Source organism: Pseudomonas fluvialis (assembly GCF_002835605.1).
Classification (GTDB): Bacteria; Pseudomonadota; Gammaproteobacteria; order Pseudomonadales; family Pseudomonadaceae; genus Aquipseudomonas; species Aquipseudomonas fluvialis.
In genome coordinates, this window is sequence record NZ_PIYS01000003.1 from 226,852 (window position 1) to 281,219 (window position 54,368).

Here is a 54,368-nt window from a genome sequence, read left to right on the forward strand (position 1 = left end):
TCACCGCCTGCCACGCTGCCCATCAGCGAGGCCATGCGCTTGTCCAGCAGTTCGAACTGATCACCCGTCGCCAGCATCGAGCGGATGCCGCCCGCCACCAGATTCAACCCGCGCTGCACCAAACCAAACGCCGCATTCAGCGAGATGTAGGCCGCTGCAAACGCCAACACTTTGCGGCCAGCATCAGCCATGACGCCTTTGGCTGCATCAATCCGTGCTGCGTGATCCTTGGCAGTATCAGCTGCCTTTTTTTCCTCGGCGCGCTTCTGCTTGATAGCGTCTCGGTTATTGGCCAGCGCCTCTTTATTTTCAGCCAGCTCAGTGGTCAGCCGCTTTTCTTCAGCCGCCACGTTGTCCGTATCCACGCCCAACTTTTTCAGGTCGCTGGTCGTATTTTGGATGGCCTGCTGGTTTTTCTTGTAGGCGCGCTCGGCCTCCTCGAGCGTGCGCCGCGCCTCACGCAATGCAATGCGCTGACCGGCTGTCGCGGTAGCGTTGTCAGCCACCTCACGGGTCAGGTCATCCAGCGTGGCGCGGGCGTCTGCCTGGGCGCGGGCCAGGCTCTCTGTGGCCAACTGGTTATCACGCAGGGTACGCACCAACGTGCGCGCCCGGCCGGCCTCATCCAATGCGGCCTTGAGGTTGCGCCCCTCTTCTGCCAGCGCCTGCATAGACTCCGTCGCCGGCTCAATGTCCCCGCTCAGGAAGTTGCGCGCACGCAGGGTGAGCTGGATCAGGCGATCACGGACGGACATTGCTTTTCTCCGGGCAATAAAAAACCCGCCGAAGCGGGTTTCTATAAACATTGGGGGTGGCTAGAACTGCTCAAGCCGGCCGTCAGCGTAGAGAACCTTTTTGACCTCAAACGAGATCTTGAGATTCTCCTGCGGCTCGTTTCTGAAGCGCTGGTGCCGATCAAGGAATTGGTTGTAGTCGATCCCGCCAGACCAAACGAGAGGCGAGCCCTTGGTCACCAGTTCATTCACGGCGATGTTGATGCGGATAATATGGTTGCCCAACAGATCCGTAACGAAAATGACCCCATCGAACGCCCGGATATCATCAGGGCTTTGGTTGGTAAAAATAAAGTCGGTCGTGATCTGGCTTTGGCCATACTTACCTTCAACGAAGCCTTTGTTCAGCAGCTGCGCCGTTACCGGGGCATCTTTCTGCGCGACTTTCGGCGCAGGAACAGAGGGCTTTGGCTTGTTCGCATCAGTTTTGGGATCGGCATCGCCACTAAACAGAGAGCCCAGACCAGCAAGAGACTCAGCCATGGCACTGCGGATCTCGTATTTGACGTGTTCACGCCCAGCGAAGTAACCAACGACAAGCCCCACAACAAGCGCAGCGATCCACTTAACCGCTGGGTTAGAGTTGACCCACTGCGAAAAGGTGACCTTAACGGCCGGGGCCTTGATAGCGGCACCAGTTTCCCGAGCCGCGATCTTGGAATAGTAAACACCGCAGCTTGGGCAGCAGTCAGGGTTCTGCTGCATCTCAGCCATTGTTGGCTCGTAGCTACATTTTGGACATTTCATCGGGCTCCCTCCCACAGGATTAATGTGAGCAGGAATCTAGCACAGATGAACAGGGCGCGAGCCCGGCAAGACGCCGGGCTCGCTGCCATCACGCTGCTGCCTTCATGCCAAGGCTGTAGAACTGCGACATGCCTGGCTCGGTCACCAGCATGTCGGCCAGCAGCTCGCCAGTTACCTGGTAGGCCGCGTATTGCGTGCCGCTGAGCTGAATTTCCTGAGCCAACTGCGGCTTGAAGCGACGCAGGCGTGCTGGCTGCGGTGCACCGCCCTGCGCGGCGTTCAGCCCGGCGAAATACAGTTCCAGCTCGACCTGCGCCGTAGTGAGCATCTCCACCACATCCGCCTTGAGCTTGGTGTAGGTCGCCGTGATACCGGCGCTGGTGATGGTGGTACCGCTGGTAAGCTGGATGCCGTAGGGCGTCAGCAGGTAGTGCTCGCCAGGGGTATAGGTAATGAGGCCATCCGCACTCTTGATCTCGACCGCCGTCGACAGGTCGGGCAGGTTATCGAACGGAATCAGCTCACCCGGCAGGCCCTCGCACACGTGCGCCTCGGGGGTAGAGACGACCCCCGCGGATACGCCTCGAACGGTGCCACGCCCAACAATAGCCAGGTTGCGGGCGTTTACGTCATACAGGGTGAAGCTGGCGGTAACGCCGGTCACACGGCTGGCGGTGTTGCGATTGCCAGCACCGGTGATGTAGTTGGGCAGCGATTGCTGATCCTCGGTGTGTGCAATTTTCAGTTCGCTGGTGTTGCCCCAGGGCAGCAAGGCCTTTTGGGTTTGGTAGGCGCGCGAGAAGATGTCGCCATAGCCAATCAGGCTGGCGTCTTGAACGGTGATCATAGAGATTTCCTCGGGGTTGGAATGGCCAATGGCCAGAAATTGCGGGGCGTGACGGGGACGATGCGTGGGTTACTTGGCCTTGGCTTCCGGCTCGGGCTTTTCCGCAGCGGCCTTTTCCGGCTTGGGCTTTGCTGCAAAACCCTGCGCCTGGGCATGCGTAAGAGCGGCGCCGAACAGGTCATCGCCTTTCTGGTAAACCTTGACCTTGCCCCCCTCACGGAAGGTGAAGGCCTTTTCTGCTTTGATGGTGGACATAGCACCCTCCTAGGGTTGGTATTGCTCGATGAAAACGGTGGCTACCTGTGCCTGCACGATGGCTATGGAATGCCCGGGCGCCGGGTAGTTGAACTGCACATCACCCAAGCTGACGCTCTGCAACAGCCCGCGCAGTTCAGCGGGGGGCGGTTGCCGCACAGCTCGACCGATGCCCCATTCGATCTGATCCAGCAGCGCATGCCGCTCGACGCCGGGGTGCTGGTCGAAATTGACAACCACCTCCACCTGATAGCCACGCCCCCGCCGGCCAGAGAGCACGACGCCATCGGGGGTAACTGCATCACTGGTAGAGGCGGCCACAACGGTGGCGAGGGGCAGCGGCGCACCCTGAGGCAGGTCCTCATAGAAGCGCCCGACGTGTACGTCAGCCAATGCCAACGGGTAGCCATTCAGGCTGGTGATCTGGCTGAGCTGCGCTGCCAGCCAATCGGTGATGCGTGTGGCTATGAGCTGCATCAGAACAATTCCTTATCCAGTTCCAGGTTGAACTCGAACGCCAAGCGCTCGGCAGCCTGTTCACGGGTAGCATCCGTCACGGCTTGCCGAAACAAGGCGGCCGGCGAGGGCCCGCTGGCGTCCTTGGGTATCTGGTAGTCATAGCGATACTGCGTGCGCCCAGGACTGCGCGTGCCGGCAGCTATGTTCCGCTCCTGTACGCTGCGAGTAGCTAGCGGCAACTTGCGAGCGCTGGACAGGTTGATGAACCCCGGCGCAATTTTTTCCCCCTGCAGCCAGTCCACCAGCACGCGGCCGCGCACGTTTGAACCGCCCACTGCCACCGCTCGGTGCCGATAGTTGCGGGCCGGAATGCCCTTGGATGATGGAACGATGCGCGCCTCGGCCTGCATATTGTTGGCCAGGTCGAGCCGGATGCGGTCATTGAAGATCACGCGCCGCACCCCGGTGGCAGCCGAAAATGGCTCCACCAGCAGCACGCGCTTCACCCAGCGCGCCGCGCGGTTTGTGGCGTTGATCTGCATGCGCGCATAGCGTTTTTCGTCGATGCCGAACGCGGCAGCGCCGCCTTCGATTGACGGCAGGCTGACCTCAATGCTCATAGGCGCTTCACCCACATACGCCGCACAACACGGTCGTCTTCGGTTTCAACCAGGCCCGCCACTCGCCAGGCCACGCCATCGATCTCGAACACTGCACCAGGCTCCGGGCGGCCCACCTCAACTACGGCAGCCTCCAGCTCGGTCACGTATTCCACCGCGCCGGCAAACTGGCCAGGTCGGCTGACGCCATAGGCCAGGAACACCCGGCAAGGCAGCGCCGTGGCGCCTGGCGCGGAGACGTAAGTGGCGGCCTGGCCGGTGAGTTCGGCGCAGCTCATGACCATCTCGACGCGATTGCCCATCGGGTCGCGGGGGGCGCTGGCGATGTAGAGCAGCCGGTTTCCGTGACGCAGGTAGCGGCCCTGCTGCAGCTCGCTGGTGTAACGGGCGCGAACCTCAACCAGTGCGGTAGAACGCAATCCGGTTGGTGCCGTTACGTCGCCGTTATCTTTAGCGCGAATACTGACCCAGCGGGAGCCGTGGTCTACTGGCTGCAGATCTGCGCCGAGGCTGAGGATGGCGGCGCGATGCCGCAAGCGACCTGCTCTCATTAGATGTTCATCCAGCGATGCGGACGCCAGAGCGCCTGCGTGGCCATGGGCAGGTCGGCTGTAATCGTGCCGATCACTACGGTTTCGGCATTGGCATACCAGTGGCCGATCAGCATGAGTGCGCCCTGCTGAATGGCTTTGCTGATCACCAGGGCATTGCCTGCTGGGTCAGGCAGTTCTGCTGCGCTGGCGACCAGGGTGCGGTTTGTCCAGGCCTCGAATGCGCTGAGGGATGCCTCGATGTAGCTCTGGATCAGCTGATCTTCGTCGGCGTGCTCGACGCGCAGATGCGCCTTCACGGTGGCGAGATCAATCATGCTTTGCCCCCAGTGCGGGGTTTGGATTTCGGCTTTTCTTCGCCGGCCAGTTCGGCAACCTTGAGATGCTCAATGGCCACTTCGGCGCAGCGGTCACTGACTTCTTGCTCGCCTTCTTCAACAGTGACGACATGCAGGCCGTCTACCGCAAAGGGAAAGGCTTGCTTGACGATGATTTTGGGCATGGCTTGGCTCCAAATAAAAAGGGCGCCCGGAGGCGCCCTTTCGGCTATGGCCTATCAGACGCTGAGGGTCAGCACTTTGACGGCGTTGCTGTCGGTGAGCATGCCCCCTACACGCTTGGTGGTGTAGAAGCCCACGTTCGGCTTGTTGGTGTAGGGGTCGCGCAGGACACGGGTGCCGATACGGTCAACGATGGTGTAGGCGCGCTTGAAGTCGCCGAACAGCACTGCGTGAGCGTCGGCGGCAACGGCGGGCATGTCCTCGTTTTCGACCACACCATAGCCCAGCAGGCTGGACGGCTGGCCCGCCTCGATACCAGGACGCCACAGGTAATTGCCCTGGGAGTCTTTCATGGTGCGCACCTTGAACAGGGTCATGTTCGGCAGCATCCAGCTGGCACCAGCACGGTGACCTTTGCGCAGGGTGTAGACCAGCTTGATCAGGTCATCTGCGTCGAAGTCGCCTGCGGTACCCGACTTGACGCTCTGCAGGGTGCCGAAAGGACGGGCATCGTCGGCCGTCAGCGCCATGGCATAGGCCAGCAAACCCTTGGGCTTGTTGGTGCCATTGCCGAGCAGGAACGCGGCGCCTTCTTGCTCGGCAAACTCGCGGGCGACTTCGCTTTGCAGCCACTGTTCGGCGTTGAAGAACAGGTCGTCAAGGCTGGTCTGGGTGGCCTGTGGGTTTGCGTAGATCTCGCCCATGACGGCGGCGATCTGAGCCAGGGTGGGCGTGCCGGTTGCCGGGCGCGCATCGTTTTCACCCACCCAGCCGGAGCCTGCGCCGCCGAGGTTGACCAGCTTTTTATAGTCCGGGGTGCTGACGGTGATCTGGTTGCACACCTGACGCATGGGCGACTCGTCGCGCAGCAGTTCGAGGATGGTGCGGTCCAGTTCTTCCGGCACGGCGTAGCCGCCGTCGGCGTCGACGGTGGTTTGCAGGGCCTTGGCTTGCAGTTCGCCCAGGCCGTCATCCTTGCCCTTGCGCACAAATTGCATGAAGGCCGCTTTGTGCTCGGACACAACCTTGTCGGTGTTACCACCGGGGCGCTTGACCGAGGCCAGCTCTTTTTCCAGAGCGCTCTTGAGCTCGTCGAGTTCGCTGAGTTTGCCGTTCAGGCTTTCGACCTGGCCTGCCAATTTGCCTTTCTCGGCTTCCAGGGCTTCAACGCGCTTGTCGTTGGTGCTCTTGAACTCGTCGAACTTCTTGCCGAGGGCTTCGGCAACTTCCTGCACGTCTTTGATTTCAACGGCCATGATGGCCTCCTTAGATTCGATTGATCAGGGTTTTCAGGGATTGCAGCGCCTGGTCAGCCGCCGCATCGCGCGGGGTGATTGCGCCGTAGCCTTTGGCCATGAAGGCCTTGGCTTGGGAGCCGGAAAACCCAACCTCTCGAAGGGCTCGCTCCACTTTGCTGGGGGGTGGCGTTTCGCCCCGTTCCAGCAGTGATTTCACCTCGGATATCCGGGCTTCATCGTTGGCCGGGAAGGTCACCAGAGAGACCTCCCACAGGTCGATCTCTTTCAGCAGCCAGCCGCCCTTGTCCTTGTCGTACTCCCAGTCCTTGAGGATGTAGCCGATAGAAAGTCCGGACAGGCTTCCCGCTTTCATGTGCGCGTGCGCCCGCTTGGCAAGCGGGTCGTCATCGATCAGCAGGCGGCCCTTTACGTAGAGGCCTGTTTCGTCCTCACGCATTTCGGTGTAGACGCCAACCGGCTCGGACATGTTGTGCTGCCAGAGCATGGCGGGCAGCTTGCCTTTACTGCTCCAGGTGTTGAGCGACTTGAGAAAGGCGCCCGGCACGACGATATCCGAGTAGGAGTCCTTGACGCCGAACACGGAGCCATAGCCTTCGAACTCGCCACTGTCACTGACCGATTTGACGGTCAGTGGGATATCAAGGCGCTGTTTTGTCGTCAGCATCAGATGCCTCCGGGTTGGTGGTCATGTTTATGGGCGTGAGGTAGATGTCGCCCCCATCACGCGGGTTGAGGTCTTCTAGCTCGCGGCAGTCGTTGGGGCTGAGGATTCCCCACTGGATGCCCTTGCCGTAGGACTCGTAGCGGCCTTTGATATCGCCTCGCAGTAGCGCTCCGGCGTTGAATTTTGCGTAATGGGTTTTGCGGTCTTTCTCGCTCAGCAGTCCAACCTGGATGCGGTGCTCGATGCGGGTGAGCAGCGGCACCAGGCTGTAGTTCACGAAGCTCATGCCCATGTGCTCGATGTTGTTGAGCGTCATTTTTTCCATGCTGGCGACCAGATGCGGCGGCACTCGGAACAGCCCGCAGATCTGTGCATCGGTGAGCTTGCGCGACTCGATGAACTGCGAATCCTGTGCGTTGAGACTGATGGGCTTCCAGTTCAGGCCCATTTCCAGAATCATCGGCTTGTAGGCGTTGGCTACGCCCATATGCTCGCCTTGAAACTCTTGCTTGAGGCGCTTGAAGGCCTCATCGGTTAGCTGTTGATCGGTAGCCAGCACGCCAGAAGTGACGGCTCCATTGGTAAACAACTTGGCGGCGTGTTTTTCCATGGCCTGCCCCAGGCCGAGCGCCTGGCGGGCGTAGGCGATAGGGTTGAGGCCCGTGAGGCCGTCCAGGGTGAACAGGCGCACATGCCAGATTTCCTCCTGGGTTAGGGTGCGGGTGCCGTCTTTGAAGGTCACTTCGTACTCAACCGCCCAGTCATCCTTGAGCTTTGGCTTGACGTTGGCCGGGTTGATCGGCAGCAGCTCTACTACGTTGCCCAGCGCCATGACTTTGTAGGCGTAGAAGTTTCCGCGCAGGCACAGGCAGGCAATCAGAAGCTCCCACATCTCCTGCGCGGTCATGTAGCTGTTTGGGGCCTCGGCCAGCAGGCGGTACAGCCGGTGCCCAGTTGCCGCAGAACGCTGCCGGTCGAGCTGCTGATATAGCCGGCACGGAAGCATGCCAACCGACTCAGAAAGCACTCGCACGCAGTTGAATACGGTGAGTTGCTGCAGCGCGCTGTTGGTGGTGACCACCTGCCCGCTGTGGGTTTCGTATTCGACGCCCAGGGCGCGGGCCAGCTTTTCGGGCGTATCGATGATCTGCGGATCGCTCTTGCCGAACATCCGGCCCAGGCTTTTGAGGATTTGCATCAGAGCGTCCTGATTCCGTGTTTCACGATGTGGTCAGAGAGGTCTGGCCCCTCCTCCTGTTTGCCCGCTATGGCTCTGCTGAGTGCCATGATCGCGGCGACAATGCCGTCGATCTTGTTCTCGGGGCGCTCTTTGTTCGGGTAGATGTTGTCTTTTGCGTCCAGCTTTGCGACTACGTTGCTGGCCATCCAAGTGAGCACCGGACAATCACCGTGTGCGAGCTTGCGCTGAAGCACTAGGGCCTCCAGCTCTTTCATGGGCTCGCTGATGTTTTGCACCGTCTGGCGCACTTCAACCATCAGCAGCCCCTCGGCCTGCATCTCCTGGGCAAGCTGGGTGGCTTGCCAGGGGTCATAGGCCACCTGCTGCACATCAAAGCGGCCAGCGAACTCGCGCAGATCCTCTTTGATCACTTCGAAGTCGATGACCTCGCCGTCGGTCAGCGTCAGCAGGCCCAGGGCGTCAAACTCGCGGTAGCGGGCGGTGTTGCTATCGAGTTCTTCGATCACCCGGGCTTCAGGCAGGTAGTACCTACCATGCAGATGCCAGTACGGGTCACCTTCAACCGGCGGAAACAGCAGCAGGTTGCCGGCGATGTCGATCTTGCTGGCCAGGTCGAGGCCGATGTAACAGGGGCGACCATCCAGCTCAGCCAACGGCTTGCGGGCCGGGGCCTCTTTCCAGCGCAGCATATTGAGCCAGGCGCTCTTGGCGCCCACCCACTCATTGAGGTGCTTGGTGCGAAACGTGGCCTGCTTGGCCGCGCTCTGCATGGCGTCACGCTGGCGCGCCTGCAGGAAGTCACCGTTGATGCTGATGCCGTAATTCGGGTTGGCTTTGATCAGCACCGCTTCGCTGGTCCAGTCGTCGCCGGGATCAATCGTGTAGAGCATGGCCCACAGGTCAGGGCGTTCGATCACGCCCTCCAGCATGCGCTCAGCATCCCTGACCAACTGGTGGCATGGACCGCCAATGCTGGAACCTGCCGTGGTGATGACCAACATCACCGGCTGCTCGCGGGCGCCCATGCCGGTTTCCATGGTGTCGAACAGCGTGCTGTCCTGGTGCTCATGGAACTCGTCGACGATCGCGCAGGATGGGCTGGAGCCGTCTCCCGGCTTGCCGATCACCGGCTCAAAACGCGAGCCATCGCTGAGGCGGCACATGTTCGAGGCATTCACCTCTACACCGAAGTGCTCACGCAGTTCAGGAGTGCGATCGACCATCAGCTTGGCGGGCCTGAATACCTCCCAGGCCTGTTTCTCTGTCGTCGCGCCGCTGTAGACCTCGGCACCGAACTCGCCATCAGCCGTGAACATGTACAGCCCAACACCACCGCCGATGATCGATTTGCCGTTTTTGCGCGGCACAAAGATCAGGATGGTGCGGTAGCGGCGCGTGTCATCCTTCTTGCGCAGCCAGCCAAACGGGATGCACACACTGAAAAGCTGCCAGCCCTCCAGCTTGATCAGTTCTCGCTTGCTGGCCCACTTGCCCTTGGTATGCGGCAGCAGCTGCAGGAACTTGGCTACCCGCTCGGCCTTGGCCGGGTCAAAGTAATAAGGAAAGTCGGCCGCCTTCGACAGCTTTACTTCGTCGAGGTGGCGTTGGCATGCCAGCTTGATCCACTTGCAGGCCGGGATCTTTCCGCTGATCACCTGGCGTGCGTAGGCCTCCGCAGCTTTTACCAGCGGATAGGTCTTCTTGGCGGCCATTACAGATCAGCGAATGCGTTGCCCTTGGGAGCTTCTTTTTTTCCGCCTACTTTTGCGCGATCGGCTGGCGTCATGCCGAACTTACCCAGCAGCGCCTCTAACCGCACCAGCTTGGCGGCCGGGAACTCGACAGGATCGAGACGGAACTGGGCCAACAGGTTGGCGGCCAGCTCAAGCGCCAGGCGATCTGATTCCGTCAACACCTGGAGCGGAGCCGACTTCTCGATCTCTTTCCAGGCCTTGAGCACTTCACCGGTGATGTGGCTCGGCGCTTTGCCTAATGGGCCTGCAGTTTGAGCATCAGTCCGTGCCCGCTGGGGGTCTTTTTTGAACGCGCCCCGAGCGTCGAGCACGTTGGTCGGCGTCCTTGGTCTGCTCATTTTTGAAAACCGTTATTTTGCGGAAGCGTAAAAATGGCTCCCCCTGTCGTTCGGGGCGCGTCAATCTCCGAACTTTTGGCCTCCCCCCTCCCCCTGCAGGCCCACGCGGGCGCCGATGCGGTTGTGGCAGGGGCGGCAGAGCGGTCTGACGTTGTGCCAGTCGAGGCCCAGCTCAGGGTGCGTCTTGTAAGGTTTGATGTGGTCGAGGATCACTGCAGCAGTAACCCTGCCGTGCGCCTCGCACTCGACACACAGCGGATGCAGGCGCAGGTAGTACGCCCGGAACTTGCGCCACCGCTCGGTCTTGTAAAAGCTGTCCGATTCGTCGCGCCGCTTGTTGTACTGGGCGTGGGTGCGCTGCATGTACTGTGCGCGCCGCTCTGCAGCCATCGGGGCATGCACAGGACAATGCCCTGCGCCCTGCACCAGCCGTCCACAGCCAGGCCAGGGGCACGGCTTTAACGGCTTACTTCCCATCCGAATCAACGCCCGCCTGCCTGGACAGGTAGCGCGTATAGAGCGCCCCGGCAACGTCAGCGCCGAGCAGGCCGACCACAATGCCCAGCGCGCCCGCGATGTAGGGTCCATGCCCCAGCGCCAGGATCAACAGCAGCGTAGCCATGCCGAACAGGGCGTTGGAACCGAACCGCAACACCACGCGCTTGATGATCTCCGACATAGCAACACCAGAGACATCAGCCTGCCGCATTTCCCCCACCAGGCCAGCCAGCGCGACCAGAATCAGCAGCCAGGTTGGCAGGTCAGCGAGGGCCTGCTGAGTGTGTGAGTCGGCAGCCATCCGGCATCCCTCGAATAGAAAGGCCCGCCGCGGCGACGGGCAAAGTCGGCAGGCCGACTGGAGCAGAAACGAAAAGCCCCGGCGCATGGCCAGGGCTTTGAATTGATCAACGCGGCAAAACCGCATCATGGGTCAAACGGTACACACGCTGTAATCCACTGTCAATACATACAGCATGGATGTGCATCCACTATGCCGCCTCGACCTGCAGGCATAGCGCCGAATCTACCCAGGCAGCACCAACGGCAACCAACTCCTGAGCACGAACATGAGAGACGCCCATCAATCGACCGAGCTGCCGATAGCTCATGCCCTGGTAGCGGTAGTAGTTCCAGACAGCCACACCAGCCTCCGGATAGCGAGCATGCAAACGCCCTATCAGACGGTCTACAACCAGTGCCAGATCATCGCTGATGGCCGGATCAGGAGCACAGCCGACCTGCACGTTGTCGCGCAGTAACGCAAACGACGGCGACACATAGCGCGGCACGCCAGCCTGCACCCGCGCCCAAACCCCCCACTCAACCAACAGGTACTCGGTATCCATCTGCCGCATGATTTCGCCCCCTCAATCCAGCGTCATATGCGAGCCACCGGGCCCGCGCCTGTTGTTGTCCTGCCGTGGGCGATGCAGCAGCCCCGCCCTGTCCAATCGCTCGCGGTACTGATTGCGTTGACGCTCTGCGTCAGTCAGCCGCAGGCGCAGCTGCACAACCAGATCCTGGCAATCAACCGCACCACCACCCACACGCTGAAGGCCTGCCCCATTGCACCCAGCGCAAACCATCACGTGGAAAATCCCGCGGATATGCCCGCTGCCCTGGCATATCTCGCACGCCTCCAGCTGCATCCAGTTAGTCGACACAGGCCACCTCCCTGAACGGCAGCAGCGTCACCCGCACCGCGCCACCCTTGCGAACAGCCCCGATCTGCACCTGACTGACAAACACGCTGTCATCGATGCCCAGCGCATCGGCCAAGCCATCTCGGCCAGCCTTGAACATCGCCAGCAGGTTGTCATCGTCACGGCGCCGCGCACTCGGCGGCAGGAACTCCAACACCAGCAGCACCCGTCCAGCAGGAGCAGCCAACGCGGCCAACTTCGCCTCCAGAAAACAGCGGTACCGGTAGCCCTTCGCCGCCTTGCTCTTCGTCGCCCAGTGCGGCCTGGCATTCGGACTGAGCACCTGGGGAGGCCAGGGCAAAATCACCACATTGCCCATTTTTCACCCTCCCCACGTAGAAACACAGGAAACGGCGCAATCCCGCGCCAGCACTGGCGCAGCGGCAGATTGCAGAAATGCAGGAGCAGCCACATTTACGCCATGTGCATCAGCAAAACCGCACTCATCCAACCGCGCATGCCAGCGCTCCAGCGCCTCCCGACGACGCTCCATCGCATCGCGGGTCAGATAGGTTTCCGTGGTCACCCCCAGCGCGTGATTGATCAGCAGCTCACCAACCATGTGATCCACGCCAATGTCGGCCAGGCTCGATCTCATCAGCTTGCGCAGGTCATGGCTGGTCCACTGCCGTCCGCTCACCTCACGCATCAACGCATGAGCACTGGTCAGCGCCAGGCCAGCCCCACCCCGCACCGGGAACACCCAGGCAGTCTTCAGGCGAGCATCCGGCAACGCCTCCCGGTACCGCCCCAGCAGCCCCACCACCTGCGGCGTCAGCGGCAACACATGCTCCCGCCTGCTCTTCGTGTTCGCCTCAGGAATCACCCACACCCGCTCATCCAGCGAGATATGCCCCCAGCGCGCCGCCACCGTCTCCGCAATGCGCGTACCGTGCGCCAGCATCATCAGCGGCAGCATCCCCTTGGCCGGTTCACGGTTGAACACCTGCACCAGGTGCTGCACCAGCGCCGGCAGATCAACCCGCGACAGGGCGGCAGGCTTCGGGCGCAGCTTGCCCTTGTAGAAATCCCGGAACGTCGTACCCACCAGCGGGTTATCCTCGATGCGCCCCTGCGTCTCCGCCATCCGAAACGCCTGCCGCATCCCCTGCAACGCCTTCTGCACCGTGCGCGGGGCCAGCACCTGGTGCATCGGGAACACCAGCTTGTCATCCAGCGTCACCCGGTCCAGCCGGCGCACAGCCACACGCCCCAGCCGAGGCAACACATGCCGACGCATCAGCGACCCCATGCTGGCCCGGTACTTCTCACTGCGCGTACGGTCGCCCTCGATCCGCGACAGCCACCACTCCAGCACCTCACCCGTCGTGCGCATCCCGCCCCGTTTCGACGCCATCAGCACGCCCCCACGCCAAACCGAGCCACAACACCGCCCGCCATGTGCTGCTCAATCACCGCCACCACCTCATCCCGCGTCGTGCGGTAGGCCATCGGCACCTGACTGCCCGGCGCAGTAACAGAAAACGCCACCAGGTCATCCACCCGCATACGCGCCACCGTGTAGCCGCCGCGCGTCAGCCAACAGTCAGGGATATCCCGGCCATCGCGGTCACGCTTCACGGCCCAGCCAAGCCCCTCAGCCACGGTCAGCCTCCACACCCAGCGTCCAGTGCTTCGGCGTGCGCCCCTCGTGCAAAGCCTGCAGGCGGGCCACATCAGGCGTCAGGCGTTCAATCAGCGACCGGTAACCGCCCGGGTACTGACGATCATCAACCAGCAGGCCTGCCGCCTCCGCATCCACGATGATGGCAAGGCACGCCAACGCATGAGCCAAGTGCGGCACGCCACTGTCCGGATCGGTCGCCTCACCCTCGAACCACGCATTCAAGTGCCGGTTGGCAGCATCAAAATAAATCGAGGCGCGCACCCCGCAGCCTCTCCAGTTGGCTCTCCCGTACTTCAGCGCCCCGTCCAGCAGGCCAAGGCATCCCATGGCAGTCGCCGTGGTCGGCCACAGGTGCAGCGGCAGCTTCTGGCTACCGATCGCATCCTTCGGATTCGTGTCCTTCAGCTCGCTCACACCGCACCCCTCACATACACCAGGTAAAACCACGCCAGCGCGATCATGCCGACCTCCCCAACCGAGCCCGCAGCGCCGACAGCGCCGCCCGACCAACCTCCGGGGCGCTTTTACGGGCAGGCGCAGGCAACGCAGCAACCGGCGCAGCCGCCAGCACCTCGCCCCGCGCCAGCCGCCGGCACACCGCCCCGTAATGCCGCTCAAACAACCGCAAACCCGCCTCCCTGGGCAGCGCCTGCAACGTGCTAAACCCCGAGCCAACCGCCGCGTGATACAGTGCATCAGCACTCCAACGCGCATCAGCCACCTGCGCAGGGTGCGTATTGCGCATCACCTCCGCATACGCCCGCTCCAGCGGTGGCAGGCCAAACGCCGCCGGGTCGAAACACCACGCGATAAACTCACCAGGCGCAGGAATCCACGGCGACGCGTTCTGCCGCGCCACCCGCAACCCGTAATGGATCTGCTCAATCTGCCGAATGCCCGCCGCCACAAACGCCGCCAGCCACTCCCGCTTCGCCGCCGCCAGCTCAGCCTCGGTCGGCCAGGCCTGCCGCCAGCCAGAGTGGATAGCCCGCAGGCGGTCGAACAGATCATCGATCACCAGCTTCGCCGCCGGGTCCACCGGCACCGCACGCGGGCCAGCAGCAGGGCTACGCTCAGGCTCCAGGCAGGCCGCCACCCGCCCCGCATGCACCGGGCCGGTCACAGCACCACCCCCACCGTCCAGTCAGCGTCAGCAGCCGGCACCGGTTTCGCAGGGAACGGCCGCACATTGCCACGGGCTGCAGCCTGGCGCTGATCACGCAGCACCCAGCCAACCAGGCTGGCCACCCACTGCGCCTCGGTTTTCGCCGCACCCGTCGCCGCGTGATGCACCACGAACGGCGCAATGCCCTCACGGTCGAACAACGCAAGCGCCAACCCAGCCCGCTGTGCCGCCTGCCGCAACAAGCGCTCAGGCGGCACCCAGTCCAGAGTCATGGTCGTCAGGCCGCGATCAGCAACCGGCGCATCGAGCACAGGCGCGTTGAGTGAGTGTGAAACTATGGAATCAGGAATCAGAGAATCAGCAAGATATTCACCGTCCGGCTCCTGTTCGTTAACGGTTAATTCACCGTTATCAGGCGAAACGCCCGGAATAGACGCCTCTGGCTCAGCCGGCAAAACGCTCGGCTTCTCCGTGTGGTGCGGGTTCTGGTGCTTCGCCCAATTCACGATCTGCACAACGCGCAGCTCACCCACCGCATACCGGCGGATAAACCCCAGCCGCTCCAGTGAGCCCAACATCGCATCCACGTCCAGGTTGTCAGCCGGAAACAGCGCCATCTTCAACCGCTTCGGGCGATCCTCCAGGCGACCCTCACGATCAGCCTCAGTCCACAGCCCGATAAACAACAGCCGCGTAGCGAAATCCAGCTCAACCAGATCCTCGTTACTGAAAAACCCCGGCTTGATATTGCGCGCCCTGGCCATCACAGCACCCCCAGGGCGAGCTTCTGCGCCAGCACAGACAACCCCTTCGGCGTGATGCGCACCTGGCTGGCCAGACGCTGATCACCCTCCTCGTCCAGCCCCAGCACCGTCACCTTGTGATCGAGCAGGCCGGCAGACAGGCGCGGCTGATACGCCAGCCAGCGCGCACAGCCCTCCCGCCGGTAAATCCAGCGGTTAGCACGCATCCAGTCGATCAGCTTGCAGCGCTGCACACCCAGGTGCTTGGCCGCATCCGTCAGGCACATCGAGCCGCGGGCATCAGCAATACGCGCCAGCGCATCAACCTTGGGTGCCTGCTCCGTCACCACCAGGCGCAGCTGGTTGTTCTGCTCCGCCAGGTCAGCAGCCAGGCGCAGCGCCTCGGGGAGTGTTTGAGGGATAGCCGGGGCAGCGTGCTGCTGCTCCAGCGCGTGCCAACGGTCAACCAGGGCCGCCGTGAACTCCGGCGAAAGCTGCGCCACCACCACAATGCTGTCACGCTTGCCCTGCTCGCCACTGAACACATACTCAACGGCAGGCCGGCCCGCCGTAGGCTTTTCCACCATTGGTGGTAAAGCAATTACACCCCGCTCGGCCAGGCGTTCAATCGTGCGGCGCACGCTGTCCTGGCGAGAGTTGACCAGCTCCGCAATCTCACGGCTGGTCATCGTCGCGTTGCGCGACACGTTTTGCGCAACCGGAAAACGTAGCGCGCCACGCTGGCTATGGTTGTCTTGATAGGTATCAGTGTGCATAATCAAACCTCTCGTGCATCAACGAATCAGCCGGCCCGCAATGCCGGCTTTTTTGTGCCTGTCGTTCAGCAGCTCACGCGGCGCAGCAACGCACCATCGCGCACGTTCTCAGCCAGGCGGCGCAACTCACAGGCGCGCGACTCCACCGCCAGCAGGCGGTCGATAAACGCCGGAAGGTGCGGCAGGTCACCGGAATCGATCTTCCCGTCAGCCAACACCTCACTGCCCGCCTCCACCGCCTGACCCAACCGCATCACCAACTGGCCAAACGCCGTTACCGGGCACGCCTGCTCACTCACCTGGCGCGCACCAATCAGCCCATGGCGGCTGGCCAGCTCATTCACGCAGCGCTCCTGGTACTCAGGCTCCAGCGCCAGCACCCAGGCCTCCTCAACCCAGGCCGGGATATCGCACTCCCCAACCAGCCAGCGCTGCACGCGTTTCAGCCAGTTGGCCGAGCCGCGCAAAAACGCCTGCACATCATTGCCAGCCGCCAGGGCAGCCAGGTCAGGCACATGCGCCTGCGCGGCCCGCTCAGGCACCAGCGCAAACAACTGCTGGTTGAGCGCCTGGGCAAACCCGTCCTGGCTCATGCTCGTGCGCGCAATCAGCTCAGCGGCATGCGCCACCAGCACCTGGTCGCGGCTCATCGGTTTCAGTCGTGGATTGGACGTTTTCACGTTCTGCTCTGCCTCTTATCGTGGTGGCCATGGGGTAGCCAATGGGGTGGCTCAGGCAGCGCCTTGCAAAATCTTCTTGGCCAGCGGCACAAGATCGGGGCGCAGCCCTGCAATGGTGATCTCGCCGCCGGATGCTTCCTGCAGGCGCTCCGCAATCTCAGGAGTCGGCTTGCGGTGGCCGCCAGCCAACTGCCAGAGATAGCCAGCACTGGTGCCGGCTTTCTTGGCGACTTCATCGCGGCGCTCTGGTGACGCTTTCGCCAGCCATTCACGCAAGTGGTCATTCATGGGGAACCCCTCCGACTATTTCACGGGGGAATTTAGCCCATGGCTAACATTTCAGCAATGCAAATTTAGCTGATAGCACATTTAGCAGCCAGCTAAAGAGTGTCAATATCGATCTATGGATATCTTCGAAATACGAAAGGCCAACCTGATCAGGCTGATAGGCAGCCGAAGGAAAGGTGCGTGCGCTGAAAAGTGGGAGATGGCTCCAGCTCATCTAAGCCAGGTGCTTTCGAACAAAACAGCCAAGAACCTGGGCGAGGATGTCGCGCGCCGGATTGAGCAGAAGGAAGGGCTGCCGCATGGGTGGCTAGACGCCCTGCAGACGGAAGAAATTGCCGAGATGGCAGAAGCGGTCAGGCCGCGCGCCGCTGCTGATAGCGCCAGCGAAGAAACCGGCCGCTACCAGGCCGATAGAGCACAGGCTCTCATGGGCTTCGCCACGCCCCGCACCCGCTCGGTGCTCGAACGCATCAACCAGGCCGCGCTGTCCGGGCGCCTGTCTGACGCAGACCTAGATCTACTCGACCAAATAGCGGCGCGCTTCGAAGGCAGCGAAGGCACACAGCCAGCCAGCACGCAAGGAAGCCATAAGCGCCTAAAGGACAAGCTACAGAAAAATGATCCACACCCTAAGCAGTGATGCATTCGCGGGGGCGCTGAGGGCGCCGAAGGTGAGCGGCGTCAGCCCACTGTTCCGCGCCAAGATCAGAGTCAACGGGCAAAGCGTCCGTTGCTACGTCAAACCGCTGCCAGATCTGATCGAATGCCCGGCAACGCGCCGGCCCGTCGACAATCAGGAGATCATCAATGAGGCGCTGGGCTACGTGCTGGCCGAGGCTTGCGATTGTCGAGTGCCAGAGGTGGCGGGCGTCATTCTGCTGGAACGCGAAAAGATCCCGCAGCAGGTGGTGGAGAAGCTAAAGCAGGTCGGGGCAGGGCCACTTCAGCAGAACTACCTCTGCTGGTTCAGCCAGGACATGAACCACCCAAACTTGGTGCAGAAGCACATGGGCGGTATTAATCTCGACTTCCTCCAGCAGCGCAGGCTCAAGCGTCTGGTCAAGCACCTTATCGAGGCGCCAGACACCCCAAAGGTGATCGCGTTCGATGACTGGCTGTTCAACTCGGATCGCCACCCCGGCAACCTGCTCGCCAGCACGCCAGAGCTCACCCTTATCGATCACGGCCGCATCCTCATCTACCCGAATTGGCGGCCTGGCAAACTCGGCGCCTGCGGGCCTGGCTACACCCCAAGCAATCGCCTTCGGAACTTCATCGACACTCACGAACCAAACTGGAGTGCTAAGCTGCCCAAGAAAAGCGAGATGATCATGGCGTACAATGCATTCGCGGTGAGCTTCAGGGATAGAGGCGAAGCAGCAGCCAGAACGGTGCTGGCCGAGTTTTTCGACGCCCTGGATATAGACGCTATCATCCAACTGCTGCAATCGCGGCACGACCCGGCAGCATACGCCAAAGCATCCGGCATGTTTATATGAGCAACCTGGCTAGATTACGTGAGCGCCTCAGCGCGGCCGAGCAATCGGTCGTCAGCGGCCTATGGCGCCCGATCAGCGCATGCCTGGATGAAGACGCCGGGGAATATCTCAACGTCGGCGTCATGTTCCAGTACGCAGACAAGGTCGAAGTGCGCATGCTCGACACCTTCGACCGCATCAAGTGCCTCTACGACCAGCGTATTGACCATGGCAGCCTCGCCCATCTGATGATGGACATCGAAGAGACCATACGCCGCCATCACCGGGACCTCCCTTCCGAGCTCAGCGATACCATCCGGCTCGGCGAGCCGCTGTATGCCTCAGGCGTCGATGCGGAGAGCGTGGTCGATGAGTTCTTCCAGGACGTCGTAACGCTTGGGGCGCCAACCAACAAGGCCCGCAACAACAACTTCCGTTACCGCTCCAACCACAAGGTGCGCGAAACCCTGTTCGAAATCATGCGCGAGAAGATGGCGCTCGAGGCAGAGCGCATCATCTGCACAGAGCCCTACAGGTTGAAGCTGCCCAACAACGCCAGCATCGATGTCGACATCCCCCTGCTCAACGAGCGTGCCGCCGGCGCGGTTGTGTCGGCCTGGTACAAGAGCCCGATGGTGGTCGAGAACAACCTACTGCAGGCCGCCTCCGACCTGCTGCTGATCACCAGCAACTCGGAGCGCAAACGCTCCTCGATGTCGGTGCTCATGCCTCAGGAAGCCAGCGGCATGACCCGCGGCGAGTTCGTCAAGCACCAGGACGCCACTCGGCGCCTGCTCGATCGCTACCAAACGTCCGGCATCGACATCATCGAAGCACCTTCCAGTGACGTGCTGGCCAATAGCACGATCGACTGGTGGCAGAAGATCGCCTGAGCTACCTTTTTGATCACCACGCAGCAAGCAACAAGCACACTCTCGGAAACAGTTCAAGATTGAACTTATCCACAGGTTGCTATACTAATTACACGACTGGTTTCTCTCGTTGGGAGCCAGCTAGGAGGAATAAGGAGCGAACGTATGACTACTAAACTGATGGGTGTCGGGCGCGAAGAATACGAAGGCATCTAAATGCCTGTAAAAAAAACGGAGGCCTGCGGGCCTCCTTTTTTGTTGATGGGGAGAAAGCTATGGAAGAGTTCTGCGCAGGCCTGGTGAGCCTGCTTGGATCAAAGGCGTTTGCAAATTTTGTTCTGGCCACAGGCGTCGCAGTGGCCATCGTTTCTGTGCTCAGTGCCAAGTCTACCGCCAAGCGAAAGCAAACGGCTGACCTTATGTTCGGAACCCGGGCAGACGCGGAGCTGACCAAGGGCTACAAGCGGCTTCAGGCGCTACACAACGCGCCCGATGCAAACATCCGGTCGTTCGCCAAAGATGACAAGCGTGACTCCGAAGAGGCCAACGATATTCGCTATGTGCTCAACCATTGGGAGCGAATCTGCGTCGGCATCAATCAAGGGATTTACTGCGAGAAAATGCTTCACGAGGCCAGCTATAGCACGGTGATGAACCTGTATGCGCAGGCGAACCCTTTCATCGCCGCCATTCGCGAGTCGACCGGCAAGCATACCTTCTATCAAGAGCTCGAAAGCCTGGCAAAGCGCTGGGAGAAGAAACCTTTGGTCAAGAAAACCACTCCGCGCTGATCTAATCGCGAACTGAGAAGCCCGCCAAGCGCGGGCTTTTTCATGCCCGGCGAAAATAATTTAGCTCAGAGCTATTGACGACACTTTAGCCTGTAGCTAAATTCACTCCATCGCCGCCGGAAACGACGGCCAGGCCGAAAGGCCACCGCTCTTTAACAACCAGCGCCATGAACGACTACCCGGCCCAGCCGGTTAGGTCAGCCCCGGCCATCACCTGTGGGGCGACAGTAAGTCAGGTGAACCAAACCGCAGCGCCAGCCGGCGACCGGCGATCAGCAACAGGCCATGAGGGGCCCGCTGACGAGGTGCAGACCGAACCGCGCGAATGACCCGGACGGTGCTGCGGAGCAACAACGATTTCACTGGCCGGCCTTCCAGCGAGGGCCAGACGGGAAGTCACTCAACCTGAGCTACCCAGGTAGAACCGCAACAGCGGCTCTGCGAAACCCGGCCCGGCGGGGTGGTAGCCCCGGGAACCCAATCCACAGCGTGGCGGCTCGCCAGGCTGCAGGGTTAGCGCCACACACCTGATGGCAGATCAGCTCTCCACGGCCGGATCAAAGCGCCCTGCAGTGAATAAACCGCAAGCCAGGCGGCCGTTCGACAGCGCGGCCAGGCCGTATGCCGGTAGCCCCGCCGGCGGCGAAAAAGGGGCACACCCAATTCCCCACCCACTCCACACACCCCGCGCCAGCAGGCACGCACTGCTGCCCGGCACAACGCTAGGAGCCACCCATGCGCACGCAACCCGCCACCGTACAGGAGCAACTGCTCACCGTTGAGTTTGCTGGCCGCACCATCCGCGATGCCCGCGCCCTGGCCAAACGCCAGGGGTTCAGCGAGTCGCCCACCTTCTTCCGCCAGGAGGGCCGCCTGGCAGTGCTCAGCTACCAGCGCTGGGAGCAAGTGGCATGATCTGCCTGGAGCACAACGCCATCGCTGCCCGCGAGCACGAGCGCCAGGAACTCGCCGCACTCACGGACCGCTACGTACAACAGCACGGCGCCATACAAACCCAGCCCGGCCGCCATCCTTGCCCGATGCGCGGCCGGCGGGTGTTGCTTCATCCCCGCCCTGGAAATCGTTTCGCATGCTCCAGGGCAAGCTGGAGTGCCGCTTCCGGCAGTACGCGAATCACACCGAGGGCCGAACTCATGTCCTGCTCCAGAAGCCTCATTTCATCGCAGCGCTCCCCAGTCCGCAGATAAACGCCGACAAATGCCTCTTCAACAATGTCATGGAACATACCTAGCCGAATCTCACACATTCGCCGCTCATTCAGTTCGAACTGGTGATCTTCTGCAGACGGGTACTTCTGCATGAACTGGTAAAACAATTCGCCTCTATCCACAAAGCCTCCTTGTGCCGGCCCAGTGCCGGCCCTCGAACCTACCCCACAACCCACCTTTCACGCCACTGGCGAGGGAGAAGTCATGCCCATCTACTGCCGCACCACCGGCCAGCGCATCGGAACCTGCCGCTGCCTGCGCTGCACAACCCCATCGCCACAGGAGCGCGCCGCATGCCCCGAGTGATAACCGCCACCCTCACCCAGTGCGCCAAGGGCAAACCGCTGGCTGTGCTGGAAAACCTGCCGCGTGACCGCGCCGAACTCCGCCCCTCGGATCTGCGCCGCCTGGCCCGCCTGCTCAACACCATCGCCATCGATGCCGAGCTGGCCACCCACAAAACCACACTCAGCTATGAGCTGGACGGAGCAAAGGCATGAGCGACCTACCAAAGCGACTGCGGATCAAGGCAAGCATGATCGCACTGGGCGAGCGGATCGCCTGGGGCAGTGATACTGCGCTGATGGAAGAGGCAGCGGATGCGATCGAGGCGCTGAAGGCGAGCATAGAGAATCACCAGCTGCACATGCTCGGGATTGCACGCGACCGCGACCAGCTCCGCGCCCGCCTGGCAGAGCTTGAGGCGCGAGAGCCCGCGATACCGGAAGGCTACGCCCTGGTTCCTGCGCGCATGGAACTGCTGCCAGAAGACATTGCCGCGATCATGTTCCATTGCGGGGGCGACGAAGACGCTACTGAGGTCGATGAAATGTTCGTCGGCGGCGTCCTGTGGGTGGGAGATGTACAGGACGACGACGGCAACAAGGTTCACGGCCTGCACTTTGCCTGCAGCGAATGCCTGGAAGAAGGCAGCACGCCGGTAGTCGAGTTCGCACCCTTCGGCGCCACGCCAGGCGAGGTGGCGCCATGAGCCATTGCAACGAGCCGCAGGCACACCCTGACCGCTGCTGCTGCCAACTTAAAAGCCCGTCGCCCCGCCAGCAACAGTGGGGCGGCATCCAAGTTATCCGCAACGACATGCTTCCGGCTCAGACCATGATCGTGAGTCGGGACGTTTTTGAATCACTGAAAGGGGCGCCGAATAAATGAGCACTTCCAATACCCGGCAAATCAACGGCGTCACCGCTGCTTACTCGCCTTCCCAGGAGTTCCGCTTTTTCCTGTACGACCCGGAAGGCTTCGACTTCCTGTACTTCCGCAGCCCCGAGGATCGCAACAAGGCCGCCGAAGAGGTGATCAGCGCCTATCTCGACGACGGCTGGAGTGAAGAGGTCGAGAACGTCATTGCCGGTGAAATCACGCACACCTGCGACAAGATCAACGTCGTGCCGCGCCCTGACGAAGTGGACGAAGACGGCCTTGATGGCGAAGGCAACTACTGGGCCGAAGAGTGGGACTGCAAGTGCGACTACGGGTTGACCCCTGTAGCTGCCGCCGCTGATGAAACAGAACAGTGCCTGGAGCAGAGCGCATGAGCAGCAAGCACAAGAAATACCGCCCGTACATTCGCCGCCTCAAGCCCAGCGACAAGGCCGACGACTTCCGCACTGCCGTTCGCCTTGCGTTCTACCGCCAAGTCGGCTGGAGCGGCTGGGTCATGGCGCAGCACGGCTTCCCTGGCGTCGTCACCGCCGTAGATCGCAACAAGCGCGACCTGATGCGGTCGCCGATGGCGGTGTACTTCGGCGACAAGACGTTCAAGCAGTGGGCGCGCGGCTTCCAACGCTACGCAGCCGGCAACGCCGAGCCTCTGGAGTCGAAACCATGAGCCGCTTCATGGGCGAGTGCCCGCACTGCGACGAAATGTTCGACGACGAAGACGACTGGTTCGAGCACGTCAGTTGCTGCGCCGATCAAGGCGAGCGCTGCTCGGAGTGCGGCGAGCCTGGATGCCAGGGCCATTGCGCTGGCAATGACATGATGGGGAGCGAGTGATGGAAAACGCCTACGGCCTCGATGCCGACTACTTCAACCGCCTGTTTGCCCGCGAGCTCAAGCCGGACATAGTGCGCAACCAGACGCCTACCTGCCTGGCCCGCCTGAAACAGGGCAAGGCCGAGGCAAAAGCTCTGCGCGATGCAGAGCGCCAGCGCTGGACAGCCGCGCAGATCACCCTGATTTAACTCCCCCCCTCACCCACGCGATCAAAGAAGCCGGCGATGCCGGCACGCAGAGGTATTGCCCATGGCAAAGGTAATCGCACAGATGACCATCCAGTTGCCGCGCCTGATCGAGGCCGGCGAATATCGCAAACTCCGGTTCGCCGGTCGCCACCCGAGCCTGCAGCAGCTCAAGCGCTGGATCGAAGACGGCACCGTGATCGGCGAGATCAAAGGCGGGTTGTATTTCGTCGACCTACAAGCCGAACTGCTCGGCAGCAACGACCCGCTACTCCAGCAGATGACCAAGGTGGCGTAATGGCTCCCCCTCGCAAGCGCACCGCGAAAAACCGCGCCCTGCCAGACAACCTGTATCCAAACGGTGCGTACTGGCGGTACCGCAACCCCATCACGGGCAAGGTCACCAGCATCAACAAGCCACTGGCCGAGGCCATCAAGCTGGCCCGGGCTGCCAATGCCAAACTGGCGCCACTGATGGCCGATGACGGCCATCTGCTGGCCCTGCTCACCGGCGAAGACGCGCCGACCATGCGGCGGCTCTGCGATCGCTTCGAGGAAGAGCACCTGCCCACCCGAGGCCTGGCAGCCAGCACAGTCAGCGAGATACGCATCAAGCTGGAACGCTACCGGGCAGACCTGGGCAGCAAGCTGGTCGGCCAGCTGGATGTGCTGGCTGTTGCCGAGTACCTGGACCAGTTCGAGAACAACGCCTACACAAAGCACCGCGGGCTGATGGTCCAGCTGTTCGACTTCGCAGTAGCAAAGGGTCTGGCCGACCGCAACTGCGCAGAGATGACACTGCGCAAACGAGAGGCCGAGAAGGTCCGCGCTCGCCACACGCTCGAGGGCGTACAGAAAATCCTGGCGGCAGGCACAACGCCCGACTGGCTGCGCCGCGCCATCCGCCTGGCCCTGCTCAGCCTGCAGCGCCGGGAAGACCTGGTAACGCTCAAGCGCACGGATGTGGACATGGCCGATGGCGTGATCCGGCTCAGCCCTGGCAAAACCGAAAACTACGGTACGCCTGTGCATCTGGAGATCGAGATGGGCGCCGACCTGCGGGCCGTGGTGCAGGAGTGTCTGGCAGATCCAATCGCCGGCCCCACCCTGCTCCGCTACAAGCCGCGGGCGCGCAGGCGTGAGCAGATCGAGGCCAAGGAATCCTGGTCAGCCATCACGCCGGACTACCTGACCAAAGAGTTCCGCAAGGCCCGTGACGCGGCGGGCGCCTACAACGACATCAAAAACCCCATGGCCAGGCCAACCATCCACGAACTGCGCGCACTGGGAGCCTGGCTGTATGAGCAACAAGGCTTTGCGAGGGAGTATGTGCAAGCGCTGATGGGGCACGCCAGCGAGGACATGACCGCCTACTACCAGGCAGGCCACGAGAGGAAGGGCACCGTGTACCAGCGGGTTCAGGCAGGCCTGAAGCTGTAGCGCTGGTGGTGCGTTTTGAAAAAATATGGAAAAAGTTTTGAAAACGAAAAAGGGCGATCCTCTCGAATCGCCCTTCTAAGCCCCGTGCTAGACGGGTTTTGTTTGGTAGGCACAATTGGACTCGAACCAACGACCCCCACCATGTCAAGGTGGTGCTCTAACCAACTGAGCTATGTGCCTGTGTTGGCGCGCATTCTACCTGCATCAACCTGCCTGTCAACAAGCAATTACGCTAACCTGCTGAAAAAAGGCATTTTTTACATCCCAAAAGAAAGCACGGCGAACTGTAAAGTATTTCATACAGGGGCTAGCCGGCCGCTCACGGCTCGGTTAGCATCAGCCCATCTGTAAAGAATAATAAACAGAGGTTGCAATATGACGCACATCGCCTATCCCCCTTCTTTTTACGCTGCTTCGGCCAACGTAAGTCCGCAACGTCCCGCCCTGCACGGTGAGGTAGAAACCGATGTGTGCGTAATCGGCGCCGGCTATACCGGACTGTCCACTGCCCTGTTTCTCCTTGAGCATGGTTTCAAGGTCTGCATTCTGGAAGCGGCCAAGGTCGGTTTTGGCGCATCCGGCCGCAACGGTGGGCAGATCGTCAACAGCTACAGCCGCGATATCGATGTGATCGAGCGTAGCGTCGACCCCAAGAAGGCCCAACTGATGGGCGAGATGGCTTTCGAGGGCGGGCGCATCATTCGTGATCGCGTGCAGCGCTATCAGATCGCTTGCGACCTCAAGGATGGTGGGGTGTTCGCCGCTTTCAATGCCAAGCAAATGAAGCACCTGGAAGCCCAAAAGCGTCTGTGGCAGCGTTTCGGGCATCAACAACTGGAAATCCTCGATCAGCAGCAGATTCGCCAGGTCGTCGCCTGCGACAACTATGTAGGCGGCATGCTCGACATGAGCGGCGGACACATTCACCCACTTAACCTGGCCCTGGGCGAAGCCGCCGCGGTAGAGGCCCTCGGCGGGGTGATCTATGAACAAAGCCCGGCGACCAGGATCGAACGCGGCAACCAGCCTCGCGTGCATACGGCACAGGGCAGCATCAAGGCACGTTTTGTCGTGGTGGCCGGCAACGCCTACCTGGGCAACCTGCTGCCGGAGCTGGCCGCCAAGTCGATGCCGTGTGGCAGCCAGGTGATCGCCACCGAGCCACTCAGCGCCGAGCAGGCCGCCAGCCTGCTGCCGCAGGACTACTGTGTGGAAGATTGCAACTACCTGCTCGACTACTTCCGCCTGTCGGCCGACAAACGCCTGATCTATGGTGGCGGAGTGGTCTATGGGGCGCGTGATCCGGCGAATATCGAAGCCATCATCCGGCCGAAGATGCTCAAGACCTTTCCGCAACTGCAGAATGTGAAGATCGACTATGCCTGGACGGGTAACTTCCTGCTGACCCTCTCGCGCCTGCCACAGGTCGGGCGCCTCGCTGACAACATCTACTACTCGCAAGGCTGCAGCGGACACGGAGTGACCTATACCCATGTTGCCGGCAAGGTGCTCGCCGAAGCACTGCGCGGCCAGGCTGAACGCTTCGATGCCTTTGCCAGCCTGCCGCACTACCCCTTCCCGGGCGGTCGCTTGCTGCGAGTGCCATTGACCGCGCTCGGCGCTACCTACTACAGCCTGCGCGACAAACTCGGCTTCTGAGTCATTTCGACAGAGGCAAACCTTTCAGTCGGCCATTGCGCAGCACAGCCAGGCGGGCCAATACGCCTGGCTGCCCTCCTCGACAACTGCCAGCCGCCTAGCAATTCTCCTTTATGCGCTGCCTGTCTGTCTCCAGGCGCAGAACCGTTCGCCACGCCCCGATAACCACTATATAACCACCGCCAAAATACCCCATAGGGTATTGATCCAAATCATGGTGGTTTCTCCACGGGGCACTACGCTGGCCAGGTAATTCATCCCGATTCATCTACACAAGCAGAAGGAAACATTCATGGCGATGAAAACCATCCGTGCTACTGGCCAGCTCAATGCCGGCATGGCCATCCACGTACAGTGTGGTCAGCAAACGCTCACCATGGATCAACCGAAGAATGCTGGCGGACAGGACCTTGGCCCGACGCCACTGGAAGCCATTCTTGCTGCCGTGGCAGGCTGCTTCGGCACGATTGGCCGATTCATCGCGCACCAGCAAAAGATCAATCTGCGCGGCATGCGCTTCGAGCTGGAGGCCGACTATGATCCGGATGGCCTGCTAGGGCGTAACAGTGAAGTACGCCCGGGCTTCCAGGAGCTGCGTGTCATCGTGGATATCGATGCCGACCTGGACCAGGCCGGCAAGGCTGACCTGCTGGCGCTCATCGAGCAGCGCTGCCCGGTGGCCGACAACCTGGCGCATGGTACTCGCCTGGTCAGCCGGCTAGCCTGAAAAGCAGCAGCACTCTCAACGGACCTGAAAACGCTGTTCGAGCAGCTTGCGATCGCCCTGGAACACCATGAAGTGCCACTCGCCGGGTACCACCTCATGGGGCTCGCTGAACTCGAAGGCCATCAGGTCCGGCTGCCCTGCCGCACTCAGTGCCTGGGTCACCACGAACTTGTCATGTCGCTGGCCATCCGGCGTCACCACACCCGGCGTCAGATACAGCAAGGTCAGCGGCTGCTCGCCAGCCTGCTTGCCGCTCAACTGGTAGCGCAGGCCGAACTTGCTGCCCAGTCGGGCGGGAATCTCCTGGCCTGGAATGATCCGTTGATTCTGCCGCGTCAGCACCCGCTGCCCCGGTTCAAAATGCTCATGGCGAGTTTCGAACAGACCGTACTCGACCGCACCGACCACCTGTACCTCGGCCTGCAGCAAGCCCGCCTGGGCGCACAGCGCCATGCCCATCAGTATGCGTTTCATGACATCCCTCCGTTTGCTGCGCAGAGGGTAATGACGCAACGATGACAGCATCATGACAGGCGCTTCAGCGACTTGCCGTACCTTGCTCTTCCGCCCAGCGCGCCTTGATCTGCAGGATCTGCGGCAACTCGGCGATGAACAGCTCGACCAGGTGCGCATCGAAATGCCGAGCACTTTCCGCACGCAGCAACTCGATGGCTGCTTCTACCGTCCAGGCTTTCTTGTAAGGACGCTCGCTGGTCAAGGCATCGAACACATCGGCAATTGCCACGATACGCCCCTCGATGGGAATCGCCTCGCCCTGCAGGCCATGGGGATAGCCACTGCCATCCCACTTTTCGTGATGACTCAGGGCAATGTCGTGGGCCATGCGTAGCAATCCAGTCGCATGCTCACCGATGATCCGCGCCCCAATCTCGGCATGCTGCTGCATGACCTGCCACTCCGCTGCATCGAGTTTGCCAGGCTTGCGCAGGATCGCATCGGGAATGCCGATCTTGCCCACATCATGCATCGGCGCGGCATGCAGCAACTGTTCAGCCCGCGCCTCGCTGAAGCCGGCCGCGCGGGCCAGTATCTGGGCATAGTGGCTCATACGAATGACGTGCAACCCCGTTTCGTTGTCCTTGTACTCGGCAGCCAGGCCCAGACGCTGAACGATCTGCAGACGGGACTGCAACAGTTCTTCAACGCGCACCAGTGACAGGTGGGTACTTACCCGCGCCTTGACGATCGGCGGGCTGACCGGCTTGGTTATGTAGTCCACCGCCCCCAGGGCAAAGCCGCGCGCCTCATCGGCGACATCCGCCAGGGCCGTCACGAAGATCACTGGGATCATCGCCGTGCGGGGATCGGCCTTGAGCTGCGCACAGACCTCGAAGCCGGTCATCCCCGGCATCATCACATCCAGCAGGATCAGCTCCGGCTGCTCGCGATGCGCCAGTTCCAGAGCCTTGGCACCTTCTTTGGCAAACAGCAGGCGGTAATCATCCTGCAGGATATGCCGCAACACCTGCAGGTTGCTGGCTTCGTCATCGACCAGCAACAGCTGGCGGCGGCTATCGTCGGACATGTCTCTACTCCGTGGCCGCAAGCTGGAGCTCAGCCTGCAGGGTGGCGAGCAGGGCCAGGGCCCGCTCGAAATCAAATTCATCAAGCGCCGCACGCAGTGCCTCAGCCGGCGCGCCCAACACCATCAGGCGCTGCAGTGCTGGCTCGTCCAGGGCACCACGCTGCAACGCCTGCTGCAGCCTGTGCAGATCGTTCAGTAGCGCCGCATGATCCAGTGCACCCTGTGCCGATACCGTCGGCGCGCAGGCCTGCGGCTGCTGTGGCTGTTGTGGCAAGTTGTTGGCCAGCAGCGCCAGCAAGCGCGGCAGTTCATCGAGCAATTGCTGGCATCGCGTCGCCTGCGCAGTATTCGCCGCCTGCTCAAGCTCAGTCAGCAACGCGTGCAGAGCCGGCAAGCCAAGGTTGCCGGCCAGACCACGCAGGCGGTGCGCTTCACTGGCGAGGGACGGCCACTGTGCCGCTATGCAGTAGGTACGCCATTGCGCCGGAATTTCCGTCTGTTCAGCCAGGAAGCGAGCCACTGCAGCGGCCATGGCCAACGGACTGCCCCACAGCGCGGCCCCACGACGCCAGTCGAACAACCCCTGCATGGCCGGATCATCAGCCTGTGGCAGGTACTCACTGGACTGCCCCAGCAAACGCGCCATTTCCGTCAGCAAGGCCGGCATATCCAGCGGTTTGCTGGCAAAACCCTGCATACCGGCATCCAGCGCAGCCTGGCGATCACGATCCAGCACACTGGCGGTCAAGGCGATGATCGGTACAGGCCGGCGCCCCTCGGCCTGTTCACGGGCGCGAATCTGCCGGGTGGCCTGCAAGCCGTCCATACCGGGCATCTGGACATCCATGAGAATCAGGTCGACCGGTTCTGCGGCACAGGCGGCTACCGCAGCCGCCCCTTCGCTGACACCTCGTACCTGGTGCCCGAGACGCTGCAGATTGAGCTGTAACAGCTCCAGATTCTGCGGCACATCATCCGCAGCCAGGATGCGCAGGCTAGGCAACTGCGGCAGGCGCTGCGGCAAGGCCCGGGCCAGCTGCTGCGAGCCGATCGGTAAGGGCAGCTCGACGGTAAAGCAACTGCCCTCACCCAACTGACTGGTTACCGTAAGCCGCCCGCCCATCAACTCCACCAGCTGCCGCGAAATGGTGGTACCCAACCCGGTACCGCCAAAGCGCCGGCTCATCGAGGCGTCTGCCTGGGCAAAGGGGTCGAAAATACGCTCCAGGCGATCCGCGGCAATGCCGATACCAGAGTCTTCAACCTGCAGACGCAACGCGCCTGCCACCCCGGCAACACGCAGGCAAACCTGCCCCCGCTCGGTGAACTTGACTGCATTGCCCAACAGGTTAGTGAGCACCTGACGCAAACGCAGGGCGTCACCTTTGAAATAGTCGCCCAACTCCCCCGGGTAGTTCAGCTGCAACTGCAAGCCCTTGGCTTCCGCCGCCAGGCGCTGACTATCGCAGACCTGCTCGCACAACTCGCGCAGGGAGAAATCCAGATTTTCCAGCTCAACTGCCCCACGATCCAGCTTGGCGGTATCGAGGATATCGTTGAGCAGGCCCAGCAAGGCGCGCGAGGAGTGCTGCACAGTTTGCAGATGACGGCGCTGCTGTGCGTCCAGCGGACCGTCGAGCAACAGCTCGGTAAAGCCGATGATGGCATTCATCGGCGTGCGAATCTCATGGCTCATATTGGCCAGGAAGCTGCTGCGCGCCGCGGCCGCCTGTTCGGCCCGGTCACGGGCATTGCGCAACTCCTGCTCCATCAGCCGTCGCGGGGTCATGTCAGTAGCCAGCTTGAGTACCTTGCAGGGCTTGCCGTCGGCGTCCAGGATTGGATTGTAGGTCGCCTGCAGCCATACCTCTCGGCCGTCACGGGCGTAGCGGCAGAACTCGCCCGAGCGAAACTCACCCTGGCGCAGGGCCTCCCAGAACGCCGCATACTCCGCGCTGGCACGCTGCTCGGCAGAACAGAGCACGCCATGCGGCAGACCGCACAAGGCTTCACGCTCATAGCCAAACAAATCGACAAAGTTGTCATTGACCGTGAGGATCCGCCCCCGCATGTCGAACTCAACCAACAGCACCGCCTTGCTGATGGCCGTTACCTTGCTGGCATACTCGGCATTGCGCAGCTTGGTTTCCGTCTGGTCGAACAATACACCATCGATCCAGCGCGGCTTTCCGGCTTCATCGCATACCGCGCAACCACTTTCCCAGATCCAGTGTTCACCGCCCTCGCGGTCGAACAGGCGGTACTCCACGACGTACTGACGCCCTTCGCTAATGGCTGCCGCCACCTGCTCGGCGACCGGCTGCAAGTCAGCCGGGTGATAGAGATCGGCAATCGAACGTCGCCGCTCAATGAAGTCACTGGCCGGCCAACCCGTCAGGCTTTCTACCGCGTCGCTGATAAACAGCATGCTCCAGTTGTCATCCAGCAGGCAGCGGAACGACACACCCGGGATGTTGCTGATCAGCGAGCGATATTGCCGCTCGCTGTCACGCAGGGCTTGCTCCATGGCCTTGCGTTCACTGATATCGCTGATGAAGCCGACATACATGACCTGCCCGGGAATCTCTGCGCGGCCAATGGCCAGGCGAATCGGCAAGAGCCGGCCATCCTTGTGCAAGCCTTCGACCTCGCGCCCCACACCGATGATCTTGGCCTGTCCGCCCTGGCGGAAGCGGCGCAAATAGTCATCATGCTGGCCACGGTGTGGTTCAGGCATCAACAGGCGGATGTTCTCGCCGAGCAACTCATCCTCACGCCAGCCAAAGAGCTTTTCCACCGAGGGGTTTACGCCCTGGATCACGCCGTACTGGTCAATGATGATGATGCTGTCGACCGCGGTATTGAGCACCGCGGCCATGCGCGTCTGGCCGGCAAGGCGCTGACGGTACAGATCGCGATAACGCAGCAGGCCGTTGACCGCGCCAACCAGCACGCTGAGGCTAAGGGTGGCCATGGCAATCATGCTGGCCAGGTAAAAGCTGCCTTCCATGGGCTGTGGTACGGCAAACTCGGCCTTACCCAACACACGGGCGGCGGCCATTCCGGTGTAGTGCATGCCGCTGATGGCCAGGCCCATCACCGTGCCGCCGGCCGCAATGGCCGCCAGGCTGGCCATACGCCCACGCAGGCCATAGCGCACCCACAAAGCGATGATTGCCAGCAACACCGCCACCACAATGGACAGGGCAAACCGCCAGGGGTCATAGCGCAGGATGGGCTGCATCTGGATGGCTGCCATGCCGCTGTAATGCATGAGGCCAATACCCGCGCCCACCAACACGCCGCCACTGACCAATTGCCAGCGGCTGATCTGGCGGCGTGCCAGCAAGCCCAGGGCCACCCAGGAGGCCGCCAGACTGGGCAGCATGGACAAGCCAGTCAGCAAGGGGTCGTAGCTGACCTTGACCGGCAATGACATAGCCAGCATACCGATGAAGTGCATCGCCCAGACGCCACCGCCCAGAGCCAGTGCGCCAGTAGCGATGGCCAGTTGCCGTGAAGCCGGCGAGCGGCTCAGGCGCGCCATGCCGGCAATCTGCAGTGCCATGCACGAGGTCAGCACGGCCACCAGCATGGACACCAGCACCAAAGCATGGCTGTGCTGCATCGACAGCAGCTCGGCAGTCTGCTGGGGATCGACAAAGAAGCGGGAAAACACGGACATGCAGCGACTCGACAGGGATCAGTAAGCGACCAAGTCCCTCACTAAATACACCCGCCGTGATAGCGTCAAGCCATACCTGCGCAGCGGCCAGCGCGACCGCCCGGCGGCATGCCCGGGCATTGTCTGACATGCCTGCCACGGCAGGCGCTCATTCACGCGACAGCCAGGCCATCAGCATACGATTGGCCTGCGGTGGCGACAGCTGCCCGGCCCAGTACATCAGCGTGAACAGCCAATGAATGACCCGGTGCACACGGGGCGCATGCACCTGCCGCCAGGCCGCCCGGGCGATGTCCTCGGCACGCAGCGCCACGCCCAGGCGACGCAGGGTGGGCGGTGTGAACCTCTGGCTGTCGACCATCGGCGTGGCCACGAATGGCGGCATCAGGTCACCGACGCGGATGCCATGGCGCCGCCATTCCAGCTCCAGCGCCTCGGTGAATCCGCGCACGGCAAACTTCGAAGCCGAGTAACTGACCATGTGCGGCGTGCCATACAGTCCGGACGCCGAGCCCATGTTGATGACCTGGCCTTGCGCGGCCTTCAGGTAAGGAAAGGCAGCATGGGTGACTTGCAGCAAGCCCAGCACATTGACCTGGAGAATCTGCGCATGCTCCTGCGTGGAGATGGCCTCGAAGTAACCAAAACGCAGCAGTCCCGCACAGTTGAACAGCACATGCAACGCACCGGCCTCGCCACAGAAGTCCTGCAATGCCTGAGCTACCGCCTGTTCGTCGATGACATCCAGCGCCCGCTGCCAGGCGCCGTGCAGTTGCCCGGCCAGAGCGGCCAGCGACTCGGCATCGCGGTCCAGCAGACCCACCCGCCAGCCCCGCGCATGAAACAACCGAGCGCTGGCCGCGCCGATTCCCGATGCGGCCCCGGTGATCAGAATATGTTTCATTGGCAACCCTGTTCCTTGAGGAAGGCCGCGACACGCTGCATGGCCAGCCTGGCGACCTGCAGCAATCCGCAGTTGATCTGAAAGACATGCCACTGCCCGGGATAAACCTCCAGACGCAGGGCCAGCTCAGCGTGCTCCTGTAAGGCCAGACTCTGGGTCAACAGGTGCTCGTCGCTACCGACCTGCACCAGCAGAGGTGGCAGGTCGTGCAGGCTGGCATAGCGTGGAGAAAGCCACGCTGCACGCAGGTCGGGCTGCCCCGCACAGTAACTGCGTACGCCCTGCTCCAGCCAGGCACGCCCGAGCAGCGGGTCTCCCGCCGGCGGCTCATGCCAGGTTGCACCACTGAGGTCGCTGACCGGCGAGAAACACACCAGCGCGGCCGGCTGCGGCAGGCCCGCCTCGCGCAGGCGCAGCGCCAGGCCCAGGGTAAGCTGGCCACCCGCCGAATCACCGGCGATCACCAACTGGTCAGCCGGCTGCCCCTGCGCCAGCAGGGCGCGATAGGCACTCAACGCATCATCGACCGCAGCCGGCCAGGGGTGCTCCGGTGCCAAACGGTAATCCACCGCACAGACCCGCGCCCCGCTGATGCTGGCCAAGTGGCTGGTGATCGCCCGGTGAGTGCGCGGCGAGCCGAGGACGAAGGCGCCGCCGTGCAGGTAAAGTACCACCCAGCCATTGTCGCGCGCCCCCTGCAGCCACTCACAGCGCACCTCACCGAGCCTGCCCGGGCGAATAGCCACGCCGCGCGCACGGGGCGGCAACAGGGTGGCCAGGCGCAATAGCGCACGCTGCATCAGCAGCGGCACAGCGGGCCGCATGAGGCCACGGAACAGCACACGGGTCACGCCACGCAACAACCCGCTGAGCAGGCGCTGAGTCCGACTGGCCGGCGGCAGCTCAACGCACCAGTTCATAGTCAGCCCACTGCGGCCGGCGCGTCTGCCGGCGATAACTGAAGGTAAAGCCGGACCAGTTGTTGGTGTGCTTGCCGGCGGCATTCTTGTACCAGCTGCTACAACCCTGCTCCCATACCGATTGGCTGATCGCCTGCTGCACCTGACGGTTCCAGGCGTCCTGCGCCGGCTTGCGCACATCCAGATAACGGACGCCCTGATCGAGCTTGTCCAGGCAGGCCAGCACATAGGGAAACTGGCTTTCCAGCATGTAGATGATCGAGTTGTGCCCCAGGTTGGTGTTCGGCCCGTAGAGGATGAACAGGTTGGGAAAGCCGTTGACGCTGATCCCCTTGTACGCCTCGGCACCCTCCCGCCAGGCCTGGTTCAGCTCCAGCCCGCCCAGGCCGCGAATGCGCATGGGCGCCAGGAAATCACTGGCGGCAAACCCGGTGCCATAGATCAGCACATCGACCTCGCGCAGCTGGCCGTCGGCCGTGATGATGCCCTGCTCGGTCACCTCACGGATCGCCGTGTCGACCACTTCCACCTGCGGTTGGCACAGCGCCGGGTAGTAGTCATTGCTGATCAGAATGCGTTTGCAGCCCAGCGGATAATCCGGGGTGAGCCGCGCCCGCAAGGCCGGCTCCGGCACCTGCCGGGCCAGTTGGCGCAGCACGCGCTGGCGCTGCAGCTTCATCAGCGCCGGCCAGAGGAAGAAGGCCACCCCACGCACCTCGTGGAACAGGTACTGCCAGGCCCGGTCCAGCTTCTGCGTCCAGGGCCAGCGACGCATCAGCGCCAGCTCGAAACGGCTGTAGGCACGGTCCGGCTTGCTCATCACATAGGCCGGGGTGCGCTGGAACAGGTGCAGGCGCGCCACCTGGGGGACGATCTGTGGCACGAACTGGATGGCACTGGCCCCGGTGCCGATCACCGCTACCCGCTTGCCGCTCAGCGCCACATCGTGTCGCCAGCGCGCTGAGTGAAACTGCTCACCGGCAAAACGCTCCAGCCCCGGCAACTGCGGATACAGCGGGCGATTCAGCTGACCACAGGCACTGACCAGCGCACGTGCCGTGAACTGCGCGCCATCACGGGTGGTGACCCGCCACAGCGCAGCGGCTTCATCGAAGCTCGCCTCGGCCACTTCACTGCGGCAGCGGATGCGCTCTGCCAGCTGGTAGCGCTCGATGCACTGGCGCACATAGGCAAAGATTTCCGCCTGCGCTGCAAAACGCCGGCTCCAGTCGAGCTTGGGCTCGAAGGAAAAGGAATACAGGTGCGAGGGCACATCACAGGCCGCCCCCGGGTAATGGTTATCCCGCCAGGTACCGCCAGGCTCATCAGCTTGTTCGAGGATCAGGAAGTCGTCATGGCCCTGACGGCGCAACTGCATCGCCAGACCAAGACCCGCAAAACCCGCGCCGATAATCAGCACGCGCCAGGGGGTCTGCTCAGGAGTCTTGTTGTTCATTGTTTTCTCCATGCATGGTCAGCACATGCTAGGGCTTTCCCAGGCCGTGGTTTATGGCATAGTCGGCCACCAGATTGTGACTTTCGGACAGCCTATGCCCCGCCCTCGCCGCAGTGCCGTCAGCGTGCAGTTGCTCATCCAGTATGGCCTGGACCACGGTTTGCCTCTTGAAGCCTGCCTGCAGGGAACCGGCCTGGACTGGCAGCAACTGGCCGACCCCTCTGCGGAAGTCGAGGCCGAGCAGGAGTTGCAGCTGGTCGCCAACCTGCTGAAGGGGTGCCAGGCCGGGCCTGGTTTTGGTTTGCCGCTGGGCCGCCGCTATCCGCTGAACAGCTATGGCATCTGGGGCTTTGCCCTGCTCTCCAGCCCCACCTATGGCGACGCTGCCCGCCTGGGGCTGCGTTACCTCGACCTGACCTACGCCTTCCATGCCATGCAGCTGGAGGTGCACGGCGATGAAGCGCACCTGCTGCTCGATGACCGGGATATTCCCGCAGCGTTGCGCGGTTTTTTACTGGAGCGCGACCTGGCCGGCATGCTCCAGGTGCTGCGCGAAGTGCTGGGTGGCGAACCGCCTCTGCTGCGCATCGAGTTGCGCTTGCCGGCACCGGACAACGCGGAGCGCTATCGCCATGAGCTGGGCCTGCTGCCGCTGTTTGCCCAGGCCGAAAACCGCTGCGTGTTTCCCCGCGCCCTGCTCGACCGTCCGCTGGCCGCCGCCAACCCGCACACCGTGCAGCTCTGCGAAGAACATTGTCAGCGCCTGCTGGCCAAACGCAGCCAGCACAGCGGACTGGCCGGGCAGATCCGCCGCCTGCTGCTGGAGCGCCCCGGACGCCTGCCGAGCATGGAGCAGCTGGCCGCCACCCTGCACATCAGCTCACGCACCCTGCGCCGTCGTCTGGACGAAGAAGGCTGCCATTTCCGCCTGTTGCTCGACGAAGTGCGCCAGACCCTCGCCGAAGAACTGCTCGCCACCGGCGGGCTGACGCTGGAAGAGATTGCCGAACGCCTGGGCTACGGCGAGGTATCCAACTTCATCCATGCCTTCAAGCGCTGGAAAGGCCTGGCGCCGCGGCGTTACCAGCGCGAGCAGTCCGCACGCCAGCGCCCTGGCGCCAGCCGCCGGGCATGAAAAAGCCCGCCGAAGCGGGCTTTCTCGTACAGGCTGACGGTCAGGCGGACAACTCGACCAGCAGCTTGTTGAGGCGACGCACGTAGCTGGCCGGGTCCTTCAGGCTGTCGCCCGCCGCCAGCGCTGCCTGATCGAAGAGGATGTGCGAAAGGTCGGCAAAGCGATCCTCGTCCGGTTCACCATCCAGCTTCTCGATCAACGGATGCCCCGGGTTGAACTCGAAGATCGGCTTGGACTCCGGCACCTTCTGCCCGCTGGCCTCGAGGATCTGGCGCATCTGCAAGCCCAGGTCCTGCTCACCAATCGCCAGGATGGCCGGCGAATCGGTCAGGCGATGCGACACACGCACCTCGGCGACCTGCTCACCCAGCACCCCCTTGAGGCGCTCGATCAGTCCTTCCTTGGCCTTGGCGATCTCTTCCTGGGCTTTCTTGTCCTCTTCCGAGTCCAGCGAGCCGAGGTCCAGATCACCACGCGCCACATCGACGAACTGCTTACCGTCGAACTCAGTCAGGTAGCTCATCAGCCACTCGTCGATGCGGTCGGTGAGCAGCAGCACCTCGATACCTTTCTTGCGGAACACTTCCAGGTGCGGGCTGTTCTTGATCTGCGCGTAGCTTTCGCCGGTCAGGTAGTAGAGCTTGTCCTGACCGTCCTTGAGGCGCGCCACATAGTCGGCCAGCGCCACGCACTGCTCTTCGCCGTCGCCGGCGGTGGAGGCGAAACGCAACAGGCCGGCGATCTTTTCCTTGTTGGCGAAGTCTTCCGCCGGGCCTTCCTTGAGCACCTGGCCAAAGGCCTTCCAGAAAGTCTTGTAATCGTCGGGCTTGTCCTTGGCGAGCTTCTCCAGCATGTCCAGCACGCGCTTGGTCAGCGCCGACTTCATCGAGTCGATCACCGGGTCCTTCTGCAGAATTTCCCGCGAGACGTTCAGCGACAGGTCGTTGGAGTCGACCACGCCCTTGATGAAGCGCAGGTACAGCGGCAGGAACTGGTCGGCCTGGTCCATGATGAACACGCGCTGCACATACAGCTTGAGGCCCTTGGGCGCTTCGCGGTGGTACAGGTCGAACGGTGCGCGGGCCGGCACGTAGAGCAGCGAGGTGTACTCCAGCTTGCCCTCGACCTTGTTGTGGCTCCAGCTCAGCGGGTTCTCGAAGTCATGGCCGACATGCTTGTAGAACTCCTGGTACTCCTCGTCCTTGACCTCGCTGCGCGGACGCGTCCACAGCGCGCTGGCACGGTTGACGGTTTCCCACTCCGGCTCGGCCGGCTTGTCCTTCTCCTCGCCGTAATGCTCTTTCGGCAACTCGATGGGCAGGGCAATGTGATCGGAATACTTCTTGACGATGTTGCGCAGGCGCCAGCCGTCGGCGAACTCTTCCTCGCCACTCTTCAGCTGCAGGACGATGCGCGTGCCACGCTCGGGCTTGTCGATCGTCGCAACCTGGAAATCCCCTTCCCCCTTGCTCGACCAGTGCACACCCTCGCTGGCCGGACTGCCGGCACGCCGGCTGTACACATCAACCTGCTCGGCAACAATGAACGCCGAATAGAAGCCCACGCCGAACTGGCCGATCAGCTGCGAGTCCTTCTTCTGGTCGCCGGTAAGGTTCTTCATGAAGTCGGCGGTACCCGACTTGGCGATGGTGCCGAGGTGGGCGATCACCTCCTCGCGATTCATGCCAATACCGTTGTCTTCGAGGGTGACGGTCTTGGCCTCTTTATCGAAGGACAGGCGAATCTTCAGCGGATCACCGCCTTCGAGCAGCTCAGGCTTGGCCAGTGCTTCGAAACGCAATTTGTCGGCCGCGTCGGAGGCATTGGAAATCAGCTCACGGAGGAAGATTTCCTTGTTCGAGTACAGCGAATGGATCATCAGGTGCAGCAGCTGCTTCACCTCGGTCTGGAAGCCCAGGGTCTCTTTTTGAGTTTCCACACTCATGCTCGTCTAACTCCACGATGACAAAGCCGCTTCTGCGGCGGATGTCATGCAAATGGGGGCTAGCCGAGTTTTTTCAAGGCTCAGGGCTCGAGCAATTCGATGCTGCGGATGTCTTCCGGACGCAACTGGAAAGTCGCCTCATCGGTACCGCTGAGGGTGTGGCGAATCACCACCTCACCGCGCGTATTGACGCCATCGAAGCGCCCCTGCGCCTGACGACCGGTAAGCGTCTGCGCCCGCACCTGCAGGTTGTGGTAGTGATTGGGGTTGAGCAGCAGACGCTGCAGGGTGAAACGCAGGCGCCGATCAACCGAGCGCTGTGCCCGTGGCGCGACCTGCAGCTGTGCGGCCGCTGGCGCTGTGGGCGTTACCTGTGCCGCCGGCAGCGCCGGGTAATGGTCATCGAGCACCTGCCAGCCGCGCGTCTGCTTGCTTAGCTGCACCTGCAGCTGCTGGCTTTGCCCGTCGACCAGGGCGGTTACCGGCAGATCGAGCTTGCCCGCAGAGAAATCGCTGACATTCAGGTCGGCCAGGCTCACCGCACGCGTGGCAAAGCGGCGCTGCAGGTAATCACGCAGCACATAGGCCAGGGTGTCTTCGCTGTCATGGCTGAGGTCAACCCGGCCATCCCGGTAACGCAGCCGATCGCTGTACAGCTCGATCCGCCCGCTCAGATTGGTAGCCAGCGACCTCGGCAAGACCAGATGGAAGTCGCCAACGTAGCGATTGGGTGTCTGCGCCTGCAAGTCCAGGTGCAGGGTGTAGCCGCGTTGCAACATGCGCGCTTCGGGCAGGTCCTGTTCGGGCAGCAGCCAGCTGATTTCCACCAGCGGCCGAGGCGCAGGGTCATCCGGCAGCAGGCTCAGCTTAAGCTGCGGGCCAGGCTGGCCATCCAGACGAATCTGCACCTCACGACGGGCGAAGAAATCCCCGCCTTCGCGCAGGCTGAGCACACCATCGATCAGTTCGGCATGCTGGGGACGGAACGGCTGACCGTTAAGCTCGCCGTTCAGGCGGATATCCAGGCTGCCAGGTGCCTGTTGCTCCGCTTCCAGCCACTGCAGGCTGAGGATGGCCTGCAGGCGCTCGGCATCCTGGCTGGCCAGCAGGGTCACGCCGACAATCAACGGGATAATCCCCAGCGCGCCAAGCAGCACAGCCTTGCGGGCTTGCCGCCAGTAGCGCAGCAGATAGATCAGGGTAATCGGCGGCAGCAGGCTGCCCAGCCCCCAGAACAGGCTGGTGGAGAATGCCATGCGTATCAGCCAGATCAACCCGAGCAACATGAGCATCAGGCCAGCGAGAATCAGCAGGGCATCCATCCATTCGGTCCTAGGTCGTGATCAGGGTTCATCCACCTTGAAGTGTGCCCGTGCCGTGGCAATCGGTTCACTCTGGGTAGTCTGCCAGGCGGTGATGGCGACATTGGCCACACGGCGGCCCTGGCGCCACACCTGGCATTGCACATAGGTGTCACGATAATGGCCGGCGCGCAGGTAATCTATCGAGAAGTCGATGATTTTCGGTAAATGTGGAATTTCCATGAACATCACCAGGTGCAGCATGGCGGAGTGTTCCATGAACCCGGCGATGACCCCGCCATGGATGGCCGGCAGGATCGGATTACCGATATTGTCCTGACTGGCCGGCAGGCGGAACACCATGTCGTCCCCCAGGCGCAGGCACTGGATACCGATCAGCCGGGCATAGGGAATCATGCTGATCAGGCTGTCGTAGTTGTTGTCGGTATGCGCCTGGCGCACCAGCGCGTTGAGTTCCAGCGGCGTCATTGGCCACCTCCCTGGATCTGTTGCTTGAGCAGTCCATCACCCTGCGCACCCTTGCCCATGCGCATGAAAGCCCCGACCACGTGAGCAATGGGCTGTGCCGGATCATCCTGATAGGCATAGCCACGGGTAAAGATCACGTTGGGCGTCACCCGGTAACACTCGGCAAAACCGTAGACGTCCTTACCCGGTTCGGCGGCATGCATGTGATCGATACGCAGGTCCAGGGTCGGACAGATCTCGAACTCTGGCAGCACACAGACAGTGGAAATACCGCAGGTGGTATCCAGCAGCGCGCTCAAGGCACCCCCATGAATCACCCCGGTTTCCGGGTTGCCTACGATATGCGGGCTATACGGCAACAACAGGGTCAGTCCGCTCGCCCTGACCTCATGCACACGCATACCCAGCACCTGGCAATGGCGCAGCGCACCTAAAAAACGCTCGGCGCGGGCGCGCATATCTTGCTCGCTCATCGTCGTTACTCCTGGCGATTGCGGAAAAGGCGCGCATCATAGCCTGCCAGCGCGCCCGTCTGAACTCTACAAGGGGCGCAGGGGTATACTGGCGCCTTGTCTGACCAAGGAGTTCGCATGCTGACCCTGCCCTCACACGCCGCGCATTTTCTTGCCCTAGGCTGGTTCCTCGCCTGCTGGATCGGCTACAGCTACTACGCCGAATGGCGCGGGCGCGATACCGCCTGCCTGGCCTCGGTGCTGCACCTGTATCGTCAGGACTGGATGCGTCGCTTGCTGCTGCGGGAAAACCGCATTGCCGATGCCAGCGTGATCGGCAATCTGGAGCGCAATGCCTCGTTTTTTGCCTCCAGCACGCTGCTGATCCTGGCCGGTATCCTCACCGTACTCGGCGCCACCGATCGCGCGGTCTCGGTGCTCGCCGACCTGCCACTGGTCCAGCCGGCCACACGCAGTATTTCCGAGCTCAAACTGCTCGGCATGGCGACCATCTTTGTCTACGCCTTCTTCACCTTCAGCTGGTGCATGCGCCAGTACAACTTCGCCTCGGTTCTGATCGGTGCCGCGCCGATGATGGGCGAGCGCAACGTCAGCGAAATCGAGCGCAAGCATTTCGCCGAGCGCGCCGCACAGGTCATCTCCCTGGCGGCGCACCAGTTCAACCAGGGCCTGCGCAGTTACTACTTCGGCCTGGCCATGCTGGCCTGGTTCATCAACCCCTGGCTGTTCATGCTGACAACCACCGGCGTGGTACTGGTGCTCTACCGTCGCGAGTTCCATTCCAAGGTGCTGCAGGTGATGGTGTTCACCCCGACCAGCGTCGAGCCGCCCAGCGACAAGTAGGCGGCCCCAGCACAACTCAGTCGTGACCGTTGGCGCCGATTTTGTGGATCGACAGGTCGGCGCCGTAATACTCCTCTTCCTGACTGAGGCGCAGCCCCATGCTCACCTTGAGCAGACCATAGACCAGCAGGCCACCGCCCAGGGCGATCAGCAACCCGGCCAGACTGCCCAGCAACTGGCTCGCCAGGCTCACGCCACCCAGCCCACCCAGCGCCTGCTGGCCAAATACGCCGCAGGCGATACCACCCCACAACCCGCACAGGCCGTGCAGCGGCCAGACGCCCAACACGTCATCGATTTTCCAGCGCACCTGAGTCGCGGTAAACGCCCAGACAAACAACGCCCCGGCCACCAGCCCCGTGGCCAGTGCGCCCAGCGGGTGCATCAGGTCGGAGCCGGCACATACCGCCACCAGTCCGGCCAACGGGCCGTTATGCAGGAAGCCCGGGTCGTTACGCCCCACCAGGAGTGCCGCCAATGTACCGCCGACCATGGCCAGCAAGGAGTTGACCGCCACCAGGCCGCTGATGCCCTCCAGGGTCTGTGCACTCATCACGTTGAAACCGAACCAGCCAACGATAAGCACCCAGGAGCCCAACGCCAGGAACGGAATACTCGAGGGCGCGAAAGCCACCAAGCGGCCATCACGGTAACGTCCATCACGCGGCCCCAACAGAAGAATGGCGGCGAGGGCCAACCAGCCGCCCATGCCATGCACGACGACCGATCCGGCGAAATCATGGAAAGGATGGCCAAAACGCTCACTGAGCCAGTCTTGCACACCAAAATTGCCATTCCAGGCCAGCCCTTCGAAGAAGGGATAAACCAGCGCGACAATCAGCAAGGTGGCGCAGAGTTGCGGATAAAAACGCGCGCGCTCGGCAATACCCCCGGAAATGATGGCCGGGATAGCCGCGGCAAAGGTCAACAGGAAGAAGAACTTGACCAGCGCATAGCCCTGGTTTTCCACCAGGCTGGCCGCCGGATCAAAAAAACTCACCCCATAAGCCAGCCAGTAACCGACAAAGAAGTAAGCCAATGCCGAAACAGCGAAATCACTGATGATCTTCGACAGGGCATTGACCTGGTTCTTCTGACGCACCGTCCCCACTTCAAGGAAGGCAAAGCCGGCATGCATGGCCAGGACCATGACCGCGCCCAGCAGGATGAACAGGGTGTTGGCGCTGTGCGTCAGATTGAGCACCGCAACATTGAGGTTATCCATGGTGATAACAGACTCCCGAAAAAGCACCAAAGCAGCTCACTCACCACCCAGAACGCACCAACATGCAGCCCAGGGACTCGTAAAAACCGCTCACCTCTTATCCCCGAACTCCCTCTCCAGGCTTGCAAGATTGGCGCTTAATTCTTTTATTTCAGTAGGTTAGATCGAACGCGTGGCATTCGATGGTTATCCGCAGCACAGCCATGGCGCACACCAAGGCTTGCGCGCCCCACGGCAAAGCAAGGTGCGTACCAGCTTGTGCGCCAGCACTGGGCGCGTCGTCCCCTCTTGCACCGCTCATGGGCAAGGCCGTAGTGTCACAAGCCCTGACAGGCAAGCCGCCTGACCACCTGTGATGAGGACTGCTTTTGCACTGGGACAGCCTGTTGAGCCGCGAGCGCCTGGGTAAGGCCGCGCAAAGCCCCGAAGAGCTGGGGCGCAGCCCATTTCACAAGGACCATGACCGGGTGATCTTCTCCGGTGCCTTTCGCCGCCTGGGACGTAAGACCCAGGTCCATCCGGTGTCCAGCAATGACCATATCCATACGCGTCTGACCCACTCCCTGGAGGTCGGCTGCGTCGGCCGCTCGCTGGGCATGCGGGTCGGCGAACGCCTGCGTGACACCCTGCCAGAGTGGTGCAGTCCCGCCGACCTGGGCGTTATCGTGCAGTCGGCCTGCCTGGCCCATGATATTGGCAACCCACCCTTCGGGCACTCCGGCGAGGATGCCATTCGCCACTGGTTTGGCCAGGCCCTGCAACGCGGCTGGCTGGATGACCTGAGCGAGGCAGAACGTGCCGACTTTCTCAGCTTCGAGGGCAACGCCCAGGGCCTGCGCGTACTGACCCAACTGGAATACCACCAGTTCGACGGCGGCATGCGTCTGACTTATGCCACCCTCGGCAGCTACCTGAAATACCCCTGGACGGCCCGCCACGCCGACGCCTTGGGCTACAAGAAACACAAGTTCGGCTGTTATCAGAGCGAGCTGCCACTGTTGCAACAGATCGCTCGGCAACTAGGCCTGCCACAGCTGGAAGAACAGCGCTGGGCACGTCACCCGCTGGTCTATCTGATGGAGGCGGCCGACGACATTTGCTATGGGCTGATCGATCTGGAAGACGGCCTGGAAATGGAGCTGCTCGACTACAGCGAGGTGGAGGCCCTGCTGCTCGATCTGGTCGGCGACGACCTGCCGCAGACCTACCGCCAGCTCGGCCCACAAGACTCGCGGCGGCGCAAACTGGCCATCCTGCGTGGCAAGGCCATCGAGCACCTGAGCAATGCTGCCGCCGACGCCTTTGTCGCACAGCAACACGCCCTGCTCGCCGGCCAACTGAGCGGTGATCTGGTCGAACACCTGCATGGCCCGGCCAAGCGCTGCGTGCAACAGGCGAAATGCCTGGCGCGCGAGAAGATTTTCCACGACAAGCGCAAGACCCTGCATGAGATCGGCGCCTACACCACCCTGGAAATCCTTCTCAACGCCTTTTGTGGTGCCGCCCTGGAACAACACGGCGGGCACAGCCCCTCTTTCAAGAATCGGCGCATCCTCGACCTGCTTGGACACAACGCGCCAGATCCCAGCTGGTCGCTTTACCAGTCCTTCCAGCGGGTGATCGACTTTATCGGCGGCATGACCGACAGCTATGCCACGGAAATGGCCAGGGAAATGACCGGTCGATCGAGCCCTGTCTGAGGTTTTTTTGCGTGACCTGACATCACGCCAGGTCACCGCCTGCTAGGCTTGCGCAACGCTGCCTACGCCCGGATGGCAGCATGACAGGGAATGCCCGGAGTCCATCAATGACGCAGCCTACGGCCACGCGCCGCTTTCCTCTGCACCTGCACATCAGCCTGCTGTTTACCTTGCTGCTACTGATCAGCGGTAGCGTGCTGGCACTGTTCAACTACCAGCAGACCAGCCGCATCATCCTCAGCAGCAGCCAACAGCTGTTCCAGCAATTTCGCCAGGAAGTGCAGCTGGATTTGCACAACACCTATCAACCGATCCGCGACCTGCTCGCGCAACTGGCGCTCGACCCGCGCATCGCCCGTCACCCTGCCGAGCAGCGCCATAGCCTGCTGCCCAGCCTTGCCCAGGGCCTGCGTGCACACCCGCAACTGGCCGCCCTGTATATCGGTGACGACCAGGGCAACTTTCTCATGCTGCGCGCCCTGCGCAACGATGCCTTACGCCAGCGATTTGCCGCGCCGGCCGAAGCGCAGTATCAGCTGTGGCTGATCGAGCGCAACAGCGAAGGCCTGCGCTCACGCCACGAGTTCTACGATGCCGGCTTGCAGAAACTGGCCGAACGCGACAACCCGCAGGAGCGCTTCGACCCCCGCCAACGCAGCTGGTACCGCAGCGCACGCGCGGGCGACATGCCGATCACCACCGAACCTTATGTGTTTTTCTCCAGCGGAGACCTCGGCACGACCCTGGCTCGTCTGAGCGGCATGGACCGGGTCATCGCGGCCGACCTGACCCTCGCCGAGCTCAACGACAGCCTGGCCCGGCACCGCATCACACCATCCACCGAGGTGGTGCTGTTCGACCCCAACGGCCGGGTGATTGCCTACCCGGGCACCCTGCAACAGTCACGGCCGGCCGGCAGCCTGCAGCCACTCAGCGAACTCGGCCAGCTCAGCCCCAGCCTGGCGGCCCTGGAGCTCGGCCAGTTACGCCGTGATCAGGAACAAAGCCTGACCCTGGCCGGGCGCGCCTGGCAGCTCTCCTACTCGCGCATCAGCGAAGGCGGGCCGCGTGGCTTGCGCCTGTTGCTGCTGGCACCGGAAGACGAGCTACTCGCCGATGCTCACCGCATTCGCTGGCAAAGTGCCGTACTAACCCTGCTCATCCTGCTGCTGTGTATTCCTCTCGGCTGGATGGCTTCGCGTCTGGTGGTCAGGCCGCTGCACAGCCTGCTACGGGAAGCCGAAGCGATCCGCCGCTTCGACTTCAACTACCCGGCCAGCGGGCGTTCGCTGATTCTCGAAGTCGACCAACTGGCGCGCAGCATGGCGCGAATGAAGGACAGCCTGGCCAGCTTCATGGAAATATCCGCCAGCCTGTCGGCAGAAAAACACTTCGACACCCTGCTGCAACGCGTATTGCAGGAAACCCTGGCGAGCAGCAAAGCCAGTGGCGGCCTGATCTACCTGCTGGATGACGACAACCAGCAACTCAGCCCAAGTGCCTTGCAGCTTGGCAAACAACATTTCCAGCCCCACGAGCTGGGACTTGACCACTACAAGCTGCACAAGCCGCTGCCAAGCTGGCTTGACCGGGCCCTGCAAGCCGGCCAGGCACCTTGCCAGGAGACCCTCAGTTACGAGCAGGCGGGTGACTATGCGCCGCTGCTCAGCCGACTGCAGGCCCCCCGCGTGCAGTTGTTGGCTGTCGGCCTGCATAACCGTCAGGGCGAGGCACTGGGCGTGCTGGTGCTGTTGCAGCAGGAGCAACTGGACGAACAGGAACTGAGCCTCTGGCAAGCTGCCCGCGTGGCCTTCGTCCAGGCACTGGCCGGGGTTGCAGCCTTATGCCTGGACAGCCAGCGCCTACTGGTTCGCCAGAAACAGCTACTCGACGCCTTCATTCAGCTGATGGCCGGGGCCATTGATGCGAAAAGTCCTTATACCGGCGGACATTGCCAGCGGGTACCGGAGCTGACCCTGATGCTCGCGCGCGCCGCCGCCAGTAGCGAGCAGCCGGCCTTTGCCCAGTTCCGTCCGGATGCCGAACAGTGGGAGGCCCTGCATATCGCCGCCTGGCTGCATGATTGCGGCAAGGTCACCACGCCCGAGTATGTGGTGGACAAGGCCAGCAAGCTGGAAACCCTCTATGACCGCATCCATGAGATCCGCATGCGTTTCGAGGTACTCAAGCGCGACGCCTGGATCGACTACTGGCAGGCCTGCCATGCCGGCGGCGCCAGCGCAGAACTGGCGGCGCGACGCGATGCCCGCCTGGCCGAACTGGATGATGACTTCGCCTTCGTTGCACATTGCAACCTGGGCAGCGAGAACATGGCCGACGCCGACCTGCAGCGCCTGCAGCGCATTGCCGAGCAACGCTGGGTACGCACCCTGGATGATCGTCTCGGGCTGTCCTGGGAAGAAACCCAGCGCAAGCTACGTACAGCGCCCGCCACGCTACCCTGTAGCGAACCGCTGCTGGCTGATCGCGACGACCACCTGATAGCCCATAACCCCAGCGAACAACTGGGCGACGACAATCCGTGGGGCTTCCGCCTGCAAGTACCGGCCTGGCGCTTCAATCGCGGCGAACTGTACAACCTCAGCGTTAGGCGCGGCACACTGACCAGCGAAGAGCGTTTCCTGATCAACCAGCACATCGTGCAGACCATCATCATGCTCGAACGCCTGCCGTTCCCGCCGCACCTGCGCCAGGTACCGGAAATTGCTGGTGGTCACCATGAGAAAATGGACGGCACGGGCTACCCACGCGGCCTGCGCCGCGAGCAAATGAGCCTGCCGGCACGCATGATGGCGATTGCCGACATCTTCGAGGCCCTCACCGCAGTCGACCGCCCCTACAAGGTCGGCAAAACGCTCAGCCAGGCCCTGCAGATCATGGCCGACATGTGTCGCCAGGCACATATCGACCCGGAGTTGTTCCGCCTGTTCATCGAGGCTCAGGTCTACGAAGACTATGCGCGGCGCTTTCTCAGCAGCGAGCAGATCGACGCGATAGCCCCCGAAAGCCTGCTGGCCCGCGCCGGCCTAATAACTCCCTGAGCAGTCGCAGAATGCAAAAAGGGGCGCCATTGGCGCCCCTTTTGTAGATCACACGGTCAGCGCCTCAGGCGTTGACGGTGTTCTCCGGATACCACACATCCAGCAGCGGGCTCAGGGTGAAGCCCTTCAGCTCACTGCGCCCCTTCAGCCAGCTTTCTACCGCTGCACGCTGCTCGGCGCTCACCGAGCCACGCTTGGCCAGGCAGATGAAGCCGTAGTCTTCACCACCGACATAACCCAGGCCGTTGGCGTCCATGGCGTCCAGCAGGAAAGCATCGAGGAAGGCATCCATGGCTGCCTGGTCGATATTCTCGACAAAGCTCAGGGTCAGCTCGCAGCCCAGCTCCTGAAACTCATCCACACACAGTTTTTTCCGCAGGCGACGCGAACGATTGGTAGCCATGGTGACGCACTCCTAAGCAAATGACCGGCGGCACTCTAGCAGCTTCCGCGTCATCCTGCTCGCCTGCCGCAGCGACAGACTGGCAAGCACCTGGCCATCGGGCATAATGCCGCACCTAAAAAGGCCTACCACTGGCCCTAGCTTGCCTTTTTCAGTATCGGAGCCGCCCATGCTCAATTCCCTGCGCCGCCTCGGCCTGGCCTTGTGCCTGTTGCCCCTGTCACTGCCGCTGGCCGCCACTAGCAGCGTCAACACCCAACTGCCCGCCAAGGTGCAGCAGGCCCTCAAGGCCAACAAGATCGAAGCCCATGCGCTCTCGGTAGTGTTGCTGCCCCTCAACGGCCCCGGCCGTCCCACCCTGGTCAATGCCGATCTGTCGGTCAACCCCGCCTCGACCATGAAACTGGTCACCACCTACGCTGCCCTGGAGCTGCTCGGTCCCAACTACCAGTGGCGCACCGAATTCTATGGCGACGGCCCGCTGCGCGACGGCACCCTGCACGGCAACCTCTACCTCAAGGGTGGAGGCGATCCCAAACTCAACATGGAACGACTCTGGCTGCTGTTGCGCGACCTGCGCGCCAACGGCGTGCAGAAAGTCACCGGCGACCTGGTACTCGATCGCAACTACTTCAACCAGCCGCAGTTACCGGCCTTCAATGACGACGGCGGCGACGCCAGCAAGCCCTACCTGGTCGGCCCGGACGCCCTGCTGGTCAATCTCAAGGCAGTACGCATGATCAGTCGCGCGCAGAACGGCAAGGCCCTGGTGGCCATGGAGCCGCCACTGAGCAACGTACGCATCGATAACCGCCTGAAAGTACTCAAGGCCGGCAAGTGCCCTGGTTGGCCGGATGTGCGCTTCAACCCGGTCAGCGAATATGACGGCACTACGCTGATCGTCAGCGGGCAGCTCCCCGACGGCTGCCACGCACAAAACTACATCGCCCTGCTCGATCACCCCGGCTATGCAGCCGGCGCCATCCGCAGCATCTGGAAAGAGCTGGGCGGCAGCATCCTCGGCCAGGACCGTCAGGACAGCGTGCCGGCCAAAGCCACCCTGCTGGCCCGCGCCTTCTCGCCCGACCTCAGCGAAGTGGCCCGCGACATCAACAAATTCAGCAATAACACCATGGCCCAGCAGTTACTGCTCAGCCTCGGCGCGCAGTTCCGCAGCACGGCCGACCCCGACGATGCCCGCGCCGCCCAGCGGGTCATTCGCGACTGGCTAGCACGCAAGGGCATTACCGCTCCGCATCTGGTCATCGAAAATGGCTCGGGGCTGTCACGCAACGAACGGGTCAGTGCCCGCGAACTGGCCATTCTGCTCAAGGCCGCCTGGGATAGCCCCTATGCGGCAGAATTCATCGCTTCCATGCCCTTGGTAGGCATCGACGGCACCATGCGGCGGCGCCTCACCGCACAACCCATGCGCGGCCAGGCACACATCAAAACCGGCACACTGAACAATGTGCGCGCCATCGCCGGCTACAGCCGCGACCGCAACGGCCATAGCTGGGCGGTGGTGGCCATCATCAATCATCCGCGCCCCTGGGGTGCCTCGTCGATTCTCGATCAGCTGCTACTGGAGCTCCATCAGAACCCGCAGTGATCGGCGTGGCCCTGTACAGAGCGGCGCCGCCCCCTAGCGGGTGCGCAGGCGCCAGGCGCGATGGATCTTCGGGTTGCGCGCGAAGTCGGCATCCAGGGTCTGCGCACTGATCTCCTCCACCGCGTAGCGTTGCTGCAGGCTGTCATCGAGCTGGAACTTGCGGAAGTTGTTGGAGAAGTACAGGGTGCCACCCGCCGCCAGGCGGGCCATTGCCAGGTCGAGCAATTGCACGTGGTCACGCTGCACGTCGAACACCCCTTCCATGCGCTTGGAGTTGGAAAAGGTCGGCGGGTCGATGAAGATCAGCTCGTACTCGCCACGATCCTCGGCCAGCCAGTGCATGACATCACCCTGCTCCAGACGATGGCGCTCGGAAAAACCGTTGAGCGCAAGGTTGCGCCGTGCCCAGTCCAGGTAAGTCTTCGACAGGTCTACGCTGGTGGTGCTACGCGCACCACCCTTGGCGGCATGCACGGTAGCTGTCGCGGTGTAGCAGAACAGGTTGAGGAAGCGCTTGCCGGCGGCTTCCTGCTGGATACGCAGACGCATGGGCCGGTGGTCGAGGAACAACCCGGTATCCAGGTAGTCGGTCAGGTTGACCAGCAGGCGTACCCCCCCCTCGGTCACCTCCATGAACTGTCCTTGCGCAGCCTGCCGCTCATACTGGCGAGTGCCTGCCTGACGCTCACGACGCTTGATCACTACCCGCTCGCTGGGTATCCCCAGGGCCACCGGAATAGCCGCCAGGGCATCAAGCAGGCGCGTCTGCGCCTTTTCCGGATCAATCGAACGCGGTGCCGCGTATTCCTGCACGTGCACCCAGTCACGGTACAGGTCGATAGCCAGGGCGTACTCCGGCATGTCGGCGTCATACAGTCGGTAGCACTCAACCCCGGCCTTCTTCGCCCACTTGCCCAGCGTCTTGAGATTCTTTTGCAAGCGGTTGGCAAACATCTGGCCACCCTCGGACAGACGGGCTGCCGTATTGCTTTCACCGGCTAGCGGCGGCGTGTTCTCGGCAGGCCGTGCGCTAGTGACAAACTGCTCCGGTTCGATACGCATCAGCAGCAGCTTGCATGGCAAGGCGCCGTTGAACAGCGCGTATTGCTTGTGGCTGCGCAGCCCCATGCGTTTGCCCAGCTCCGGTGCGCCGGTAAAGATGGCCGCCTGCCAGCCCAGACAGGACTGGCGCAAGCGCTCGCCAAGATGCTGGTAGAGGTACAGCAGGCTGGCTTCATCACCCAACCGCTCGCCATAGGGCGGGTTGCATACCAGCAGACCATGCTGTCCCTGATCCGGCCGCGGTTCGAAGGTAGCCAGCTCGCCCTGGTAGATTTTCACCCAGTCAGCCAGTCCGGCCCGCTCGATATTGTTGCGTGCCGGGGTAATCAGACGCGGGTCAGCCTCATAGCCACGAATCCACAGCGGCGGCTTGGCCAGGCCGGCCTGGGCCCGCGCCTGCGCTTCTTCATGCAGTTTTTGCCAAAGCGCCGGCACATGTCCCAGCCAGTGGGTAAAGCCCCACTGCTGGCGACCCAGGTTGGGGGCTATATCGGCGGCCATCAGCCCGGCTTCGATCAGTAATGTACCGACCCCGCACATCGGGTCACTGAGGGCCGCGCCCTCGGCAGCCAGTTGCGGCCAGCCAGCGCGGATCAGCACCGCAGCGGCCAGGTTTTCCTTGAGCGGCGCGGCGCCCTGCTGCAAGCGATAACCGCGCTGATGCAGGCTATGCCCGGAAAGATCCAGCGAGACAATCGCCTCACCACGCTCCAGGCGCAGGTGCACACGCAAATCCGGGTTCAGCTTGTCCACGGAGGGGCGTTCACCCTGCGCCGTACGCAGCTTATCGACAATGGCATCCTTGACCTTGAGCGCCCCGAAATGGGTGTTGTCGATGCCCGCGCCACGCCCACTGAACTCCACCGCCAGGCTGCCGGAGGGCAAGAGATGCTCATGCCAGTCAATCGCATGTACACCCTGGTAGAGTTCTTCGGCGTTGCTCAGTGGGAAGCGCGCCATCACCAGCAACACACGGTTGGCCAGACGCGACCACAGACACAGCCGGTACGCGGTTTCCATGCTGGCCTGGCCACGCACCGCTGCCACCTGCTCGCGGGCCTCTTCCAGGCCGAGCCCACGCGCCTCTTCCAGCAGCAGGCCCTCAAGGCTTTTCGGGCAAGTCAGGTACAGCTCAAACTGTTGCGACATCACAGACATCCAGTGCCCCAAGGGCCAAAAGCGAGCCCGCAGGCTCGACGAAACACAACGACCCGAGCACAACACCCTTGGTCGGAATTTAGTACAGGCATGGCGATGTACGGCACGACCGGTTCATCGCCATGGGTTGCTGGCAAATCCGCGGCACACAAGGCCAGGGCATGGCCCAGCAACCAGAAAGGTGCATGGGCTTATCGCCCCATCCATACATACATGACCTGCTTATGACAAAACGGTCATTCACAGCTCGCCACGCATTGGTTAGAACTCTAGCAACCGTAACCGCAAAGGTAACGGCAGGAACCTCGCCACGCCGGCAGCGAGCTCCGTGGGCAGCGACCATTCTGCCCGGCCCCAGCAGCGGGCCACCGGGACATAACAGTCAACAAGTGAGGGCTACACCCTATGAGAAGACTCAAGCGTGATCCGATGGAACGAGCCTTTTTGCGTGGTTATCAGCACGGCATTCATGGCAAATCCCGCGACCTCTGTCCTTTTACCACCCCCTCCACCCGTCAGGCCTGGCTCAATGGCTGGCGTGAAGGTCGTGGCGACCAGTGGGATGGCTTTACCGGCACCGCCGGCATTCATCGACTCAATCAACTGCACGCCGTAGGCTGACCGTTCAGGATCACATCGTTTTTTCCAGACCGCTCCATTCGAGCGGCGGGCGCAAGCCCAGGGGCTCCCAACGGGAGCCCTTTTTATTGGCTGCGCGGCAAGGCGGCAATGGCATCCACGGCCTGACGAATCAGCGCAGGCCCCTGGTAGATGAACCCGGAGTAGATCTGCACCAGGCTGGCTCCAGCGGCGATCTTGTCCGCCGCATGCTGGCCTTCGGTGATACCGCCCACGGCAATGATCGGCAGCCGGCCCTGCAACTCGCCAGCCAGCACGCGGACCGTATGAGTGCTCTTGTCGCGCACCGGCGCGCCGGACAACCCGCCTGCCTCGTCGGCATACTGCAAACCCTCGACACCCTCCCGCGAGAGTGTGGTATTGGTGGCAATCACCGCATCCATGCCGGTATCGAGCAAGGCGCGTGCTACATCCACGGTTTCCTCATCGGTCATGTCCGGAGCAATCTTGATGGCCAGCGGTACGCGCTTGCCATGCACCACAGCGAGGTCTTCCTGGCGCTGACGCAGCGCCTCGAGCAGCTGCCGTAGCGAATCCCCAAACTGCAGCGAGCGCAGCCCAGGCGTGTTCGGCGAGCTGACATTGACGGTCACATAGCTGGCATGCGCATAGACCTTGTCCAGGCCGATCAGGTAATCATCCACCGCACGCTCAACCGGCGTGTCGAAGTTCTTGCCGATATTGATGCCCAGCACGCCGCGATAACGCGCTGCCTGCACCCTAGCCAACAAATGATCCACGCCCAGGTTGTTGAAGCCCATGCGATTGATGATGCCCTGCGCTTCCGGAAGACGGAACAGCCGCGGCTTGGGGTTACCCGGTTGGGCTCGCGGGGTAACGGTACCGATCTCGATAAAACCGAAGCCCAGCTGGGCAAAGCCATCAATCGCATCACCATTTTTGTCCAGGCCCGCCGCCAACCCCACCGGATTGGCAAATTCCAGGCCCATGACGCGCACCGGCAGGCTGGCCGGCGCCTTGCACAACAGGCCATTCAGGCCAAGCCGCCCACCCGCGCCAATCAGGTCGATGGACAGGTCATGGGAGGTTTCCGGGGCAAGTTTGAACAGCAGGTCACGGGCCAGGGTATACATGGTCGGCATCGGCTTGGGAAAAGGACAGGCAGTATAGTTTCTTGCCATGCGCCGGGAAAGCGACGCGCTTGGCTCAGCCTCCCGTCAAACGCGACAGGCGCAGCAACTTGCCGTCACTGGAGAACTCCAGCTCGAAACTGCCATGGATACCGGCATGGGTAAGGTAGGGTTGCAGGCGAGCAGCTGGCAAACTGACCTTGCGCCCGTCGCGACTTCGCAGCAATATCCGGTTCGCACGCCCCTGGTATACCGCCAGGTAGAGGTCGGAACTCACGGCGATATCCAGGATCAGGCTGGGCATGGAGGCATCCTTTATGGTGAACGATTCATTCTTGCATACAACTCGCCATGCGCAGCGCCAGACAGCTCGCGGCAAGTTCTGCCACA

Annotated in this window: 62 protein-coding genes, 1 tRNA gene and 1 pseudogene (1 of these 64 running past the window's edge); 21 read left to right on the forward strand and 43 right to left on the reverse strand. The window is 62.2% G+C overall.

Translation table 11 applies throughout. From position 1 onward, the window contains the following. From CW360_RS02845 to CW360_RS02975, 26 genes are all read right to left on the reverse strand, one after another. Positions 1 to 755, reverse strand: partial view of a tape measure protein gene (locus CW360_RS02845; RefSeq protein ID WP_101192680.1) — the 5' portion only. Its footprint begins 2,611 nt before the window's first position; 755 of the gene's 3,366 nt are visible here — the first part of the coding sequence; it begins with the start codon at positions 753 to 755; its stop codon lies beyond the left edge, outside the window. Between the two features lie 60 nt (positions 756 to 815). Continuing rightward, positions 816 to 1,508, reverse strand: coding sequence for a hypothetical protein (locus CW360_RS02850; protein ID WP_101192681.1), 693 nt, complete (start codon positions 1,506 to 1,508; stop codon positions 816 to 818). 121 nt (positions 1,509 to 1,629) lie between these two features. Continuing rightward, positions 1,630 to 2,388, reverse strand: coding sequence for a phage tail tube protein (locus CW360_RS02855; protein ID WP_101192682.1), 759 nt, complete (start codon positions 2,386 to 2,388; stop codon positions 1,630 to 1,632). 69 nt (positions 2,389 to 2,457) lie between these two features. Then, positions 2,458 to 2,643 (reverse strand): hypothetical protein, encoded by a 186-nt coding sequence (locus tag CW360_RS02860; protein WP_101192683.1) that lies wholly within the window; start codon positions 2,641 to 2,643, stop codon positions 2,458 to 2,460. 9 nt (positions 2,644 to 2,652) lie between these two features. Next, on the reverse strand, positions 2,653 to 3,120 hold the full coding sequence (locus CW360_RS02865) for a hypothetical protein (RefSeq protein ID WP_101192684.1): 468 nt from the start codon (positions 3,118 to 3,120) through the stop codon (positions 2,653 to 2,655). Continuing rightward, positions 3,120 to 3,722 (reverse strand): hypothetical protein, encoded by a 603-nt coding sequence (locus CW360_RS02870; protein ID WP_101192685.1) that lies wholly within the window; start codon positions 3,720 to 3,722, stop codon positions 3,120 to 3,122. The genes CW360_RS02865 and CW360_RS02870 overlap by 1 nt, the downstream gene beginning before the upstream one ends. After that, complete coding sequence (locus CW360_RS02875; protein WP_101192686.1) at positions 3,719 to 4,273, reverse strand: head-tail adaptor protein; 555 nt, start codon at positions 4,271 to 4,273, stop codon at positions 3,719 to 3,721. Before CW360_RS02875 ends, CW360_RS02870 begins: the two co-directional genes overlap by 4 nt. Then, positions 4,273 to 4,590 (reverse strand): head-tail connector protein, encoded by a 318-nt coding sequence (locus CW360_RS02880; RefSeq protein WP_101192687.1) that lies wholly within the window; start codon positions 4,588 to 4,590, stop codon positions 4,273 to 4,275. Before CW360_RS02880 ends, CW360_RS02875 begins: the two co-directional genes overlap by 1 nt. After that, entirely contained in the window at positions 4,587 to 4,775 is a 189-nt protein-coding gene (locus tag CW360_RS02885; protein ID WP_101192688.1) for a hypothetical protein, read from the reverse strand. The genes CW360_RS02880 and CW360_RS02885 overlap by 4 nt, the downstream gene beginning before the upstream one ends. Before the next feature lie 54 nt (positions 4,776 to 4,829). After that, a complete protein-coding gene (locus tag CW360_RS02890; RefSeq protein ID WP_101192689.1) occupies positions 4,830 to 6,029 on the reverse strand; it encodes a phage major capsid protein in 1,200 nt (399 codons plus the stop codon). A gap of 10 nt (positions 6,030 to 6,039) precedes the next feature. After that, positions 6,040 to 6,696, reverse strand: coding sequence for an HK97 family phage prohead protease (locus CW360_RS02895; protein ID WP_101192690.1), 657 nt, complete (start codon positions 6,694 to 6,696; stop codon positions 6,040 to 6,042). Then, the gene (locus CW360_RS02900) at positions 6,671 to 7,894 is read right to left on the reverse strand and encodes a phage portal protein (RefSeq protein WP_101192691.1); all 1,224 of its coding nucleotides are present in this window, start codon (positions 7,892 to 7,894) and stop codon (positions 6,671 to 6,673) included. Before CW360_RS02900 ends, CW360_RS02895 begins: the two co-directional genes overlap by 26 nt. Continuing rightward, the gene (locus CW360_RS02905; protein ID WP_101192692.1) at positions 7,894 to 9,609 is read right to left on the reverse strand and encodes a terminase large subunit; all 1,716 of its coding nucleotides are present in this window, start codon (positions 9,607 to 9,609) and stop codon (positions 7,894 to 7,896) included. Before CW360_RS02905 ends, CW360_RS02900 begins: the two co-directional genes overlap by 1 nt. Further along, positions 9,609 to 9,962, reverse strand: coding sequence for a hypothetical protein (locus CW360_RS02910; protein ID WP_170307346.1), 354 nt, complete (start codon positions 9,960 to 9,962; stop codon positions 9,609 to 9,611). The genes CW360_RS02905 and CW360_RS02910 overlap by 1 nt, the downstream gene beginning before the upstream one ends. A gap of 87 nt (positions 9,963 to 10,049) precedes the next feature. Further along, the gene (locus tag CW360_RS02915; RefSeq protein ID WP_157825247.1) at positions 10,050 to 10,352 is read right to left on the reverse strand and encodes an HNH endonuclease; all 303 of its coding nucleotides are present in this window, start codon (positions 10,350 to 10,352) and stop codon (positions 10,050 to 10,052) included. Between the two features lie 103 nt (positions 10,353 to 10,455). Beyond that, the gene (locus tag CW360_RS02920; protein ID WP_101192695.1) at positions 10,456 to 10,788 is read right to left on the reverse strand and encodes a phage holin family protein; all 333 of its coding nucleotides are present in this window, start codon (positions 10,786 to 10,788) and stop codon (positions 10,456 to 10,458) included. Between the two features lie 190 nt (positions 10,789 to 10,978). Beyond that, positions 10,979 to 11,344 (reverse strand): antiterminator Q family protein, encoded by a 366-nt coding sequence (locus CW360_RS02925; RefSeq protein ID WP_101192696.1) that lies wholly within the window; start codon positions 11,342 to 11,344, stop codon positions 10,979 to 10,981. A gap of 298 nt (positions 11,345 to 11,642) precedes the next feature. Then, positions 11,643 to 12,011: a RusA family crossover junction endodeoxyribonuclease gene (locus CW360_RS02935; RefSeq protein WP_101192698.1), complete on the reverse strand. Its 369-nt coding sequence runs from the start codon at positions 12,009 to 12,011 to the stop codon at positions 11,643 to 11,645. 3 nt (positions 12,012 to 12,014) lie between these two features. Then, positions 12,015 to 13,049: a tyrosine-type recombinase/integrase gene (locus tag CW360_RS02940; protein WP_157825248.1), complete on the reverse strand. Its 1,035-nt coding sequence runs from the start codon at positions 13,047 to 13,049 to the stop codon at positions 12,015 to 12,017. Further along, entirely contained in the window at positions 13,049 to 13,297 is a 249-nt protein-coding gene (locus CW360_RS02945) for a hypothetical protein (RefSeq protein WP_101192700.1), read from the reverse strand. Before CW360_RS02945 ends, CW360_RS02940 begins: the two co-directional genes overlap by 1 nt. Further along, positions 13,290 to 13,733: a dATP/dGTP diphosphohydrolase domain-containing protein gene (locus tag CW360_RS02950; RefSeq protein WP_212633278.1), complete on the reverse strand. Its 444-nt coding sequence runs from the start codon at positions 13,731 to 13,733 to the stop codon at positions 13,290 to 13,292. The genes CW360_RS02945 and CW360_RS02950 overlap by 8 nt, the downstream gene beginning before the upstream one ends. A gap of 43 nt (positions 13,734 to 13,776) precedes the next feature. Further along, positions 13,777 to 14,337 carry a replication protein P gene (locus CW360_RS02955; protein ID WP_157825249.1) on the reverse strand — a complete coding sequence of 187 codons (561 nt, stop codon included), beginning with the start codon at positions 14,335 to 14,337 and terminating at the stop codon, positions 13,777 to 13,779. Between the two features lie 101 nt (positions 14,338 to 14,438). Then, positions 14,439 to 15,209 carry a DnaT-like ssDNA-binding domain-containing protein gene (locus CW360_RS02960; protein ID WP_101192702.1) on the reverse strand — a complete coding sequence of 257 codons (771 nt, stop codon included), beginning with the start codon at positions 15,207 to 15,209 and terminating at the stop codon, positions 14,439 to 14,441. Beyond that, on the reverse strand, positions 15,209 to 15,964 hold the full coding sequence (locus CW360_RS02965) for a phage antirepressor KilAC domain-containing protein (RefSeq protein ID WP_245874652.1): 756 nt from the start codon (positions 15,962 to 15,964) through the stop codon (positions 15,209 to 15,211). The genes CW360_RS02960 and CW360_RS02965 overlap by 1 nt, the downstream gene beginning before the upstream one ends. Positions 15,965 to 16,029: 65 nt before the next feature. Then, entirely contained in the window at positions 16,030 to 16,644 is a 615-nt protein-coding gene (locus CW360_RS02970) for a hypothetical protein (protein ID WP_101192703.1), read from the reverse strand. A 51-nt stretch (positions 16,645 to 16,695) separates the two neighbouring features. After that, positions 16,696 to 16,932: a helix-turn-helix domain-containing protein gene (locus CW360_RS02975; RefSeq protein ID WP_101192704.1), complete on the reverse strand. Its 237-nt coding sequence runs from the start codon at positions 16,930 to 16,932 to the stop codon at positions 16,696 to 16,698. Between the two features lie 115 nt (positions 16,933 to 17,047). Here CW360_RS02975 and CW360_RS17230 point away from each other — a divergent pair. The 5 genes and pseudogenes from CW360_RS17230 to CW360_RS03000 all read left to right on the forward strand — a co-directional run. Continuing rightward, positions 17,048 to 17,332 (forward strand): annotated as a pseudogene (locus CW360_RS17230) (S24 family peptidase); the annotation flags it as partial. 217 nt (positions 17,333 to 17,549) lie between these two features. Further along, a complete protein-coding gene (locus tag CW360_RS02985) occupies positions 17,550 to 18,431 on the forward strand; it encodes a protein kinase family protein (RefSeq protein ID WP_101192705.1) in 882 nt (293 codons plus the stop codon). Beyond that, positions 18,428 to 19,303 (forward strand): hypothetical protein, encoded by an 876-nt coding sequence (locus tag CW360_RS02990; RefSeq protein ID WP_101192706.1) that lies wholly within the window; start codon positions 18,428 to 18,430, stop codon positions 19,301 to 19,303. Before CW360_RS02985 ends, CW360_RS02990 begins: the two co-directional genes overlap by 4 nt. A 254-nt stretch (positions 19,304 to 19,557) precedes the next feature. Further along, positions 19,558 to 20,073, forward strand: a complete 516-nt coding sequence (locus CW360_RS02995) for a DUF4760 domain-containing protein (RefSeq protein ID WP_101192707.1) — start codon at positions 19,558 to 19,560, stop codon at positions 20,071 to 20,073. A 735-nt stretch (positions 20,074 to 20,808) separates the two neighbouring features. Continuing rightward, entirely contained in the window at positions 20,809 to 20,988 is a 180-nt protein-coding gene (locus CW360_RS03000) for a hypothetical protein (RefSeq protein ID WP_101192708.1), read from the forward strand. A gap of 148 nt (positions 20,989 to 21,136) precedes the next feature. On the opposite strand, the gene CW360_RS03005 is transcribed toward CW360_RS03000, so the two are convergent. Beyond that, the gene (locus CW360_RS03005) at positions 21,137 to 21,424 is read right to left on the reverse strand and encodes a hypothetical protein (RefSeq protein ID WP_101192709.1); all 288 of its coding nucleotides are present in this window, start codon (positions 21,422 to 21,424) and stop codon (positions 21,137 to 21,139) included. 171 nt (positions 21,425 to 21,595) lie between these two features. Here CW360_RS03005 and CW360_RS03010 point away from each other — a divergent pair, with 171 nt between their 5' ends. From CW360_RS03010 to CW360_RS03040, 8 genes are all read left to right on the forward strand, one after another. Then, positions 21,596 to 21,802, forward strand: coding sequence for a hypothetical protein (locus CW360_RS03010; RefSeq protein ID WP_101192710.1), 207 nt, complete (start codon positions 21,596 to 21,598; stop codon positions 21,800 to 21,802). Then, positions 21,799 to 22,293, forward strand: a complete 495-nt coding sequence (locus CW360_RS03015; protein ID WP_101192711.1) for a hypothetical protein — start codon at positions 21,799 to 21,801, stop codon at positions 22,291 to 22,293. Before CW360_RS03010 ends, CW360_RS03015 begins: the two co-directional genes overlap by 4 nt. Before the next feature lie 175 nt (positions 22,294 to 22,468). Next, the gene (locus tag CW360_RS03020) at positions 22,469 to 22,858 is read left to right on the forward strand and encodes a hypothetical protein (protein ID WP_101192712.1); all 390 of its coding nucleotides are present in this window, start codon (positions 22,469 to 22,471) and stop codon (positions 22,856 to 22,858) included. Then, positions 22,855 to 23,151, forward strand: coding sequence for a hypothetical protein (locus CW360_RS03025; RefSeq protein WP_101192713.1), 297 nt, complete (start codon positions 22,855 to 22,857; stop codon positions 23,149 to 23,151). The genes CW360_RS03020 and CW360_RS03025 overlap by 4 nt, the downstream gene beginning before the upstream one ends. Next, positions 23,148 to 23,318: a hypothetical protein gene (locus tag CW360_RS16725; RefSeq protein WP_157825250.1), complete on the forward strand. Its 171-nt coding sequence runs from the start codon at positions 23,148 to 23,150 to the stop codon at positions 23,316 to 23,318. Before CW360_RS03025 ends, CW360_RS16725 begins: the two co-directional genes overlap by 4 nt. Further along, positions 23,318 to 23,506, forward strand: a complete 189-nt coding sequence (locus tag CW360_RS03030) for a hypothetical protein (RefSeq protein ID WP_101192714.1) — start codon at positions 23,318 to 23,320, stop codon at positions 23,504 to 23,506. Before CW360_RS16725 ends, CW360_RS03030 begins: the two co-directional genes overlap by 1 nt. A gap of 61 nt (positions 23,507 to 23,567) precedes the next feature. Further along, positions 23,568 to 23,801 (forward strand): hypothetical protein, encoded by a 234-nt coding sequence (locus tag CW360_RS03035; protein WP_101192715.1) that lies wholly within the window; start codon positions 23,568 to 23,570, stop codon positions 23,799 to 23,801. Beyond that, positions 23,801 to 24,943, forward strand: a complete 1,143-nt coding sequence (locus tag CW360_RS03040) for a tyrosine-type recombinase/integrase (RefSeq protein WP_101192716.1) — start codon at positions 23,801 to 23,803, stop codon at positions 24,941 to 24,943. Before CW360_RS03035 ends, CW360_RS03040 begins: the two co-directional genes overlap by 1 nt. A 103-nt stretch (positions 24,944 to 25,046) precedes the next feature. On the opposite strand, the gene CW360_RS03045 is transcribed toward CW360_RS03040, so the two are convergent. After that, a tRNA-Val gene (locus CW360_RS03045) sits at positions 25,047 to 25,123 on the reverse strand. A gap of 195 nt (positions 25,124 to 25,318) precedes the next feature. Between CW360_RS03045 and CW360_RS03050 the strand changes: the two genes are divergently transcribed. Continuing rightward, a complete protein-coding gene (locus CW360_RS03050; protein WP_101192717.1) occupies positions 25,319 to 26,602 on the forward strand; it encodes an NAD(P)/FAD-dependent oxidoreductase in 1,284 nt (427 codons plus the stop codon). Between the two features lie 292 nt (positions 26,603 to 26,894). Continuing rightward, positions 26,895 to 27,329, forward strand: a complete 435-nt coding sequence (locus CW360_RS03055; RefSeq protein ID WP_093985247.1) for an OsmC family protein — start codon at positions 26,895 to 26,897, stop codon at positions 27,327 to 27,329. A 15-nt stretch (positions 27,330 to 27,344) separates the two neighbouring features. Here the strand turns inward: CW360_RS03055 and CW360_RS03060 are convergent, their stop codons facing one another. The 6 genes from CW360_RS03060 to CW360_RS03085 form a co-directional block, all read right to left on the reverse strand. Beyond that, complete coding sequence (locus CW360_RS03060; protein WP_101192718.1) at positions 27,345 to 27,803, reverse strand: DUF3859 domain-containing protein; 459 nt, start codon at positions 27,801 to 27,803, stop codon at positions 27,345 to 27,347. A gap of 64 nt (positions 27,804 to 27,867) precedes the next feature. Further along, a complete protein-coding gene (locus CW360_RS03065) occupies positions 27,868 to 28,875 on the reverse strand; it encodes an HD domain-containing phosphohydrolase (RefSeq protein ID WP_101192719.1) in 1,008 nt (335 codons plus the stop codon). A 4-nt stretch (positions 28,876 to 28,879) separates the two neighbouring features. After that, positions 28,880 to 32,560 carry a PAS domain S-box protein gene (locus CW360_RS03070; protein ID WP_101192720.1) on the reverse strand — a complete coding sequence of 1,227 codons (3,681 nt, stop codon included), beginning with the start codon at positions 32,558 to 32,560 and terminating at the stop codon, positions 28,880 to 28,882. Between the two features lie 148 nt (positions 32,561 to 32,708). Continuing rightward, positions 32,709 to 33,464, reverse strand: a complete 756-nt coding sequence (locus CW360_RS03075) for an SDR family oxidoreductase (protein ID WP_101192721.1) — start codon at positions 33,462 to 33,464, stop codon at positions 32,709 to 32,711. Beyond that, positions 33,461 to 34,384 carry an alpha/beta hydrolase gene (locus tag CW360_RS03080; protein ID WP_101192722.1) on the reverse strand — a complete coding sequence of 308 codons (924 nt, stop codon included), beginning with the start codon at positions 34,382 to 34,384 and terminating at the stop codon, positions 33,461 to 33,463. Before CW360_RS03080 ends, CW360_RS03075 begins: the two co-directional genes overlap by 4 nt. After that, on the reverse strand, positions 34,368 to 35,840 hold the full coding sequence (locus tag CW360_RS03085) for a flavin-containing monooxygenase (RefSeq protein ID WP_101192723.1): 1,473 nt from the start codon (positions 35,838 to 35,840) through the stop codon (positions 34,368 to 34,370). Before CW360_RS03085 ends, CW360_RS03080 begins: the two co-directional genes overlap by 17 nt. A 94-nt stretch (positions 35,841 to 35,934) precedes the next feature. Here CW360_RS03085 and CW360_RS03090 point away from each other — a divergent pair, with 94 nt between their 5' ends. Continuing rightward, positions 35,935 to 36,975: an AraC family transcriptional regulator gene (locus tag CW360_RS03090; RefSeq protein WP_101192790.1), complete on the forward strand. Its 1,041-nt coding sequence runs from the start codon at positions 35,935 to 35,937 to the stop codon at positions 36,973 to 36,975. Between the two features lie 40 nt (positions 36,976 to 37,015). On the opposite strand, the gene htpG is transcribed toward CW360_RS03090, so the two are convergent. The 4 genes from htpG to CW360_RS03110 form a co-directional block, all read right to left on the reverse strand. Next, positions 37,016 to 38,920, reverse strand: a complete 1,905-nt coding sequence (gene htpG, locus CW360_RS03095) for a molecular chaperone HtpG (RefSeq protein ID WP_101192724.1) — start codon at positions 38,918 to 38,920, stop codon at positions 37,016 to 37,018. An 80-nt stretch (positions 38,921 to 39,000) separates the two neighbouring features. Continuing rightward, a complete protein-coding gene (locus CW360_RS03100) occupies positions 39,001 to 40,242 on the reverse strand; it encodes an MFS transporter (protein WP_101192725.1) in 1,242 nt (413 codons plus the stop codon). A gap of 21 nt (positions 40,243 to 40,263) precedes the next feature. Next, the gene (locus CW360_RS03105) at positions 40,264 to 40,710 is read right to left on the reverse strand and encodes a PaaI family thioesterase (protein WP_093985257.1); all 447 of its coding nucleotides are present in this window, start codon (positions 40,708 to 40,710) and stop codon (positions 40,264 to 40,266) included. After that, positions 40,707 to 41,183: a PaaI family thioesterase gene (locus tag CW360_RS03110; RefSeq protein ID WP_093985258.1), complete on the reverse strand. Its 477-nt coding sequence runs from the start codon at positions 41,181 to 41,183 to the stop codon at positions 40,707 to 40,709. The genes CW360_RS03105 and CW360_RS03110 overlap by 4 nt, the downstream gene beginning before the upstream one ends. A 117-nt stretch (positions 41,184 to 41,300) precedes the next feature. On the opposite strand from CW360_RS03110, the gene CW360_RS03115 reads away from it, so the two are divergent. Then, entirely contained in the window at positions 41,301 to 42,026 is a 726-nt protein-coding gene (locus tag CW360_RS03115) for a DUF599 domain-containing protein (protein WP_093985259.1), read from the forward strand. Positions 42,027 to 42,042: 16 nt separating this feature from the next. On the opposite strand, the gene CW360_RS03120 is transcribed toward CW360_RS03115, so the two are convergent. After that, positions 42,043 to 43,251: an ammonium transporter gene (locus CW360_RS03120; protein ID WP_093985260.1), complete on the reverse strand. Its 1,209-nt coding sequence runs from the start codon at positions 43,249 to 43,251 to the stop codon at positions 42,043 to 42,045. A gap of 368 nt (positions 43,252 to 43,619) precedes the next feature. On the opposite strand from CW360_RS03120, the gene CW360_RS03125 reads away from it, so the two are divergent. Beyond that, a complete protein-coding gene (locus tag CW360_RS03125) occupies positions 43,620 to 44,951 on the forward strand; it encodes a deoxyguanosinetriphosphate triphosphohydrolase (protein ID WP_093985261.1) in 1,332 nt (443 codons plus the stop codon). A gap of 107 nt (positions 44,952 to 45,058) precedes the next feature. Beyond that, positions 45,059 to 48,013, forward strand: a complete 2,955-nt coding sequence (locus CW360_RS03130; RefSeq protein WP_101192726.1) for an HD domain-containing phosphohydrolase — start codon at positions 45,059 to 45,061, stop codon at positions 48,011 to 48,013. A gap of 64 nt (positions 48,014 to 48,077) precedes the next feature. Here the strand turns inward: CW360_RS03130 and CW360_RS03135 are convergent, their stop codons facing one another. Continuing rightward, entirely contained in the window at positions 48,078 to 48,416 is a 339-nt protein-coding gene (locus CW360_RS03135) for a 50S ribosome-binding protein YggL (protein ID WP_093985263.1), read from the reverse strand. A gap of 169 nt (positions 48,417 to 48,585) precedes the next feature. Here CW360_RS03135 and dacB point away from each other — a divergent pair, with 169 nt between their 5' ends. Beyond that, entirely contained in the window at positions 48,586 to 50,028 is a 1,443-nt protein-coding gene (gene dacB, locus CW360_RS03140) for a D-alanyl-D-alanine carboxypeptidase/D-alanyl-D-alanine endopeptidase (protein WP_101192727.1), read from the forward strand. A gap of 33 nt (positions 50,029 to 50,061) precedes the next feature. Here the strand turns inward: dacB and rlmKL are convergent, their stop codons facing one another. Next, entirely contained in the window at positions 50,062 to 52,239 is a 2,178-nt protein-coding gene (rlmKL, locus tag CW360_RS03145) for a bifunctional 23S rRNA (guanine(2069)-N(7))-methyltransferase RlmK/23S rRNA (guanine(2445)-N(2))-methyltransferase RlmL (RefSeq protein ID WP_101192728.1), read from the reverse strand. A gap of 414 nt (positions 52,240 to 52,653) precedes the next feature. Between rlmKL and rmf the strand changes: the two genes are divergently transcribed. Then, positions 52,654 to 52,869 (forward strand): ribosome modulation factor, encoded by a 216-nt coding sequence (gene rmf, locus CW360_RS03150; RefSeq protein ID WP_093985266.1) that lies wholly within the window; start codon positions 52,654 to 52,656, stop codon positions 52,867 to 52,869. 83 nt (positions 52,870 to 52,952) lie between these two features. Here the strand turns inward: rmf and CW360_RS03155 are convergent, their stop codons facing one another. Next, positions 52,953 to 53,981 carry a quinone-dependent dihydroorotate dehydrogenase gene (locus tag CW360_RS03155; protein WP_093985267.1) on the reverse strand — a complete coding sequence of 343 codons (1,029 nt, stop codon included), beginning with the start codon at positions 53,979 to 53,981 and terminating at the stop codon, positions 52,953 to 52,955. Positions 53,982 to 54,054: 73 nt separating this feature from the next. After that, the gene (locus CW360_RS03160) at positions 54,055 to 54,282 is read right to left on the reverse strand and encodes a DUF2835 domain-containing protein (protein ID WP_093985268.1); all 228 of its coding nucleotides are present in this window, start codon (positions 54,280 to 54,282) and stop codon (positions 54,055 to 54,057) included. Between the last annotated feature and the right edge of the window lie 86 nt (positions 54,283 to 54,368).

Excerpts from the sequence above, each read along its gene's own strand:
- CW360_RS03020 (WP_101192712.1), top strand. The coding sequence starts at position 22,469 with ATGAGCACTTCCAATACCCGGCAAATCAACGGCGTCACCGCTGCTTAC.
- CW360_RS03130 (WP_101192726.1), top strand. The coding sequence starts at position 45,059 with ATGACGCAGCCTACGGCCACGCGCCGCTTTCCTCTGCACCTGCACATC.
- CW360_RS02855 (WP_101192682.1), bottom strand. The coding sequence starts at position 2,388 with ATGATCACCGTTCAAGACGCCAGCCTGATTGGCTATGGCGACATCTTC.
- CW360_RS03075 (WP_101192721.1), bottom strand. The coding sequence starts at position 33,464 with ATGAAACATATTCTGATCACCGGGGCCGCATCGGGAATCGGCGCGGCC.
- CW360_RS02880 (WP_101192687.1), bottom strand. The coding sequence starts at position 4,590 with ATGATTGATCTCGCCACCGTGAAGGCGCATCTGCGCGTCGAGCACGCC.
- CW360_RS02885 (WP_101192688.1), bottom strand. The coding sequence starts at position 4,775 with ATGCCCAAAATCATCGTCAAGCAAGCCTTTCCCTTTGCGGTAGACGGC.
- CW360_RS02940 (WP_157825248.1), bottom strand. The coding sequence starts at position 13,049 with ATGGCGTCGAAACGGGGCGGGATGCGCACGACGGGTGAGGTGCTGGAG.
- CW360_RS02935 (WP_101192698.1), bottom strand. The coding sequence starts at position 12,011 with ATGGGCAATGTGGTGATTTTGCCCTGGCCTCCCCAGGTGCTCAGTCCG.
- CW360_RS03085 (WP_101192723.1), bottom strand. The coding sequence starts at position 35,840 with ATGAACAACAAGACTCCTGAGCAGACCCCCTGGCGCGTGCTGATTATC.
- CW360_RS02985 (WP_101192705.1), top strand. The coding sequence starts at position 17,550 with ATGATCCACACCCTAAGCAGTGATGCATTCGCGGGGGCGCTGAGGGCG.
- CW360_RS02915 (WP_157825247.1), bottom strand. The coding sequence starts at position 10,352 with ATGCAGCGCACCCACGCCCAGTACAACAAGCGGCGCGACGAATCGGAC.
- CW360_RS02975 (WP_101192704.1), bottom strand. The coding sequence starts at position 16,932 with ATGAATGACCACTTGCGTGAATGGCTGGCGAAAGCGTCACCAGAGCGC.
- CW360_RS02920 (WP_101192695.1), bottom strand. The coding sequence starts at position 10,788 with ATGGCTGCCGACTCACACACTCAGCAGGCCCTCGCTGACCTGCCAACC.
- CW360_RS03055 (WP_093985247.1), top strand. The coding sequence starts at position 26,895 with ATGGCGATGAAAACCATCCGTGCTACTGGCCAGCTCAATGCCGGCATG.
- rmf (WP_093985266.1), top strand. The coding sequence starts at position 52,654 with ATGAGAAGACTCAAGCGTGATCCGATGGAACGAGCCTTTTTGCGTGGT.
- CW360_RS02995 (WP_101192707.1), top strand. The coding sequence starts at position 19,558 with ATGGAAGAGTTCTGCGCAGGCCTGGTGAGCCTGCTTGGATCAAAGGCG.
- CW360_RS02965 (WP_245874652.1), bottom strand. The coding sequence starts at position 15,964 with ATGCACACTGATACCTATCAAGACAACCATAGCCAGCGTGGCGCGCTA.
- CW360_RS02990 (WP_101192706.1), top strand. The coding sequence starts at position 18,428 with ATGAGCAACCTGGCTAGATTACGTGAGCGCCTCAGCGCGGCCGAGCAA.
- CW360_RS03000 (WP_101192708.1), top strand. The coding sequence starts at position 20,809 with ATGCGCACGCAACCCGCCACCGTACAGGAGCAACTGCTCACCGTTGAG.
- CW360_RS03070 (WP_101192720.1), bottom strand. The coding sequence starts at position 32,560 with ATGTCCGTGTTTTCCCGCTTCTTTGTCGATCCCCAGCAGACTGCCGAG.
- CW360_RS16725 (WP_157825250.1), top strand. The coding sequence starts at position 23,148 with ATGAGCCGCTTCATGGGCGAGTGCCCGCACTGCGACGAAATGTTCGAC.
- CW360_RS03100 (WP_101192725.1), bottom strand. The coding sequence starts at position 40,242 with ATGGATGCCCTGCTGATTCTCGCTGGCCTGATGCTCATGTTGCTCGGG.
- CW360_RS03060 (WP_101192718.1), bottom strand. The coding sequence starts at position 27,803 with ATGAAACGCATACTGATGGGCATGGCGCTGTGCGCCCAGGCGGGCTTG.
- CW360_RS03030 (WP_101192714.1), top strand. The coding sequence starts at position 23,318 with ATGGAAAACGCCTACGGCCTCGATGCCGACTACTTCAACCGCCTGTTT.
- CW360_RS02870 (WP_101192685.1), bottom strand. The coding sequence starts at position 3,722 with ATGAGCATTGAGGTCAGCCTGCCGTCAATCGAAGGCGGCGCTGCCGCG.
- CW360_RS03135 (WP_093985263.1), bottom strand. The coding sequence starts at position 48,416 with ATGGCTACCAATCGTTCGCGTCGCCTGCGGAAAAAACTGTGTGTGGAT.
- CW360_RS02895 (WP_101192690.1), bottom strand. The coding sequence starts at position 6,696 with ATGCTGACGACAAAACAGCGCCTTGATATCCCACTGACCGTCAAATCG.
- CW360_RS03040 (WP_101192716.1), top strand. The coding sequence starts at position 23,801 with ATGGCTCCCCCTCGCAAGCGCACCGCGAAAAACCGCGCCCTGCCAGAC.
- CW360_RS02890 (WP_101192689.1), bottom strand. The coding sequence starts at position 6,029 with ATGGCCGTTGAAATCAAAGACGTGCAGGAAGTTGCCGAAGCCCTCGGC.
- CW360_RS03080 (WP_101192722.1), bottom strand. The coding sequence starts at position 34,384 with ATGAACTGGTGCGTTGAGCTGCCGCCGGCCAGTCGGACTCAGCGCCTG.
- CW360_RS03015 (WP_101192711.1), top strand. The coding sequence starts at position 21,799 with ATGAGCGACCTACCAAAGCGACTGCGGATCAAGGCAAGCATGATCGCA.
- CW360_RS02900 (WP_101192691.1), bottom strand. The coding sequence starts at position 7,894 with ATGCAAATCCTCAAAAGCCTGGGCCGGATGTTCGGCAAGAGCGATCCG.
- CW360_RS03155 (WP_093985267.1), bottom strand. The coding sequence starts at position 53,981 with ATGTATACCCTGGCCCGTGACCTGCTGTTCAAACTTGCCCCGGAAACC.
- CW360_RS03025 (WP_101192713.1), top strand. The coding sequence starts at position 22,855 with ATGAGCAGCAAGCACAAGAAATACCGCCCGTACATTCGCCGCCTCAAG.
- CW360_RS02875 (WP_101192686.1), bottom strand. The coding sequence starts at position 4,273 with ATGAGAGCAGGTCGCTTGCGGCATCGCGCCGCCATCCTCAGCCTCGGC.
- CW360_RS02905 (WP_101192692.1), bottom strand. The coding sequence starts at position 9,609 with ATGGCCGCCAAGAAGACCTATCCGCTGGTAAAAGCTGCGGAGGCCTAC.
- CW360_RS03120 (WP_093985260.1), bottom strand. The coding sequence starts at position 43,251 with ATGGATAACCTCAATGTTGCGGTGCTCAATCTGACGCACAGCGCCAAC.
- rlmKL (WP_101192728.1), bottom strand. The coding sequence starts at position 52,239 with ATGTCGCAACAGTTTGAGCTGTACCTGACTTGCCCGAAAAGCCTTGAG.
- CW360_RS03035 (WP_101192715.1), top strand. The coding sequence starts at position 23,568 with ATGGCAAAGGTAATCGCACAGATGACCATCCAGTTGCCGCGCCTGATC.
- CW360_RS03010 (WP_101192710.1), top strand. The coding sequence starts at position 21,596 with ATGCCCCGAGTGATAACCGCCACCCTCACCCAGTGCGCCAAGGGCAAA.
- dacB (WP_101192727.1), top strand. The coding sequence starts at position 48,586 with ATGCTCAATTCCCTGCGCCGCCTCGGCCTGGCCTTGTGCCTGTTGCCC.
- CW360_RS02850 (WP_101192681.1), bottom strand. The coding sequence starts at position 1,508 with ATGGCTGAGATGCAGCAGAACCCTGACTGCTGCCCAAGCTGCGGTGTT.
- CW360_RS02925 (WP_101192696.1), bottom strand. The coding sequence starts at position 11,344 with ATGCGGCAGATGGATACCGAGTACCTGTTGGTTGAGTGGGGGGTTTGG.
- CW360_RS03090 (WP_101192790.1), top strand. The coding sequence starts at position 35,935 with ATGCCCCGCCCTCGCCGCAGTGCCGTCAGCGTGCAGTTGCTCATCCAG.
- CW360_RS03160 (WP_093985268.1), bottom strand. The coding sequence starts at position 54,282 with ATGCCCAGCCTGATCCTGGATATCGCCGTGAGTTCCGACCTCTACCTG.
- CW360_RS03050 (WP_101192717.1), top strand. The coding sequence starts at position 25,319 with ATGACGCACATCGCCTATCCCCCTTCTTTTTACGCTGCTTCGGCCAAC.
- CW360_RS03065 (WP_101192719.1), bottom strand. The coding sequence starts at position 28,875 with ATGTCCGACGATAGCCGCCGCCAGCTGTTGCTGGTCGATGACGAAGCC.
- CW360_RS02960 (WP_101192702.1), bottom strand. The coding sequence starts at position 15,209 with ATGGCCAGGGCGCGCAATATCAAGCCGGGGTTTTTCAGTAACGAGGAT.
- CW360_RS02860 (WP_101192683.1), bottom strand. The coding sequence starts at position 2,643 with ATGTCCACCATCAAAGCAGAAAAGGCCTTCACCTTCCGTGAGGGGGGC.
- CW360_RS02865 (WP_101192684.1), bottom strand. The coding sequence starts at position 3,120 with ATGCAGCTCATAGCCACACGCATCACCGATTGGCTGGCAGCGCAGCTC.
- CW360_RS03110 (WP_093985258.1), bottom strand. The coding sequence starts at position 41,183 with ATGAGCGAGCAAGATATGCGCGCCCGCGCCGAGCGTTTTTTAGGTGCG.
- CW360_RS03105 (WP_093985257.1), bottom strand. The coding sequence starts at position 40,710 with ATGACGCCGCTGGAACTCAACGCGCTGGTGCGCCAGGCGCATACCGAC.
- CW360_RS03115 (WP_093985259.1), top strand. The coding sequence starts at position 41,301 with ATGCTGACCCTGCCCTCACACGCCGCGCATTTTCTTGCCCTAGGCTGG.
- htpG (WP_101192724.1), bottom strand. The coding sequence starts at position 38,920 with ATGAGTGTGGAAACTCAAAAAGAGACCCTGGGCTTCCAGACCGAGGTG.